50 protein-coding genes, 7 tRNA genes, 1 other RNA gene and 1 pseudogene are annotated in these 56765 nt (G+C 73.6%); 25 read left to right on the top strand and 34 right to left on the bottom strand.

From position 1 onward, the window contains the following. Positions 1-46 precede the first annotated feature (46 nt). Both IE109_RS05900 and IE109_RS05895 read left to right on the top strand, forming a co-directional pair. A complete protein-coding gene (locus tag IE109_RS05900) occupies positions 47-208 on the top strand; it encodes a hypothetical protein (RefSeq protein WP_189549679.1) in 162 nt (53 codons plus the stop codon). A gap of 180 nt (positions 209-388) precedes the next feature. Continuing rightward, positions 389-1021 (top strand): LysE family transporter, encoded by a 633-nt coding sequence (locus IE109_RS05895; RefSeq protein WP_189549678.1) that lies wholly within the window; start codon positions 389-391, stop codon positions 1019-1021. On the opposite strand, the gene IE109_RS05890 is transcribed toward IE109_RS05895, so the two are convergent. Continuing rightward, a complete protein-coding gene (locus IE109_RS05890) occupies positions 981-1880 on the bottom strand; it encodes a bifunctional DNA primase/polymerase (protein ID WP_189549677.1) in 900 nt (299 codons plus the stop codon). The genes IE109_RS05895 and IE109_RS05890 overlap by 41 nt on opposite strands. Before the next feature lie 908 nt (positions 1881-2788). On the opposite strand from IE109_RS05890, the gene IE109_RS05885 reads away from it, so the two are divergent. Next, complete coding sequence (locus IE109_RS05885) at positions 2789-3334, top strand: SigE family RNA polymerase sigma factor (RefSeq protein ID WP_189549676.1); 546 nt, start codon at positions 2789-2791, stop codon at positions 3332-3334. A gap of 277 nt (positions 3335-3611) precedes the next feature. Next, positions 3612-5258, top strand: coding sequence for a long-chain fatty acid--CoA ligase (locus IE109_RS05880; protein ID WP_189549675.1), 1647 nt, complete (start codon positions 3612-3614; stop codon positions 5256-5258). A 55-nt stretch (positions 5259-5313) separates the two neighbouring features. Here IE109_RS05880 and IE109_RS05875 read toward each other — a convergent pair whose 3' ends face one another. Next, complete coding sequence (locus IE109_RS05875; protein WP_189549674.1) at positions 5314-9084, bottom strand: PAS domain-containing protein; 3771 nt, start codon at positions 9082-9084, stop codon at positions 5314-5316. Positions 9085-9171: 87 nt separating this feature from the next. After that, positions 9172-9618, bottom strand: a complete 447-nt coding sequence (locus IE109_RS05870; protein ID WP_189549673.1) for an SSI family serine proteinase inhibitor — start codon at positions 9616-9618, stop codon at positions 9172-9174. 241 nt (positions 9619-9859) lie between these two features. Here IE109_RS05870 and IE109_RS05865 point away from each other — a divergent pair. From IE109_RS05865 to IE109_RS05825, 9 genes and pseudogenes are all read left to right on the top strand, one after another. After that, positions 9860-9950: transfer RNA gene (locus IE109_RS05865), tRNA-Ser, on the top strand. 411 nt (positions 9951-10361) lie between these two features. Next, positions 10362-10434, top strand: a tRNA-Arg gene (locus IE109_RS05860). 323 nt (positions 10435-10757) lie between these two features. Then, a complete protein-coding gene (locus IE109_RS05855) occupies positions 10758-11051 on the top strand; it encodes a WGxxGxxG family protein (protein WP_189549672.1) in 294 nt (97 codons plus the stop codon). Between the two features lie 248 nt (positions 11052-11299). Beyond that, positions 11300-12136, top strand: coding sequence for a DUF2797 domain-containing protein (locus IE109_RS05850; RefSeq protein ID WP_189550091.1), 837 nt, complete (start codon positions 11300-11302; stop codon positions 12134-12136). A 79-nt stretch (positions 12137-12215) separates the two neighbouring features. After that, positions 12216-12551 (top strand): antibiotic biosynthesis monooxygenase family protein, encoded by a 336-nt coding sequence (locus IE109_RS05845; RefSeq protein WP_189549671.1) that lies wholly within the window; start codon positions 12216-12218, stop codon positions 12549-12551. Then, positions 12538-13470 (top strand): amidohydrolase family protein, encoded by a 933-nt coding sequence (locus IE109_RS05840; protein ID WP_189549670.1) that lies wholly within the window; start codon positions 12538-12540, stop codon positions 13468-13470. The genes IE109_RS05845 and IE109_RS05840 overlap by 14 nt, the downstream gene beginning before the upstream one ends. Before the next feature lie 10 nt (positions 13471-13480). Then, positions 13481-14217, top strand: a pseudogene (locus tag IE109_RS05835) (response regulator transcription factor). Between the two features lie 120 nt (positions 14218-14337). Next, positions 14338-15855 carry an MFS transporter gene (locus tag IE109_RS05830; RefSeq protein ID WP_189549669.1) on the top strand — a complete coding sequence of 506 codons (1518 nt, stop codon included), beginning with the start codon at positions 14338-14340 and terminating at the stop codon, positions 15853-15855. Between the two features lie 30 nt (positions 15856-15885). Beyond that, the gene (locus tag IE109_RS05825) at positions 15886-16644 is read left to right on the top strand and encodes a TetR/AcrR family transcriptional regulator (RefSeq protein WP_189549668.1); all 759 of its coding nucleotides are present in this window, start codon (positions 15886-15888) and stop codon (positions 16642-16644) included. 16 nt (positions 16645-16660) lie between these two features. Here the strand turns inward: IE109_RS05825 and IE109_RS05820 are convergent, their stop codons facing one another. The 3 genes from IE109_RS05820 to IE109_RS05810 all read right to left on the bottom strand — a co-directional run bounded on the left by IE109_RS05820 (position 16661) and on the right by IE109_RS05810 (position 20557). Continuing rightward, positions 16661-17479: a YceI family protein gene (locus tag IE109_RS05820; protein WP_189549667.1), complete on the bottom strand. Its 819-nt coding sequence runs from the start codon at positions 17477-17479 to the stop codon at positions 16661-16663. Positions 17480-17588: 109 nt separating this feature from the next. Beyond that, a complete protein-coding gene (locus IE109_RS05815) occupies positions 17589-20006 on the bottom strand; it encodes an MFS transporter (protein WP_506417181.1) in 2418 nt (805 codons plus the stop codon). 95 nt (positions 20007-20101) lie between these two features. Beyond that, positions 20102-20557: a MarR family winged helix-turn-helix transcriptional regulator gene (locus tag IE109_RS05810; RefSeq protein ID WP_189549665.1), complete on the bottom strand. Its 456-nt coding sequence runs from the start codon at positions 20555-20557 to the stop codon at positions 20102-20104. A 146-nt stretch (positions 20558-20703) separates the two neighbouring features. On the opposite strand from IE109_RS05810, the gene IE109_RS05805 reads away from it, so the two are divergent. Beyond that, on the top strand, positions 20704-20904 hold the full coding sequence (locus tag IE109_RS05805) for a hypothetical protein (protein ID WP_189549664.1): 201 nt from the start codon (positions 20704-20706) through the stop codon (positions 20902-20904). 142 nt (positions 20905-21046) lie between these two features. Here the strand turns inward: IE109_RS05805 and IE109_RS05800 are convergent, their stop codons facing one another. The 8 genes from IE109_RS05800 to IE109_RS05765 form a co-directional block, all read right to left on the bottom strand. Beyond that, positions 21047-21970 carry an RNA polymerase sigma factor SigF gene (locus IE109_RS05800; protein ID WP_189549663.1) on the bottom strand — a complete coding sequence of 308 codons (924 nt, stop codon included), beginning with the start codon at positions 21968-21970 and terminating at the stop codon, positions 21047-21049. Positions 21971-22203: 233 nt separating this feature from the next. Next, a complete protein-coding gene (locus IE109_RS05795) occupies positions 22204-23010 on the bottom strand; it encodes an RNA polymerase sigma factor SigF (RefSeq protein WP_229890746.1) in 807 nt (268 codons plus the stop codon). Between the two features lie 226 nt (positions 23011-23236). Then, positions 23237-23530 carry a Dabb family protein gene (locus IE109_RS05790; protein ID WP_189549661.1) on the bottom strand — a complete coding sequence of 98 codons (294 nt, stop codon included), beginning with the start codon at positions 23528-23530 and terminating at the stop codon, positions 23237-23239. 9 nt (positions 23531-23539) lie between these two features. Beyond that, positions 23540-23704: a hypothetical protein gene (locus IE109_RS05785; RefSeq protein ID WP_179166646.1), complete on the bottom strand. Its 165-nt coding sequence runs from the start codon at positions 23702-23704 to the stop codon at positions 23540-23542. Between the two features lie 396 nt (positions 23705-24100). Beyond that, positions 24101-24185 (bottom strand) — tRNA-Ser (locus tag IE109_RS05780). A gap of 45 nt (positions 24186-24230) precedes the next feature. Then, positions 24231-24659, bottom strand: coding sequence for a tRNA adenosine(34) deaminase TadA (tadA, locus tag IE109_RS05775; RefSeq protein ID WP_189549660.1), 429 nt, complete (start codon positions 24657-24659; stop codon positions 24231-24233). Between the two features lie 65 nt (positions 24660-24724). Beyond that, entirely contained in the window at positions 24725-25255 is a 531-nt protein-coding gene (locus IE109_RS05770; protein WP_189549659.1) for a tRNA adenosine deaminase-associated protein, read from the bottom strand. A 206-nt stretch (positions 25256-25461) separates the two neighbouring features. After that, entirely contained in the window at positions 25462-25665 is a 204-nt protein-coding gene (locus IE109_RS05765) for a hypothetical protein (RefSeq protein WP_189550090.1), read from the bottom strand. 84 nt (positions 25666-25749) lie between these two features. Here IE109_RS05765 and upp point away from each other — a divergent pair, with 84 nt between their 5' ends. Continuing rightward, positions 25750-26385, top strand: coding sequence for a uracil phosphoribosyltransferase (gene upp, locus IE109_RS05760; RefSeq protein ID WP_156693473.1), 636 nt, complete (start codon positions 25750-25752; stop codon positions 26383-26385). A 24-nt stretch (positions 26386-26409) separates the two neighbouring features. On the opposite strand, the gene IE109_RS05755 is transcribed toward upp, so the two are convergent. The 5 genes from IE109_RS05755 to IE109_RS05735 all read right to left on the bottom strand — a co-directional run bounded on the left by IE109_RS05755 (position 26410) and on the right by IE109_RS05735 (position 30790). After that, the gene (locus IE109_RS05755; RefSeq protein WP_189549658.1) at positions 26410-27039 is read right to left on the bottom strand and encodes a LytR C-terminal domain-containing protein; all 630 of its coding nucleotides are present in this window, start codon (positions 27037-27039) and stop codon (positions 26410-26412) included. A gap of 107 nt (positions 27040-27146) precedes the next feature. Beyond that, positions 27147-27443 (bottom strand): type II toxin-antitoxin system VapB family antitoxin, encoded by a 297-nt coding sequence (locus IE109_RS05750; RefSeq protein ID WP_003999914.1) that lies wholly within the window; start codon positions 27441-27443, stop codon positions 27147-27149. 224 nt (positions 27444-27667) lie between these two features. After that, on the bottom strand, positions 27668-29212 hold the full coding sequence (locus IE109_RS05745) for a M28 family metallopeptidase (protein ID WP_189550089.1): 1545 nt from the start codon (positions 29210-29212) through the stop codon (positions 27668-27670). Positions 29213-29350: 138 nt separating this feature from the next. Then, positions 29351-30064, bottom strand: coding sequence for an HhH-GPD-type base excision DNA repair protein (locus IE109_RS05740; RefSeq protein ID WP_189549657.1), 714 nt, complete (start codon positions 30062-30064; stop codon positions 29351-29353). A 306-nt stretch (positions 30065-30370) separates the two neighbouring features. Beyond that, positions 30371-30790 (bottom strand): YciI family protein, encoded by a 420-nt coding sequence (locus tag IE109_RS05735; protein ID WP_189549656.1) that lies wholly within the window; start codon positions 30788-30790, stop codon positions 30371-30373. Positions 30791-31038: 248 nt separating this feature from the next. Between IE109_RS05735 and IE109_RS33695 the strand changes: the two genes are divergently transcribed. Both IE109_RS33695 and IE109_RS05725 read left to right on the top strand, forming a co-directional pair. Further along, a complete protein-coding gene (locus IE109_RS33695) occupies positions 31039-32367 on the top strand; it encodes a COG1361 family protein (protein ID WP_189549655.1) in 1329 nt (442 codons plus the stop codon). A gap of 119 nt (positions 32368-32486) precedes the next feature. Next, positions 32487-35774: an AfsR/SARP family transcriptional regulator gene (locus IE109_RS05725; protein WP_444545553.1), complete on the top strand. Its 3288-nt coding sequence runs from the start codon at positions 32487-32489 to the stop codon at positions 35772-35774. A gap of 60 nt (positions 35775-35834) precedes the next feature. Here the strand turns inward: IE109_RS05725 and IE109_RS05720 are convergent, their stop codons facing one another. The 6 genes from IE109_RS05720 to IE109_RS05695 form a co-directional block, all read right to left on the bottom strand. Continuing rightward, a complete protein-coding gene (locus IE109_RS05720) occupies positions 35835-36029 on the bottom strand; it encodes a hypothetical protein (protein WP_189549653.1) in 195 nt (64 codons plus the stop codon). Positions 36030-36185: 156 nt separating this feature from the next. Beyond that, complete coding sequence (locus IE109_RS05715; RefSeq protein WP_189549652.1) at positions 36186-37553, bottom strand: MFS transporter; 1368 nt, start codon at positions 37551-37553, stop codon at positions 36186-36188. Positions 37554-37693: 140 nt separating this feature from the next. After that, positions 37694-38980, bottom strand: a complete 1287-nt coding sequence (locus IE109_RS05710; RefSeq protein ID WP_189549651.1) for a dTDP-4-dehydrorhamnose 3,5-epimerase family protein — start codon at positions 38978-38980, stop codon at positions 37694-37696. A 128-nt stretch (positions 38981-39108) separates the two neighbouring features. Next, on the bottom strand, positions 39109-39453 hold the full coding sequence (locus tag IE109_RS05705) for a hypothetical protein (RefSeq protein WP_189549650.1): 345 nt from the start codon (positions 39451-39453) through the stop codon (positions 39109-39111). Positions 39454-39634: 181 nt separating this feature from the next. Further along, complete coding sequence (locus IE109_RS05700; protein ID WP_189549649.1) at positions 39635-40543, bottom strand: LysR family transcriptional regulator; 909 nt, start codon at positions 40541-40543, stop codon at positions 39635-39637. Between the two features lie 97 nt (positions 40544-40640). Next, a complete protein-coding gene (locus IE109_RS05695) occupies positions 40641-41897 on the bottom strand; it encodes an ATP-grasp domain-containing protein (RefSeq protein ID WP_189549648.1) in 1257 nt (418 codons plus the stop codon). A gap of 106 nt (positions 41898-42003) precedes the next feature. Here IE109_RS05695 and IE109_RS05690 point away from each other — a divergent pair, with 106 nt between their 5' ends. Next, the gene (locus tag IE109_RS05690; protein WP_189549647.1) at positions 42004-42480 is read left to right on the top strand and encodes a tetratricopeptide repeat protein; all 477 of its coding nucleotides are present in this window, start codon (positions 42004-42006) and stop codon (positions 42478-42480) included. A 212-nt stretch (positions 42481-42692) separates the two neighbouring features. Here IE109_RS05690 and IE109_RS05685 read toward each other — a convergent pair. Further along, positions 42693-42780, bottom strand: a tRNA-Ser gene (locus IE109_RS05685). A gap of 119 nt (positions 42781-42899) precedes the next feature. On the opposite strand from IE109_RS05685, the gene ffs reads away from it, so the two are divergent. The 6 genes from ffs to IE109_RS05655 all read left to right on the top strand — a co-directional run bounded on the left by ffs (position 42900) and on the right by IE109_RS05655 (position 51700). Then, positions 42900-42994: signal recognition particle sRNA small type (ffs, locus tag IE109_RS05680), an RNA gene on the top strand. Between the two features lie 64 nt (positions 42995-43058). After that, entirely contained in the window at positions 43059-45326 is a 2268-nt protein-coding gene (locus IE109_RS05675; RefSeq protein ID WP_189549646.1) for a DNA polymerase III subunit gamma and tau, read from the top strand. Positions 45327-45387: 61 nt separating this feature from the next. Further along, complete coding sequence (purD, locus tag IE109_RS05670) at positions 45388-46638, top strand: phosphoribosylamine--glycine ligase (RefSeq protein ID WP_189549645.1); 1251 nt, start codon at positions 45388-45390, stop codon at positions 46636-46638. A gap of 303 nt (positions 46639-46941) precedes the next feature. Continuing rightward, complete coding sequence (locus IE109_RS05665) at positions 46942-48855, top strand: hypothetical protein (protein WP_189549644.1); 1914 nt, start codon at positions 46942-46944, stop codon at positions 48853-48855. Positions 48856-49000: 145 nt separating this feature from the next. Then, a complete protein-coding gene (locus tag IE109_RS05660; RefSeq protein WP_189549643.1) occupies positions 49001-50461 on the top strand; it encodes a N,N-dimethylformamidase beta subunit family domain-containing protein in 1461 nt (486 codons plus the stop codon). Positions 50462-50800: 339 nt separating this feature from the next. After that, positions 50801-51700: a phosphoribosylaminoimidazolesuccinocarboxamide synthase gene (locus IE109_RS05655; protein ID WP_189549642.1), complete on the top strand. Its 900-nt coding sequence runs from the start codon at positions 50801-50803 to the stop codon at positions 51698-51700. Positions 51701-51745: 45 nt separating this feature from the next. Here the strand turns inward: IE109_RS05655 and IE109_RS05650 are convergent. The 8 genes from IE109_RS05650 to IE109_RS05615 form a co-directional block, all read right to left on the bottom strand. After that, positions 51746-51818: transfer RNA gene (locus tag IE109_RS05650), tRNA-Gly, on the bottom strand. A 21-nt stretch (positions 51819-51839) separates the two neighbouring features. Next, positions 51840-52454: a response regulator transcription factor gene (locus IE109_RS05645; protein WP_189549641.1), complete on the bottom strand. Its 615-nt coding sequence runs from the start codon at positions 52452-52454 to the stop codon at positions 51840-51842. Further along, positions 52451-53743 (bottom strand): sensor histidine kinase, encoded by a 1293-nt coding sequence (locus IE109_RS05640; protein ID WP_189549640.1) that lies wholly within the window; start codon positions 53741-53743, stop codon positions 52451-52453. The genes IE109_RS05645 and IE109_RS05640 overlap by 4 nt, the downstream gene beginning before the upstream one ends. A 21-nt stretch (positions 53744-53764) precedes the next feature. Next, entirely contained in the window at positions 53765-54523 is a 759-nt protein-coding gene (locus tag IE109_RS05635) for an ABC transporter permease (RefSeq protein WP_189550088.1), read from the bottom strand. A 13-nt stretch (positions 54524-54536) separates the two neighbouring features. Next, on the bottom strand, positions 54537-55445 hold the full coding sequence (locus IE109_RS05630; RefSeq protein WP_189549639.1) for an ABC transporter ATP-binding protein: 909 nt from the start codon (positions 55443-55445) through the stop codon (positions 54537-54539). 175 nt (positions 55446-55620) lie between these two features. Beyond that, positions 55621-55693: transfer RNA gene (locus tag IE109_RS05625), tRNA-Gly, on the bottom strand. Between the two features lie 84 nt (positions 55694-55777). Then, positions 55778-55849: transfer RNA gene (locus IE109_RS05620), tRNA-Gly, on the bottom strand. A 134-nt stretch (positions 55850-55983) separates the two neighbouring features. Continuing rightward, on the bottom strand, positions 55984-56349 hold the full coding sequence (locus IE109_RS05615; protein ID WP_189549638.1) for a histone-like nucleoid-structuring protein Lsr2: 366 nt from the start codon (positions 56347-56349) through the stop codon (positions 55984-55986). A gap of 340 nt (positions 56350-56689) precedes the next feature. Between IE109_RS05615 and IE109_RS05610 the strand changes: the two genes are divergently transcribed. Further along, positions 56690-56765, top strand: a 76-nt coding sequence (locus IE109_RS05610) for a phosphoribosylformylglycinamidine synthase subunit PurS (RefSeq protein WP_189550087.1), incomplete at its 3' end; no start/stop codon positions are given.

Raw genomic sequence — 56765 nt, 5'->3', positions numbered from 1 at the left:
GTGTTTTTCCAGAGTGGAAACTCGCCGACCGGATAGGGTCGCCCCCATGGGGGATTTCGCCGATCGGGGCCGGACCGTGCTGTGCAGGTCGTGTCACCGTCCGCTGGTGCAGAACCGCCGCTGGTTCCCGCGGGAGTACTGCAGCCGCTGGCACAAGGTGAGACATCGGGTGGCAAGCTTCTTCGGCGGCGTGCTGGACAACGTGTAGCCGCCCGGCCGGGACGGCGGCCGGGACGGCCGGCGAAAACGCGTTGCCGGGGCGGCCCGGGGCGCGTCAGCATCGGGTCATGACCTCCCTGACACCTCTCCTGCCGCCCGCCGTCACCGACCGATCGGTGCGCGAGCAGCAGCGGTTCGGGTCCTGGCGGAGGCCGGCTGCCGCGCTGTCGTGATCGGCGCGCTGGTCGCGGGGGTGCTCGCCGGCCTCGGGATCGCCGTACCGGTGGGGGCCGTCGGGGCGTACCTGGTGGCGCTCACCGCGCGGACGTCCCTGAAGGTCGGGGCGTGCGCCGCGCTCGGGGTGGCCACCGCCGACGGGCTGTACGCGCTGGTCGCCGCCGTCGGCGGGGCGGCGCTGGCGCCTCTCGTGGAGCCGGTCGCGGTGCCCCTGCGCCGGTTGTCGGCCCTGGTGCTCGTGGTCCTGGCGGTACGCGGCGGTGCCGTGGCGATCGGGCGGTACCGGGCGCGCCGGGAGGCGGCGCGGGACGGCGAGGCGCCGGTCGGGCCCGTGCGGGCGTACCTGGCGCTGCTGGGCATCACGGTGCTCAACCCCATGACCGTCGCCTACTTCGCCGCGCTGGTGATCGGCGGCCGCGCCACCGGGAGCCCGAGCCCGCCGGAGCAGGGCGCCTTCGTGCTGGGGGCCTTCCTCGCGTCGGCGGTCTGGCAGCTGCTGCTGGCCGGTGGCGGGGCGCTGCTGGGCAGGGCGCTGACCGGGAGCCGGGGGCGGCTCGTCACCGCCCTGGCGTCCAGTGCGCTGATCATCGCGCTCGCGGGGCACCTGCTCCTCGCGGCGCCGTGAGGCGGGCCGCCGAGGAGATGGTGGCGCGCGCCTCGTGGGCGGTGAGGCCGGTGCGTACGGCGGCGTCGGCGAGGGCGTCCGCGAGGGCGTCGCCGACACCGTCCTCGTACGCCCGGCAGGCCGCCCAGAACAGCCGGGTGTTGCGCCGCCCCCGCCGGGCGGCGAGGACGAAGCGGATCAGCCCCTCCCCGTGCGGCCCCTGGCCGGTACGACCCCCGCCGTGCGGCGACGGTCGCCGTGTGCGCGCGGAGGGGCGTGGCGGCGGGGTCAGCAGGCGCAGCAGGGCCGGCGGGCACGGTGCCGGGGGCAGGGCCGCCGTACCGGGCACCAGGCGGTACGCGCCGCGCGCGGTGACCGAACCGGGACCGGCCAGGTATCCGCCGGAGCCGCGGATGTCGACGCCGGGGGCCAGGCGGCCTGCCGAGTTCGGGACGGCGACGCCGGGCGGACCGGCCAGCCACAGGTGCCGGCCGCCGCTGGGGGTGAGGACGGTGACCGTCCCCGGGATCGTGAAGCCGTGTTCCCGGGCGAGGCGCCCGAGGACGGCGGGTTCCGTGTCGAGGTCGACACCGATCAGGTGGTGGGGCGGCCGGCCGCAGGCGATGCCGTAGCCGGTCGCCCAGGGGGCCAGGGCGAACAGTGCGCGTACGGCGGCGGGATCGGTGGTCGCGTCGTGGACCCCGTGCCCGGGCAGGCCGCACTCGCCCCGGCAGCGCGCCGGCTCGGGGTCGTCCCGGTGGGGGGACGGCAGCGCGGGGAGCTTGGACGGCGACAGGGGGAAGACGGGCAGTCCGCGTTCGGCGGCGGACAGCGCGTGGGCCAGGGCCAGGGTGGAGGTGCGCCGGTCGGAAGCGGCCATGACTCCATGTTCGTACGCCCGTTCGAGGAAAGGAAGGGGACGTGAATGGCCGGAAATGCGGCGGAACGATTCCCCCGCCGCCTTCAGCGGTTCGCCCGCCCCGCGCTGCGGCGGCCGGGCTGTGAGCTGCGGTCCTGTACGGCCAAGGGGTTTATCGGCAACTCCTCACGCTTGCGGGGGAAATGGGCGCTCGGGGGTGGTTCGCCGGGGATGCGGTGGGCAACTCTTCAACCGCGACGTCGAGAACTCGCCCGGAGCGGTCGGCCAACCGCACGGGAACAAGCCGTAGGCACGCGTATGGCTCCTGGAGGACCCGCATGGCAAGCATCCGCACCCCCGTCCACACCCGCGTCCGCACCCGTACCGTCCGCGTCATCGCCGCCGTCCTGCCGGCGGGGTAGGACCGGCCCGGGGGAGGGGAAGGGGAACGAGGTGGAGAGGGCGGCCCGTGTGCCGGTACCGCGGTACCGGCACACGGGCCGCCCGGCGTCCTGGCCCCGCCGCGCCCCGCGCCCCGCGCCCCGGGCGCGCCCCCGCCCGGCGTCCTGGCCCCCGCACCCGGCGCCCCGGCCCCCGCGCGCTCCCCGCGCCCGGGCGCGTCGCCCCGGCGCACGCACCAGCCCCGACGCGCACCGCGCGCCCCGACGCGCACCGCGCGCCCCGGCACGCCCCCGGTGGGGCGGCCGTCCGCTCCCGGCGGTCCGGCCGTCCCGGCCCCCACGGCACCGTCCGGCCGACCGCCCCCGCTTCCCGCTCCCCTGTCAGGGCGTCCCCGCACCCCGAGCCGGCGCGGCCCGTTCCTCCACCTCCAGGAGGTGGGGCGGCCCGCGCCACTACAACCTGAGGCGGACCCCGGTTCGGCACCTGTGGGCGATCCCCCGGACGGCGGCGGCTCCTAGCGTGGACGCATGACCGCGACCGCCGGCCCCGTCTGCACCGGGGCGTCCTCAGCCGCCACCGGATACCCCTCGTTCTCGTCGTACGTACGGGCCCGGGGCCCCGTGCTGCTGCGCACCGCCCGGTCGCTGACCGCCGACCCGGGCGACGCCGAGGACCTGCTGCAGACGGCGCTGGCCAAGACGTTCGTCGCGTGGAACCGCATCGAGGACCACCGCGCGCTCGACGGCTACGTGCGCCGCGCCCTGCTCAACACCCGCACCTCGCAGTGGCGCAGGCGCAAGGTGGACGAGTTCGCGTGCGACGAGCTGCCCGAGCCCCTCGGGCCGCCCGCGCCCGACCCGGCCGAGCAGCAGGCGCTGCGCGACGCGATGTGGCACGCGGTGATGAGGCTGCCCGACCGCCAGCGGGCCATGGTGGTGCTCCGGTACTACGAGGACCTCAGCGAGGCCCGGACGGCGGAGGTGCTCGGGGTCTCCGTGGGCACGGTCAAGAGCGCCGTCTCCCGGGCGCTCGCCAAACTCCGTGAGGATCCGGAGCTGTCGACCGTAAGGTGAGCGGAGGGGATCGACGGCGATCGCCGCGGACCACCGGTGACCGCCGGTGATCGACGGGGATCAATGGTGATCGGTGAGGCGCAGTGCTGCGCGGGGGGCGAGCGGTGCCGGTGAGTGCCGAAGGGCGCCGATGGGCGCCGATCGGTGATCGACGCCGGTCGATCTACTCCCGGGTAGTGACATACCGCTTGGTATGTGCGCATGATCTGCACACCTTCGATGCCACGGTCCGGGGGACACCCCCGGGTCCGAATCGCGCGCCCAACGGGAGGACGCCGTGCTGAGCACCATGCAGGACGTACCACTGACCGTGACCCGCATCCTCCGCCACGGGATGACGATCCACGGACAGTCACGGATCACCACCTGGACCGGCGAGGCCGAGCCGCACCGCCGCACCTTCGCCGAGGCCGGCGCCCGCGCCACGCAGCTGGCCGGGGCGCTGCGCGACGAACTCGGCGTCACCGGCGACGAACGGGTCGCCACCCTCATGTGGAACAACGCCGAGCACGTCGAGGCGTACCTGGCGATCCCCTCCATGGGCGCCGTCCTGCACACCCTCAACCTGCGTCTGCCCGCCGAGCAACTGGTCTGGATCGTCAACCACGCCGCCGACCGGGTCGTCCTGGTCAACGGCAGCCTCCTCCCGCTGCTCGCCCCGCTCCTCCCGCACCTGCCGACCATCGAGCACGTCGTGGTCTCCGGCCCCGGCGACCGCTCCCTCCTCGACGGCGCCGCGCCCGCCGTCCACGAGTACGAGGAGCTCATCGCCGGCCGCCCGACCACCTACGACTGGCCCGAGCTGGACGAGCGCCACGCCGCCGCCATGTGCTACACCTCCGGCACCACCGGCGATCCCAAGGGCGTCGTCTACTCCCACCGCTCCATCTACCTGCACTCCATGCAGGTGAACATGACGGAGTCGATGGGCCTCACGGACAAGGACACGACCCTGGTGGTCGTGCCGCAGTTCCACGTGAACGCCTGGGGCCTGCCCCACGCCACCTTCATGACCGGCGTCAACATGCTGATGCCCGACCGCTTCCTCCAGCCCGCCCCGCTCGCCGAGATGATCGAGCGCGAGAAGCCCACGCACGCGGCGGCGGTCCCGACCATCTGGCAGGGCCTCCTCGCCGAGGTCACCGCCAACCCCCGCGACCTGTCGTCGATGGCCAGCGTCACCATCGGAGGCGCCGCCTGTCCGCCCTCCCTGATGGAGGCGTACGACAAGCTCGGCGTCCGCCTCTGTCACGCCTGGGGCATGACCGAGACGTCCCCGCTGGGCACCATGGCCAACCCGCCGGCCGGCCTCACGGCGGAGGAGGAGTGGCCCTACCGCGTCACCCAGGGCCGCTTCCCCGCCGGCGTCGAGGCCCGCCTCGCCGGTCCCGGCGGCGACATCCTGCCCTGGGACGGCGAGTCCGCCGGCGAGCTGGAGGTCCGCGGGCCGTGGATCGCGGGCGCCTACTACGGAGGCGCGGCCGGTGAACCGCTGCGCCCCGAGGACAAGTTCACGGCGGACGGCTGGCTCAAGACCGGCGACGTCGGCGTGATCAGCCCCGACGGCTTCCTCACGCTCACCGACCGGGCGAAGGACGTCATCAAGTCGGGCGGCGAGTGGATCTCCTCCGTGGAGCTGGAGAACGCCCTGATGGCCCACCCCGAGGTGGCCGAGGCGGCCGTCGTCGCCGTACCGGACGACAAGTGGGGCGAGCGCCCGCTGGCGACCGTGGTCCTCAAGGAGGGCGCGACCGCCGACTACGGGACGCTGCGCGCCTTCCTCGCCGAGTCGATCGCCAAGTGGCAGCTTCCGGAGCGCTGGGCGGTCGTCCCGGCCGTGCCGAAGACGAGCGTGGGGAAGTTCGACAAGAAGGTGATCCGCCGCCAGTACGCGAACGGTGAACTGGACGTCACCCAGCTCTGACGCCGCCCGGCTCCGACGCCTCGAAAGGGCGCCCCCGCGCGGGGGCGCCCTTTCGCTAGTTCGTGCCGATCTTCGCCAGCAGGTCGACGATCCGCGACTGCACCTCGGCGCTCGTCGACCGCTCCGCCAGGAACAGCACGGTCTCGCCCGACGACAGCCTCGGCAGCTCCGCCTGCTGGAGGCTCGCCGAGGTGTAGACGACGAGCGGCGTACGGTTCAGCTGCCCGTTCGCCCTCAGCCAGTCGATGATCCCGGCCCGCCGGCGACGTACCTGCATCAGGTCCATCACCACCAGGTTCGGCCGCGTCTGCGCGGCCAGCGTGACCGCCTCGCTGTCCGTGGCCGCCCGCGCCACCTGCATCCCGCGCCGCTCCAGCGTCGCCGTCAGCGCGAGCGCGATCTCCTCCTGCTCCTCGATGAGCAGGACCCGCGACGGGTGCTGCTCGCTGTCCCGGGGAGCCAGCGCCTTGAGCAGTACGGCCGGGTCGGCGCCGTACGCCGCCTCCCGGGTCGCCTGGCCCAGGCCCGCCGCCAGCAGCACCGGCACCTCGGCCGCCACCGCCGCCTGACGCAACGCCTGGAGCGCCGTACGGGTGATCGGCCCGGTCAGCGGGTCCACGAACAGCGCCGCCGGGAACGCGGCGATCTGCGCGTCGACCTCCTCGCGGGAGTGCACGATCACGGGCCGGTAGCCGCGCTCGCTCAGTGCCTGCTGCGTGGACACGTCGGGCGCGGGCCACACCAGCAGCCGGCGCGGGTTGTCCAGCGGCTCCGGGGGCAGTTCGTCGTCGACCGGCAGCCGAGCCGGCTCGTTGGCCACCTCGACGGCGCCGCCCGGCCCGTCCAGCGGTTCCGGGCCCTCGGCCGCGTCCTCGTCCGGTGCCCCTATCTCGTACGCCCGTCCCTCGGCCGGGGCGGACAGCCGCGGCGGGGTGGGAAGGCTCGGTGCCGGGCCGGCGGACGGGGGCGGGGAAGGAGTCGGGGAGGGCACGGGCGCGGACGGCTGCTGGGGGTGCGGCCGGCCGGCCGGCTCCTCCGCCGGGGGCGTGGCCAGCTTGCGACGCCGCCCGGAGCCCGAGGAGGGCTGCTGGCCGATCTGCTGGGCGAACGGCGCGCCCTGACCCAGGGTGCGCACGCTGAACGCCCGCCCCTGGGTGCTCGACGCGTCGTCCCCGGCCGTCATCTCCGGCGGCAGCGGTACGGAGCCGGTCCCCGCGCCGGTCCCGGCGCTCGCGTCCTGGGCGGCACGCCGCCGCCCGGTGGGCACCGGGTCCGGGGCGGGGGCGATGCCGGGTGCCGGGGCGGGCGCGGCGGTGGGCGCGGGCCGCACCGGATGCGGCTGGGACGGCGTGTGGCCGGCGTCCGGCACCGCGGGAACGGCGTCGTGGCGGGCGGCTTCGAGACGGCCGGCGTCCTGCCGCTCGTCGGGGCGTGGGGCCGTGTCCGGTTCCGGGCCGGGCGCGGCGGGGCGCCGGTCCGCCTCGGCGGGCGGGAGCGCGAACGCGGTCCGGGGACCGCCCTCGCCGCCCTGCGCGGTCCGGTCCTGCGCCGCTCCGAGCGCCCGGCGGGCCCGGCGGCCCCCGGCCGGCTCGGCGGCCTCAGCACCGGTCGCGGGCACGCCCGCGGCGGGCACCGGGCCCGTTGGGGCGGCGGCCGGGAGCGCGGGCATCGCGCCCTCGTCACCCCGCCGCGCCCGCCGCCCGGCGGCCGGGACCGGCACGGCGTCCGCGGGCACGCCCTGCGGGGGCACCGTCTGCCCCAGGGCGGCCCGGCCCTGGGCGCTCTCGGCGGCCGTCACGACCGACCCCTCGGCCGGCACCCCGGCCACCGGGGCCCCGGCCTCCGCCGGGCTCGGCCGCCCGCGCCGACGCCCGGTCGGCTTGGCCGCCACCGGGTCCTCGGCCAGCACGGGGCTGTCCAGGAAGGCGTCCGTGGAAGCCCGCCGTGCCCGGCGCCGCCCACCACCCGACGTCCCGCCGGACGTGTCGCCCGACGCCTGCGCGGGAACGACCGCCCCGCCCGGAGCCGCCCCGCCCGGAGCCGCCCCGCCCGGAGCCGCCCCGCCGGGAACCGCGAGCGCGGCGCCCCCGGCGGCCTCCCCGGCCACCGGAGCGTCCGTCACCGGAGCGTCGGCCACCGGAGCGTCCGCGACCGGAGCCTCGGACGCCGGTACGTCCGCCGCCTCCCTCACCGTCCCGGAGCCCTCGCCCAGCGGCACCTCCAGCACGTACGCGCTGCCCGGCATCCCGGGCACCTCATGCGTCTGGAGCACCCCGGAGTGGGCCCGGACGATCCCGCGCACGATCGGCTCGTGCACCGGGTCGCCGCCGGCGTACGGCCCGCGCACCTCGATCCGTACGACGTCACCGCGCTGCGCCGCCGCGACGACGATCGTCGAGTCGACGTATCCGCCGCCCGGCACCAGCCGGGCCTTGCCGGTGGAATCGACCCCGGCGACGTCGGCGATCAGGTGGGCGAGCGCGGTCGAGATCCGTAGGCCGTCCACCTCGGCCTCTATCGGCGGGGCGTGCACCGCGAACTGCACCCGTCCGGGGCCGATCAGCTCCACCGCGCCATCGACACCGGCCGCGACGACCGCGTCGAGCAGCACCTTCGACTTGCGCAGCGACTCCTCGCCGACGTCCAGCCGCTGGTAGCCCAGCACGTTGTCGACGAGCGTCGTCATCCGTGCGTACCCGGCGGCCAGGTGGTGCAGCACCTGGTTGGCCTCCGGCCACAGCTGGCCGGCCGGGTCGGCGGCCAGCGTGCCCAGTTCCCGGCGCAGCTCCTCCAGCGGCCCGCGCAGCGACCCGCCCAGCACGGCGGTCAGCTGGTCGTGCCGCGCGGCCAGCGCCGCGTACCGCTCCTCGTGCCGCTCGATCTCGACGGACAGCCGTTCGCTGAGGTCGGCCATCGCGGCGGCGTGCCGCTCGGTCAGCTCGGCGACCTCGGCCGTGTGCCGCTCGGTGAGCTCCGCGACCTCGGCCGTGTGCCGGGTCTCCTGCTCCTCGTAGGGGCGCCGGTCGGTGAACGTCATCACCGCGCCCACCAGCTGGTCCCCGTCCCGTACCGGCGCGGTCGTCAGGTCGACCGGCACCGGGGAGCCGTCCTTGGCCCACACCACCTGGTTGCGCACCCGGTGCTTGCGCCCGGACCGCAGCGTGTCGGCCAGCGGCGACCCCTCGAACGGGAACGGCTCCCCGTCCGCCCGGGAGTGCAGCATCAGCGAGTGCAGTTCCTTGCCGCCCAGGTCGCTGGCCCGCCAGCCCAGTATCTGGGCGGCGGCCGGGTTCACCAGGACGATCCGCCCGTCGGTGTCCGTACCGACGACGCCCTCCGAGGCGGCGCGCAGGATCATCTCCGTCTGCCGCTGCGAGCGCGCCAGCTCGGCCTCGGTGTCGACCGTCCCGGAGAGGTCCCGCACCACGAGCATCAGCAGCTCGTCACCGGTGTAGGAGTGGCCGCCGGTCGCCCCGTACGAGTCGTACGCCTCCCGGCCGTCCTCCAGGCTCGCGCTGGTCACCTCGACCGGGAACTCGCCGCCGTCCGTGCGCCGCGCGACCATCCGGGCCGGCTTGGTGCGGCCCCGGGCGTCGGCGGCCTCGGGCCGGCGCATCGAGCCGGGGATGAGCCGCGAGTCGAACGCGGGCAGCAGGTCGAGCAGCCCGCGCCCGACCAGGGCCGTGCCCGGCGTCTCGAACATCTCGAGCGCGATGGTGTTGGCGTTGACGACCGTGCCGTTGCAATTGACGAGTACGAGCCCGTCCGGCAGCGCGTCGAGTATGGCTGCGAGGCGAGCAGCGCCTCGGGATGGCCTGCTGCTCACGACGACGCTTCCTCCCACTCGGCCTGTCACTGGAGGGAGTCTAAAGGCAGGTGGTGTGGGCCCGACGGCGGTTGTGTGCGGGTTCCTCTACGACCTGGCCATCGGCAGCACCGGCTTCAGGGCGTCCCACCTGGCGATCTCGCAGCCGTCGGTCCGCTTGAAGTGGGCGTCGACATCCTGCCCCTGCCAGGTCCCGGTGACGTGCGCGGTGGCGGCTCCGCCGTGCTGCTGGGTGCACATCTGGTCCTTGGCGACGGGCGCGAACGGGTCCCGGCCCTCCTCGGCCAGCTCGTCGAGCCGGTCGCACGCCCCCTGCACCCGGGGGTGGTTGCCCTCGGCGGTCCGCAGGCCGCACTTCAGCTCGAAGGTGCCGTCCGCCATCGGGTTGCCCGAGTTCTTCACGGTGACGGTCAGCGAGTCGGTGCCCGCCAGCAGCGGCAGCGGCAGCGGCCCGCCCCCGGCCATGGCGGCGGGGGCGGCGGCACCGAGCGCGGCGAGCGACGCGGCGGACGTGAGGATGAGGCGGCGCAGCATACGAACTCCTGGGGTCACGGATCCGTCGGGATGCCCGGCATCCCTCATCCCACTAACGCTCCAGCCCCGCGCGCGTTGCGCAAGCCGGGCATCCGGGGCGCGGTGCGCCGGTGAGCGCGCCGAACGCCTTTGCCCTGCGCCCCGCACGCCTAGTACCGTGGGGAGCGATTGGTGACACCCCCTTGGACTGTGTCATCATCTGCACGCACCACTCGCGTTCGCGCGGGTGCGGGCAACAGCTGGAGGCGTCGCCTAGTCCGGTCTATGGCGCCGCACTGCTAATGCGGTTTGGGTCTTAAAGCCCATCGAGGGTTCAAATCCCTCCGCCTCCGCCGGCTCCATCCGAAGCCCCGGCCTCACGGCCGGGGCTTCGGCCGTTCCCGGCTCCCTCCGCCGGGTCCGTCGTCCGGCTCGCGCTCACCCTCCGCCCGGTCCGCGCTCGCTCCACGCCCCGCCGCCGTCCGGTTCGGCCGGCTTCACGCCCCGCCGCCGTCCGTTCGCGCTCGCTTCACGCCCGTTTCGCGCCCGCCCGCCGTCCGGTCGCCCGTCCGCGCTCTTGTGCCGGCCCTCATACGTCCCCGCCGTACCCGCCCGAGGCGACCTCCCCGCGTTCGGCCATCCGGGGCCGGTTTCGTGTTTACGCAGGTCAGAGGGGGTGTGGGTAATGGATTTCGCGTCACGGCGCAGGTCATGTAATGTTGTTCCCGCAACGCCGACCGGGCAGAAAAGCCCGGGAAGCACAAGCACTCGTAGCTTAACGGATAGAGCATCTGACTACGGATCAGAAGGTTGCAGGTTCGAATCCTGCCGAGTGCACAGCAAGCCAGAGGCCCTGTGGAGTGATCCACAGGGCCTCTGGCTTTTGTCTTGACGGCGGTGTTCGACGGCAACCGCTTCGAAGGGCCTCCGCCGCATCGCGCGCGGCCGCCTGGGGCGGACCGACGTGCGGAACAGCCCGTCCGGGACCGGCGCGATCAAGTCACCCGTTCGGACTAACAGCCCTTGCTGGACGCATGGCCCGGGAATTGGGCCCAGCCGCGCTTCAGGAGGAGCGTCGGTGCCTGCCGGAGTTGCACGCCGGTCAGGGGTCACGCGATATGGGTACAAGACCCTGCCCATGGGTCATTCAAGGAGGAACTATGCGTCGCATGACTACCGGTGTTCTCCTGGCCGCCGCTCTCCTCGCGGGACCCGCTGCGGTCACCGCGGAAGCGCAGACGCCACTGGTGGCCCAGGTATCCACCGTGCAGGCCGCCCAGGTCCAAGCGCAGGATGACGACCACAAGGACGATGGCGGCGGAAAGTGGGGCCTGTGGGGCCTCGCCGGTCTTCTGGGTCTGCTGGGTCTCATCCCTCGTCGGCGGAAGACCCACGACACGGGAACCCATCGCGGCCCGGGGACCGGCGGAGCGCACACCAATGACCGTCTTTGAGTCGGACGGTCGTCAGGACCGCCGTCTCGGGTGACACCGGTGTCCGGCACCAGGAGGCCCCCGGAGAGATCCGGGGGCCTTTGGCGTCACCGGTGGGCCGGTCGCCGGATGCGCAGGCGGGACCTCGCCGGGAGGCCGAGGGCGTGGAGCACCGGGCGGTGCCCGGTCGAGCGCGGTCCTCGCACCGCCCGGGAGGGCGGTCGGGCGCGGGGTACGGTGCGGCGGTGGCGGGATGGCGATGTGCGGGGATGCGGTGGACGGGCGGGGAGCCCGTGCTGGTGTGGGAGGGCGGGCGGGGGAGCTCGCCGGCGTACGGGCGGGAGATCGGCTTCCGGGCGGTGGGGGAGCGCCGCTGCCTCGGGGCGCGGGGGAACCTGTGTCCGGTGGGGGCCCTCGTGGGCGGGCGCGTGACCGGGGGGCGGTGCGCCGAGTGCGCGCGGCTGGACCGGGCGCGGTCGGTGGCGGCGGACACGGTGGCGGACGACCCCCGGACGTACCGCGTGTACCTCGCCTGGTTCGGCGCCGGCCTGGTCAAGGTGGGGATCACGGCGGAGGAGCGCGGTGCCGCCCGGCTGCTGGAGCAGGGGGCCGTCGCGTACGGCTGGCTGGGGCGGGGGCCGCTGATGGCGGCGCGGCGGACCGAGGAGGTGCTGGGCACGGCGCTGGGGGTGCCCGACCGGATCCCGTACGCCGCGAAGCGGGCCGCGCGCGTGGCGCTGCCGGGCGTGGCCGAGCGGGCGGCGGAGGTGGCGGAGTCGTACCGGCGGGCGATGGGGGTGCCCGGGTGGGCGGAGACCCTGGAGCCGGTGGGTCTGCGGGTGGTCGACCACGCGGAGGTGTTCGGGCTGGAGCGGGTGGGCCGGATCGACGGGGTGGTGACCGAACTGGTGGACGGCGGGTGCGTGCGCGGCACGCTCGCCGCCGCGGCCGGGCCGGACCTGCACCTGGAGGACCCCGACGGGCGGGCGCTGGTGCTCGACACGCGGCTGCTCACCGGGTGGGAGCTGGTCGCGGCCGGGGGCGCCGCCGGGACGACCGTGCCCGTCACGGCCCTGCCGCCGGGGGTGCAGGACGGGTTGTTCTGACCGGGCGGCCGGGTGAGGACCCGGATCCCGTTCGCCGGGGCCCTGGACATCCCGGGGCGGGCGACGGAGGGTGAGCCGCATGAGCGATCACCTCGTGAGCGGCCTGGAACCGCCGTACTACACCGTCGTGTTCACCTCCGTGCGGACCGAGGACGACCACGCGTACGCGCGGACCGCGCGGCGCATGGAGGAGCTGGTGCGGGAGGTCCCCGGTTTCCTCGGGTACGAGTCGGCCCGGACGCCCGGCGGCATCGGCATCACCGTCGGGTACTTCCGCGACGAGGAGGCCATCGCGGCCTGGCGGGCGAGCGCCGAGCACCAGGACGCCATGCGGCGCGGACGCGCGGACTGGTACGAGCGGTACAGCGTGCACGTCGGCCGGGTCGAGCGGAGCCACGGCTTTGAGCGGGGATGACGAGGCGGCGCGGATCAGGGCGTTCTGGGGGCGGCTCGGGCTGCCCGGCCTCGTCGACGTGCACACGCACTTCATGCCGGAGCGCGTGCTGCGGAAGGTGTGGGCGTACTTCGACGCCGTCGGACCGCTGACCGGGACGCCGTGGCCCATCACGTACCGCGAGGAGGAGGGGCGGCGGGTCGGGCGCTTGCGGGAGTTCGGGGTGGTGCGCTTCACGTCGATGGTCTATCCGCACAAGGCCGGGATGGCGGAGTGGCTCAACGGGTGGGCGGCCGGGTTCGCCGGGCGGGTCGAGGGGTGTCTGCGGACGGCGACCCTGTTCCCGGAGGAGGGCGTGGAGCGGTACGTCGCCGAGGCGGTGACCACCGGGGCGCGGGTGTTCAAGGCGCACCTCCAGGTCGGCGCGTACGACCCGAACGACCCGCTGCTGGACGGCGCGTGGGGGCTGCTGGCCGAGGCGGGCGTACCGGTCGTGATCCACTGCGGCTCGGGGCCCGTGCCCGGCAGGCACACCGGGCCGGGGCCGGTCGCGCGGCTGCTCGCCCGGCACCCGCGGCTGCGGCTGGTCGTCGCGCACATGGGGCTGCCCGAGTACGCCGACTTCCTCGGTCTGGCCGAGCGGTACGAGGAGGTGCGGCTGGACACGACGATGGCGTTCACCGACTTCAGCGAGCGCATGGCGCCCTTCCCGCCGGGGGAGCGGGGCCGGCTGCTGGAGCTCGGGGACCGCATCCTGCTCGGCAGCGACTTCCCCAACATCCCGTACGGCTACCTCCACCAGCTGCTGGCGCTGGAGCGGCTCGGGCTGGGGGACGACTGGCTGCGGGCGGTCTGCCACGACAACGGGGCCCGGCTGTTCCCGGAGCATTCTCAGGAGATTCACAGGCAGGGGAAAGACTCCTCTCAGCGGCCCGGGTGAACGTCGGAGCATGACCGTCTCCTCGCCCCAGGGGCGCACCGATCCGCTCAGGCCCGACGGAACCGCCGTCCGGGTGCTCGTCGTGGACGACGAGGACCCGCTCGCCGAGCTGCTGTCCATGGCGCTGCGGTACGAGGGGTGGGAGGTCCGCAGCGTCGGCGACGGTGCCGGCGCGGTGCGCTCGGCGCGCCGCTTCCGGCCGGACGCCGTCGTGCTGGACGTGACGCTGCCCGACATGGACGGCCCGGCGGTGCTCGGCCGGCTGCGGCGCGAACTGCCGGCGTGCCGGTGCTGTTCCTCACGGCGAACGACGCGGCGGAGGACCGGATCGCGGGTCTGACGGCGGGCGGCGACGACTGCGTCACCAAGCCGTTCGGTCTGGAGGAGGTCGTGGCGCGGCTGCGTGGGCTGATCCGGCGCTCCGGGGCCGCGCCGGGGCGTGAGGCGTCGCTGCTGGCGGTGGGGGACCTGGTGCTCGACGAGGACAGCCACGAGGTGTCCCGGGGCGGGCACGCGATCCACCTGACCGCCACGGAGTTCGAGCTGCTGCGGTTCCTGATGCGCAACCCGCGCCGGGTGCTCAGCAAGGCGCAGATCCTCGACCGGGTGTGGAGCTACGACTTCGGCGGCCGGGCCAACGTGGTCGAGCTGTACATCTCGTACCTGCGCAAGAAGATCGACGCCGGCCGGTCGCCGATGATCCACACCCGGAGGGGCGCGGGTTACCTGATCAAGCCGGGCGGGTGATCCGCGGAGCCCGCCACGGCCTCGCCGGTCCGTAGGCGGCAAAACCGTTATACAGCGTACGACGCCGTCTTGTACGGTGTACGAGACCCAATCCCGTACACCGTACAAGGAGCTGTGCGCATGACGGCGACCGCCGCCGACAACGGCCAGAAGCCCCCCGCCGCCACGAACGGCGGCCACCCGCAGCGCTGGCTGATCCTCGGCGTGATCTGCCTCGCCCAGCTCACCGTGCTGCTCGACAACACCGTTCTCAGCGTCGCGATCCCCTCCCTCACCGAGGAGCTCGACGCCTCCACGGCCGACATCCAGTGGATGATCAACGCCTACTCGCTCGTCCAGTCCGGGCTGCTGCTGGCCGCCGGCAACGCCGCCGACCGCTACGGCCGCCGCAAGATGCTGCTCACCGGGCTCGCGCTGTTCGGCATCGGCTCGCTGGCCGCCGGACTCGCCCAGTCCTCGGCCCAGTTGATCGCCGCCCGCGCGGGTATGGGCGTCGGCGGCGCGCTGCTGATGACCACCACGCTCGCGGTCGTCGTCCAGGTCTTCGACGACACCGAGCGCGTCAAGGCCATCGCCCTGTGGTCCACGGTCAGCTCGCTGGGCTTCGCCGCCGGGCCGCTCCTCGGCGGCTTCGTGCTCGACCACTTCTGGTGGGGCGCGATCTTCCTGATCAACATCCCGGTCGCGCTCATCGGCCTCGTCGCGGTCGCCGCCCTCGTACCGGAGTCCAAGCACCGGCAGGGGGACCGGCCCGACCTCCTCGGCGCCGTACTGTCCACCATCGGTATGACGGCGGTGGTGTACGCCATCATCTCCGGGCCCGACCACGGCTGGACCTCCGGCCGGGTGCTCGTCCCGGCCGCCCTCGGCGCGGCCGTCCTCGGCGCCTTCGCCCTGTGGGAGCTGCGCACCCCGCACCCCATGCTCGACATGCACTTCTTCCGCGACCAGCGGTTCGTCGGTGCCGTCGCGGGCGCCGTCCTGGTCGCCTTCGGCATGACCGGCTCGCTCTTCCTGCTCACCCAGCACCTGCAGTTCGTGCTCGGGTACGGGCCGCTCGACGCGGGCCTGCGCACCGCCCCGCTCGCCCTCACCGTCGTCGTGCTGAACCTGACCGGCGCCGGCGCGCGTCTGCTGGCCAGGCTCGGCACACCCAGGACCATCGCGAGCGGCATGGCCCTGGTCGCGGCCGGTCTCGCCGCCATCGCCGTGCTGGGCGGCGCGCACGGGTACGGCGGCATGCTGCTCGGTCTGGTCGTCATGGGCGCGGGCGTCGCGCTGTCCATGCCGGCCATGGCCAACGCCATCATGAGCGCGATCCCGCCGGAGAAGGCAGGTGTGGGCGCCGGGATCAACGGCACCCTCGCGGAGTTCGGCAACGGGCTCGGCGTCGCCGTCCTCGGCGCCGTGCTCAACTCCCGCTTCGCCGCACTGGTCTCGGTGCCGGCGGCCTCCCTGCCCGCCGCGCTGGCGGCGGCCCGCGGCCCCGCCGAGAAGGCCCGGATCTCGGACGCGTTCGCCACCGGTCTGGAGACCAGCCAGCTGGTCGGCGCGGCGGCGGTCCTGGCGGGCGGCCTGCTGGCGGCGGTGCTGCTGCGGCGGGCCGAGCGCGCCGGAGCGGCCCCCGCCGGGGCATAGCATCGGGCCCAGGAACGAGGAGGAAAGCCCATGGTGTCGGCGCGACGGACGAGCGTGTGGCTGGAGGGCAAGTCGCCCCGTACCCGGAGGACCGACCAGCCGTCCGGGCTCGACCGCGAGAGGATCACCGAGGCCGCGGTCCGGCTGCTCGACACCGAGGGCCTGGCCGGGTTCTCGATGCGCAAGCTCGCGGCCGAGCTGGACGTCACCGCGATGTCGGTCTACTGGTACGTCGACACCAAGGACGACCTGCTGGAGCTGGCGCTCGACCGGGTGGTGGGCGACCTGCCCCTCCCGGACGCGGGGCCCGGGGCGGACTGGCGCGACCGGCTCCGGGAGCTGGCCGCGTCCTACCGCGGGCTCTTCGTCGCCCACCCGTGGGCGTCCTCGCTGGTCGGCCACTTCCTCAACATCGGCCCCCGCTCGATGGAGTTCAGCCGCACGGTCCAGCAGGCGATCGCCGACACCGGGCTGCCGCTGCACCTCCAGACCGGCGCGCTGTCCTCGGTGTTCCAGTTCGTCTACGGCTTCGGCACCGTCGAGGGCCACTTCCGGCAGCGTTGCGAGGAGGCCGGGATGAGCCAGGACGAGTACTTCCGGCACGCCATGGGCGCCTTCCGGGACCAGCCCGCGTACGGCGAGGACTATGAGCGGGCCGAGCGGATGATGGCGGCCCGGGGCGGGGACACCGTGGCGGAGATGCGCGACCGGGACTTCCGGTTCGCGCTGGAGGTGCAGATCGCCGGCATCGAGACCATGGTGGCCAGGAGCGCCCGGGACACCCCCTAGGGCGGCGCGCCCCCGCTCAGCCCTGGGGCAGCGAGTCGCCCCGCACCGCCTGGATGTCCAGCTCGACCCGCAGGGTCGTGCCGATCGCCGAGATCCCCGCCTGGACCACCTGGTTGTAGTTCATGGCGAAGTCCTCCCGGTGCAGCCGCGCCGTCGCCCGGAAGGCCGCCCGCACCCCGCCCCAGGGGTCCGGGCCCGTGCCCAGGTACGTCAGGTCGAGGTCGACGTCCCGGACCACACCGTGCAGGGAAAGCGCGCCGTGCACGGTCCAGCGGTCGGGGCCCGCCGGGGTGAGGCCGTCACCGCGGTAGGTGATCTCCGGGAAGGCGTCCACGTCCAGGAAGTCGGGCGACTTCAGGTGCTTGTCCCGCAGCGCGTTGCCCGTGTCGATGGACGCGGCCGATATCACCGCGTCCACCCGGGAGGCGGTGAGGTCCGGCGAGATCTCGATCCGGCCGCCGAAGCCGGTGAACCGGCCGTGCACGCTGGAGATGCCCAGGTGCTGGGCGACCGCGCCCACCGACGAGTGGGCCGGGTCCAGCGTCCAGACGCCCGGCGGGGGCAGCTCGACACCGCCCGCCCGGGCCAGGACCACCGTGCCGACCTCGGCCCGGCCGCTCGCCGTCACCAGCGCGGTGGACGCCGCCGGGGCGTACCCGACCGCCGTCACGATCACCGTGTACGGGCCGGGGGCCAGGGGCGCGTCCGCGACGACGACGCCCTCGGTGTCGGCCTCGGCCCGCAGCACCTGCGCGCCGGTCATGTCGGTCACGGTCACCACGGCGTGCTGGACGGCCCAGCCGTCGCGGGTGCGTACCTGTGCGTGAAGTCCCATTCCCGTCTCTCTCCTCGTACAGAAAAAAGGGGCGGCAGGCCGTCCCCTGCCTGCCGCCCCGCCCGGCCGCGCCTCCGCTCGACGCGCGGCCGGGGTCCTTGGGTCCCGCCTACTCGCCGGGGTGGGCGAGCTCGATGTCGTGGCCGTCGACTCCGTGCCCGGCCACCGTCAGGGCGCCCGCCACCGGCGGGTAGCCGGTCGCGATGACCGTGTACTCGCCCGCGTCCAGGTCGGCGAACCCGTAGGCGCCGTCCTCACCGGTGGTCGCCGTCGCCACGACGTTCCCCGCCGCGTCGACCAGCGTCACCCGCGCGTCCGCCAGCGGGCGGCGGTCCGCCCCGGCCCGCACCGTGCCCTGGAGCCGCGCGCCGGCCCGGAGGAGCGCCTCCACCCGGGTCACGCCCTGGCCGCCGATCTCGACCGGCAGGGCGAGCGGCCGGTGGCCCGCGGCGTTCACCGCGACGGTCACCGTGCCCGGGACCAGCTCGGCGAAGGCGAAGGTGCCGTCCTGGGTGGACGTGCCGGTGGCGAGCACGTCACCGCGCACATCCGTGACGATCACCATCGCGCCCTCGACGGGCTCCCCGCCCTCGGCGCTCCGCACGGCGCCCACGAGCCCGCTCGTACCGGACAGGAGGATGTCGTACGCCAGCGCCTCCCCGCCCACCACGACGGTGGACGCCTGCGGCTGGAAGCCGTCGGCCGAGGCGATCAGGACGTAGGAGCCCTGCCCCGGCGCGTCCAGCGCGTACCGGCCGTCGGCCTGCGCGACCGCGCGGCCCAGCTGGCGTCCGCCGAGGGAGATCAGCGTGACGGCGGCGCGGGCGACGGGGCTGCCCTCGGCGGTGCGGACGATGCCGTGGACGGTGGTGCCGCCGCCGGCCGGTGCCCCCGCGGTGACCGCGGTGACCGCGGACGCCTGCGGCGCCGCTGCCGTGACCCCGGCCGCGCTCACGGCGGCGACCGCCGCCGCCGTCGCCGCGTCCGGCGTCGCACCGGAACCGGGCTCGGAAGGGGACTCCGGCTTCGCGTGGCTCTTCAGCGCGACCTCCTTGATGAACAGCGTCACGAGGAAGGCGATCAGGGCGAAGGGGGCGGAGTAGAGGAAGACGTCGGCCACACCGTGCCCGTACGCCGTCTCCATGACCGTGCGGAACGGGGCCGGCAGCGCGTCGAGGTCGGGGATGCCCCCGCCACCCGTGCCGCCGTGGCCCAGGGACGCGCCCCGCGGACCGAGGTCGGCGAGGCCGTCCTCGACGTAGCGGGTGACCCGGTTGGCCATGACCGCGCCCAGCGCCGAGACGCCGATGGCACCGCCGAGTGACCGGAAGAAGGTGACGACCGACGAGGCGGCACCGAGGTCGGCGGGGGCGACCTGGTTCTGGGTGCACAGCACGAGGTTCTGCATCATCATGCCCAGGCCCAGGCCCAGGACGGCCATGAAGACCGCGATGTGCCAGTACTCCGTGTCGTACCGGATCGTGCCCAGCAGGCCGAGGCCCGCCGTGACCAGCGCGCCACCGCAGACCAGCCACGCCTTCCAGCGGCCCGTCTTGGTGATGACCTGGCCGCTGACGGTGGAGGACAGGAACAGTCCGCCGATCATCGGGATGGTCATGACGCCGGACATCGTCGGCGACTTGTCACGGGCGAGCTGGAAGTACTGGCTGAAGAAGACGGTGCCCGCGAACATCGCGACGCCGACGAAGAGCGACGCGAGCGAGGCCAGCGTGATCGTCCGGTTGCGGAACAGCCGCAGCGGGATGATCGGCTCGCTCGCCCGGGACTCGACCAGCAGGAACAGCGCACCGAGGACGAGGGAGCCGCCGACCATGGTGTACGTCTGCCACGACGCCCAGTCGTACTTGTCACCGGCGAAGGTGACCCACACCAGCAGCAGCGAGACGGCCGCGCTGATGAAGAAGGCGCCGGACCAGTCGACCTTCACCTGGCGCTTGACGACCGGCAGCTTCAGCGTCTTCTGGAGCACGATCAGCGCGATGACGGCGAAGGGCACGCCGACGTAGAAGCACCAGCGCCAGCCCAGCCAGTCGGTGTCGGTGATGACGCCGCCGAGCAGCGGGCCGCCGACGGTGGCGACGGCGAACGTGGCGCCGAGGTAGCCGCTGTAGCGCCCGCGCTCGCGCGGCGAGATCATCGCGGCCATGACGATCTGGGCGAGTGCCGAGAGGCCGCCGACGCCGATGCCCTGGACGACGCGGCAGGCGATGAGCATGCCGGCGTTCTGGGAGAGGCCGGCGACGACCGATCCCAGCACGTAGATGACCAGCGATATCTGGACCAGCAGCTTCTTGGAGAAGAGGTCCGAGAGTTTGCCCCACAGCGGGGTGGTCGCCGTCATCGCGAGCAGCGAGGCGGTCACGACCCAGGTGTAGGCGCTCTGGCCGCCGCCGAGGTCGGAGATGATCTCGGGGAGGGCGTTGGAGACGATCGTCGAGGACAGGATGGCGACGAACATTCCGAGCAGCAGCCCGGAGAGCGCCTCCATGATCTGCCGGTGCGTCATCGGCGCGCCGTCGTCACGGGTCTTGGCGTGGCCGCCCCGCACACCGGCCGGTGTGGTCGTAGCCATGAACTTCCTTTGCTTACGTATCGGCGTACTTACGCGGGTGTACGGGTGGCGTGCGCCCGGCAGTCCCCGAAGGAGTCCCGGAGCCGGGCGAGCAGTGAGGTCAGCCGGCCGACGTCGTCGTCGGACCAGTCCTTGAGCGTGCGGGCGAACATGTCCGTGGTCCGACGGCCGAGGTCGTCGAGCATGTCCTGACCCGCCGGGGTCAGCCGCAGGATGCGTGAGCGCCGGTCGTCGGGGTCGGGCAGCCGCTCGATCCAGCCCCGGTCCACGACGTGCGCGACATGGCGGCTGGTGACCGACATGTCGACGGCGAGCAGCTCGGCGAGACGGCTCATCCGCATGTCGCCGTGGTGGGCGACGAGGGACAGCACCGCCGCCGAGCCGCCGGGGCACTCGGCGGGCAGGGCCCGGGTGAGCCCCCGCTTCACGGCGCCGATGGCGCTCAGCTGCCTCGCCAGTTCCTCGTACTGACTCCGCTCGGCCATGGGCTCCCCCACATCTTGTTGCTTAGGGCAACCATAGAAGCTGTTGGTTGCTACAGGCAAACTAAAAAGGGGCGAAGGTGGCTAAAGTCCTGGCAAAGGAAGGCGAGGGTTGGGCGGTCGGGTCAGGTTCGCTAGGGTCCTGCCCCATGGCACACAACCCCCAGGGCACCGACGGCAACTACGACCCGGCGGGCAGCACGCAGATGTTCCGCGCCTTCGTCGACGAGGGCACGCCGCGGCGGCCGCAGCAGGTGGCGGCCCGGTCCGGCTCCCGGGTCGGCCTGATCGCCGGCGTCGTCGCGGCCGTCGTGATCATCGCCGCGGTCGCCTGGCTCGCGCTCGGCTGACCCGAACGACGCGCGACCCGGCCCGCGGTCGGAGTGCCCCGCGTGAACGGCGGAGCGCCCCCACCGGCGAGCCGGGTCGGCGGTACGGTGCGCCGCGCCGCGTACGGGCGTCGGCGCACCGTCGGTCGCGCGTGTCCGCGCGTCAGTCGGAGATGAGCCCCTCGCGCAGCTGCGCGAGCGTCCGGGTCAGCAGGCGCGAGACGTGCATCTGCGAGATGCCGACCTCCTCGCCGATCTGCGACTGCGTCATGTTGGCGAAGAACCGCAGCATGATGATCTGCCGTTCCCGGGGCGGGAGTTTGGCCAGGAGCGGCTTGAGCGACTCCCGGTACTCGACGCCCTCCAGGGCGGTGTCCTCGTACCCGAGCCGGTCCGCCAGCGAGCCCTCGCCGCCGTCGTCCTCGGGGGAGGGCGAGTCGAGCGACGAGGCCGTGTAGGCGTTGCCGACCGCGAGGCCGTCGACCACGTCGTCCTCCGACACGCCCAGTACGGCGGCGAGTTCGGGCACGGTGGGGGACCGGTCGAGCTTCTGCGCCAGCTCGTCGCTCGCCTTGGTGAGCGCCAGGCGCAGCTCCTGGAGCCGGCGCGGCACGCGCACCGACCAGGAGGTGTCGCGGAAGAACCGCTTGATCTCCCCGACGACCGTCGGCATCGCGAACGTCGGGAACTCCACGCCGCGTTCGCAGTCGAAGCGGTCGATCGCCTTGATCAGGCCGATGGTGCCGACCTGGACGATGTCCTCCATCGGCTCGTTGCGCGAGCGGAAGCGGGCGGCGGCGTACCGCACGAGGGGCAGGTTCAGCTCGATGAGCGTGTCGCGGACGTACGTGCGCTCCGGGCCGTCCACGCCTTCGGCGTCCAGGGCGGCGAGCCGCAGGAACAGGGAGCGGGACAGAGTGCGGGTGTCGATGGTGTCGGACGACGACACCGTGTCCGGAGCCGCCGCGGGGCCGATCTGCGCGGGTACGGGCACCGGCGCCGGCGTGGACCGAGGCACGGCTACGGGCACGGACGCCGGCACGGGCGTGAGCGTGAGCACCTTCGAGCTGCCCTGTTCTGCGGACATGCCACCCCCTTGAGGTCGCGGACGGTCGCGTGGGCCGCGACCATCGGAGGAACGCAGCCTCCACCTGAATACCGGAGCCGAGACTGCGGCAAACGCGGTTCCAGCAGAATGTCACATGTCGGCAACGCGCTGTAGTGACTTGTCGACAAGAATGCGGGGGCTATGTCCGAGAAGCTGAGGCTGTGAGGCTTTTACACCCCCGCTTCTGGGCTGAACGGGTCTACCCGATCAGGTTACGCATCGATTCGATTTGCGGACCTCAGACGGGCAAAACTGCGGGCCAGGAGTCGTGACACATGCATCTGCGAGACCCCCAGCTCCTGACTGATCTGGGACTGCGTCAGATTGCTGTAGTAGCGCAGCATCAGAATCCGCTGCTCGCGCTCGGGCAGCTGGACGAGCAGGTGCCGGACCAGGTCCCGGTGCTCGACCCCGGCCAGCGCCGGGTCCTCGTAGCCGAGCCGGTCCAGGAGGCCGGGCATGCCGTCGCCCTCCTGGGCCGCCTCCAGGGAGGTGGCGTGGTACGAGCGGCCCGCCTCGATGCACGACAGGACCTCCTCCTCGGAGATCTTCAGCCGCTCGGCGATCTCGGCGGTCGTCGGTGACCTGCCGTGAGCCGTCGTCAGGTCCTCGGTGGCGCCGTTGACCTGCACCCACAGTTCGTGCAGCCGGCGCGGCACATGGACGGTGCGCACGTTGTCCCGGAAGTACCGCTTGATCTCCCCGACGACGGTCGGCATCGCGAACGTCGGGAACTGCACCCCCCGCTCCGGGTCGAACCGGTCGATCGCGTTGATCAGGCCGATGGTGCCGACCTGGACGACGTCCTCCATCGGTTCGTTGCGGGACCGGAAGCGGGCGGCGGCGTACCGCACCAGCGGCAGGTTCGCCTCGATGAGCGCCCCGCGTACCCGGGTGTGTTCCGGGGTGCCGGGCTCCAGCGTCTTGAGCTGGCCGAACAGCACCTGGGTGAGCGCTCGGGTGTCGGCGGCCCGCCCCTGTGCCGCGGTGCGGGCCTCCGGCTCGTTCTGGGGCGGCACCTGTTGAGGCGTCGTACTGGCCGGCACGTTCACGCCACCCCTTCACGGTCGGTCTCGCGGTCAATAACGGTCAACTCATCCGTCAAAAGCGGTCATAGCATCACAAGACATGTCCACTGTGTGCAAGCACCTGATAACGTCGTGTTGTCGCCGTACAGCGCGAAAAACCCCGCACCGGGGGGTGCGGGGCTCACGTTCCGTCAGGCGCCGGGCGCCTGCGTGTGGCTCAGAACTCGTAGTCGGCGATCACCCATGTGGCGAACTCGCGCCACCGGCCGGCGGCGGCCTGGTGCGCGGGGTGCTCGATGTAGCGCTTCAACGCGTCCCGGTCGGCGACCGCCGAGTTGATGGCGTAGTCGTACGCGATGTCCCGGTCGGTGATGTTCCAGGCGCACTCCCAGAACTCCAGCTCCGGGACGATCCCGCCCAGCTCCTCGAACGCCTTCACGGCCTCGGCGACGCGCGGCTCGTCGCGCCGCACCCCTTCGTCGAGCTTGAAGAGGACCAGATGGCGGATCACGGCGGACTCCTAGTTGACGAGCTCGGTCATGAAGTCGCCGACGCCCTGCGCGGCGCTCGAAATGCCCTCGAACCCTACCTGGACGAGGTCGGCGGCGCGCTCGGGGGAGTTGATGATCGTGTACAGCACGAAGACGACGACCACGTACAGCGTGATCTTCTTTGCCTGCACCATCGACCCGGTCTCCCCGTCTCCCCTGTGATCCCCTCGGCGGTCGGGTGAGTCTAACCGAGCGTTCCCAGGACCAAGGCCCCTTCCGTCCGGGCCCTTTGCCGGTCCCGCCCGCGGGGAGCGGACGCCAGGATGGAACACGCACCCGGCGGGCCGGCGGGAGCCCGGGGGTGCGGACCGCCCCGGCTGCGGGGCCCGTGCCGTGTGCCTCCCCGGAGCGGCCCGGGTCCGCGGGTCCGGTTCCGCCGGGGGGAGCGGCCGGTCCCCCCGGTGCCGCTCCCCCCGTCCACTCGCGGGAGGGGTGCGGGCCGGCGTCACCGGTACTGGGCGGCCGGCACTCGGCACCCGGTCATGCGGAAGGGCCCCGACGCCGAAGCGTCGGGGCCCTTCACACAAGAGCGGTAGCGGAGGGATTTGAACCCTCGGTGACTTGCGCCACACTCGCTTTCGAGGCGAGCTCCTTCGGCCGCTCGGACACGCTACCGAGAGAGAGCTTAGCCCAAGGGGGCCGCTACGAAGAAATCCGTTGTCAGCGGTCGCGGAAGAAGCCGGTGAGGAGGGCCGCGCACTCCTCCGCCAGCACTCCCTGGACGACCTCGGGCCGGTGGTTGAGCCGCCGGTCGCGTACGAGGTCCCACAGCGAGCCGACGGCGCCCGCCTTCTCGTCCAGCGCCCCGAACACCAGCCGGTCCACCCGGGACTGGACCAGGGCGCCCGCGCACATCACGCACGGCTCCAGCGTGACGACCAGCGTGCAGCCCGTCAGCCGCCACTCGCCGTACGCCCCGGCGGCCCGGCGCAGCGCCAGCACCTCGGCGTGCGCGGTCGGATCGCCCGTCACCTCACGCTCGTTGTGGCCCGTGGCGAGCACCGTGCCGTCGGGGGACAGGACGACCGCGCCGACCGGCACGTCGCCGGCCCGCGCGGCCCGTCCGGCCTCCTCCAGCGCACGGCGCATCGGGTCCCGCCACGGCTCCCGCACGGGATCGGTACCGGCGGGCAGGGGTGTCGTCGCCGGACGCACTAGCGCACGGCCTCCAGCACCTCCGCGGCGCCGAGCGCGTCCGCGATCTCGGACAGCGCGTCGGTGTCGAGCGCCATCAGTTCCTTCTGGGACAGGCCCAGGTCGGCCAGGATCAGCCGGTCGCCGACCGGCTCCGCGGGCACGGCCTCGGCCACCACCGCCGATTCCTCCTCGTCGTCGTCCTCGTCCGGCTCCCCGTCCTCGGTGCCGTCGAGGTCCAGCGCGTCCAGGTCGGGGCCGTCGTCCTCCTGGACGTCGCCCAGCAGCTCCTTGGTGAGGATCTCCCCGTACGAGGAGCGGGCGGCGGCCGCTCCGTCGGAGACGTAGATGCGAGGGTCGTCCTCACCCTCCACGCGGACGATGCCGAACCATGCGTCCTCCTGCTCGATGAAGACGATCACTGTGTCGTCGTCCACCGAGGCCTCACGGGCCAGCTCGGTCAGATCCGACAAGGTCTCCACATCGTCGAGCTCTGTGTCGCTCGCTTCCCACCCGTCTTCGGTGCGCGCGAGCAGTGCGGCGAAGTACACCGTGACTCTCCCACTGATCAGAGGTGTGACGATCGGGCGGCACGCTCCTTCGATGCCCCGCCCACTCGGCATCGTGGCAGATACGAGGCCCTCAGGAGAGGTGTTCCGCTCTTGCGTCGTGCACCAGTCTGGGTCCGGCACCCGGTCCGTGTCACCAGCGGCCCTCCGCCCGGCCCCCGGCGGGTGCGCGTCCGGCCCCCGGCGGCTCACCAGCGGAACGTGCGCATGCGCATCTGCTGGCGCATCCTCGCGGCCCTCGCGCGGCGCGGCTGCACGCGGTCGCGCAGCGCCTTCGCCTCGTTCAGCTCCCGCAGGAACTGGGCGCGCCGCCGCCTGCGCTCGGCATCGCTCTCCTGGCGGTCCGGCGCCCGGCCGTCCCGCCTCCGCTCCGGCTCTTCCGGCTCCGGCATCGCGACCACCCCCAGGCTGGGTCCGTCCACCCCACCTTCCCTCCGCGGCGGGGGTGCATGCCAGTGCGGGCTACTGTTGAGGGCATGCGGATCCACGTCGTCGACCACCCGCTGGTGGCGCACAAACTCACCACACTGCGCGACAGGCGCACCGACTCCCCGACCTTCCGGCGGCTCGCCGACGAGCTGGTCACCCTGCTCGCGTACGAGGCCACCCGGGACGTGCGCACCGAGCAGGTCGACATCGAGACCCCGGTCACCCGGACGACCGGCGTGAAGCTGTCGAGCCCCAAGCCGCTCGTGGTGCCGATCCTGCGGGCCGGTCTGGGCATGCTCGACGGCATGGTGCGGCTGCTGCCGACCGCCGAGGTGGGCTTCCTGGGGATGATCCGCAACGAGGAGACGCTGGAGGCGTCCACGTACGCCACGCGCATGCCGGAGGACCTCTCCGGGCGCCAGGTGTACGTCCTGGACCCGATGCTGGCGACGGGCGGGACGCTGGTCGCCGCGATCCGTGAGCTGATCAAGCGCGGCGCGGACGACGTGACGGCGGTCGTGCTGCTGGCGGCGCCCGAGGGCGTCGAGGTCATGGAGCGCGAGCTGGCGGGTACGCCGGTGACGGTGGTGACCGCCTCGGTCGACGAGCGCCTCAACGAGCACGGCTACATCGTGCCGGGCCTCGGTGACGCGGGCGACCGGATGTACGGGACGGCCGAATAGCCGGCAGGCCGTTCGCGGTACCGCTCAGCACTTCCCGGAGGGCGCGGGCGCGGGCTCGGCCAGGGCGGCCAGGGCCGCGGTCGCGTCCTTCGGCGGTGTGAGGGACTTGAAGGCGGTGCCGATGATCAGGTCGACGTCCGCGGTCGCGCGGGCGTCCATCCTGAGCGTGGCGCCCCTGAGCTGCGTGCCCAGCACCGGGAAGGCGTTTTCCCGGGCCCCGGTGGCGCCCAGCAGCATGCCGGGGCCCGGGACCTTCTTGTCGTAGGCGGCCGGGGCGTTGCCCACCTTGCCGATGGCGAAGCCGCGCTTCTTCAGCTCGTCGGCGGTCGACTTGGCGAGGCCCGCCCGGGGCGTCGCGTTGTAGACGTTCACCGTGATCTGCGCGGGCTTGAGCGGCACGTGGACCGGCGTGACGGCGTTCTTCCGGGGCTTGCAGACGGGGCCCGCCGCCGTGCGTGCCCGGACGTCGCCGGCGCCGCCGCCGAAGACGTGGATGAGCTGCAGGGTCCCCCAGCCGGCCAGGCCGAGGGCGACCACTGCGGCGAGGGCCGCGACCACGATCCGGCCGCGTCGTCGGGGGCGGCGCATACGCGGGTAGGCATTACCCGTGATGCGGTACTTTCCGCCCATACCGGGGGGAGTGAGCATGCTCATGAGCGCAGCGTAATGCGGCCCGGTGGCTATGCCTACTAAACGATCAGCGGAGGGGGCCGGACGGGTGGGAAAGGGCCCGAAAGGCTGACGTCGCCGGGTGGGTCCGCTCAGTCCAGCTCGAGCACGCGGGCGTGGAGCACCTGGCGCTGCTGCAGGGCCGCGCGCACGGCGCGGTGCAGTCCGTCCTCGAGGTAGAGGTCGCCCTGCCACTTCACGACGTGCGCGAAGAGGTCGCCGTAGAACGTCGAGTCCTCGGCGAGGAGCGTTTCCAGATCCAGCTGGCCCTTGGTGGTCACGAGCTGATCGAGGCGGACCGGGCGCGGCGCGACATCCGCCCACTGCCGGGTGCTTTCCCGGCCGTGGTCGGGATACGGCCGCCCGTTACCGATGCGCTTGAAGATCACACGGAAAGCCTACCGGGCGAGCGGCTCCCGGCGCAGCCACGCGGCGCCGGTGTGCTGCGAATGGATTCAACCGCGAACCGGGGCGGGCGGGTGCGAGGGGTGCCGTTCCGCCCTGCCACCGCGGGGGCCGGGGGCGCCGGAGCACGGGACGGCGCGCCCCGGGGGTGACCCGTGGCGCGCCGTCCCGGGCGTGCTGCCCGGCCTGCCCGTGTGCTGCCGGGGCCCTACTCGGTCACGTCGTGGTCGTGGCCGTCGTGCAGGCCGCCGCCGCTGCCCGCGTCGCCGTCCGTGGGGACGGTGACGACCGGCTTGCGCAGCGAGCTGAGGTCGTGGGCGTAGACGCCCACGGCGTTGGCGATGACGTCGATGTTCGCGTCGAACGCCGTCATGTTGATGTTCTTGATGTCGTCGCACTTGGCGTGGTAGCACGCGTCGTACGCGACGCCGGCCGTGCCGCCGAACTTCTCCGCCTGCTTCGCGGTCTTGAGGCCCTCGGCGCCGGTGAACGTGCCACCGGACGGGATGCCGATCTCGATGAACGGGCCGTAGTCGGAGCGGCCGGTGAAGTCCGTGCCCTCGTGCGGACGGCCCTGCTTGTCCATGAACTCGTTGATGTCGCGCTCGATCTGCGCGGAGCCGGCCGGGCCGGCGGGCGCGCCGACGGCGTCGGAGTCGTCACCGTCGTACACGAACAGGCCGTAGTTCGGCGACGCGATCATGTCGAAGTTCAGGTAGAGCTTGATCTCCTTGCGGTCCAGCTCGCTGAGGTTCGCGACGTAGTGCTCGGAGCCGAGCAGGCCGTTCTCCTCCGCGGACCACCAGGCGAAGCGCACCTTGTTGGTGGGCTTCTCCTTGGACTTGGCGAGGTCCAGGGCGACTTCCAGCAGGCCGGCGGAGCCGGAGCCGTTGTCGTTGATGCCGGGGCCGGCGGTCACCGAGTCGAGGTGCGCGCCGAGCATCACGGTGTTGGCGGCGTTGCCGCGCGCGGTCTCCGCGATGACGTTGTTGGTGGTCCGCTTCTCCTGGAGCTGGCGGATCTCGAAGTTGACCTCGACCGGGCCCTGGGCCAGGTCGGCCACCAGCTTCTCGCCGTCGGCCTGCGATATGCCGCCGGTCGGGATCTTGGCGGCCGCCGGGTCGCCCAGGGTGCCGCCGAGGGAGCCGGGGACGTTGTTGTAGACGATCGCGCCGATCGCGCCCGCCGCGGCGGCCTGGGCCTGCTTGTCGGCGAAGGTGCAGCCGCCGCGCTTGATGAGGGCGATCTTGCCGGTGAAGGTGCCGGACGCGTAGTCGGCGGCCTCGCAGCCGGGCGTGGTGTCACCGGCGGCGACCGGTACGGCGGCGAGGCCGGCCTTCACCCCGCCGACGGGCGTCGACCTGGTGTAGGTCATCGCCCCGACGGTGAGGTCACGCGGCGAGGGCGAGACGACGGAGAGCTTCTCCGCCTGGGTCTGGGTGTAGATGAACTCGAACTTCTGGTACGAGACCTGGTAGCCGGCCTTCTTCAGCTGCTGGTACACGTACGCGGCCGAGGCGTCGTGTCCGAGCGAGCCGGCCGCCCGGTGGCCGTCGGCCGAGTCGGCTATCTGCTGGAACTTCTCCAGGTGCCTGTAGGCGTCCTTGCCGGACGCCTCGCGCACCAGCTTCTTGGACAGTTTGGCGGCGTCCTTGGCCGCTTCCGCGCCGGGGTCGTGCCGGCCGGCGGAGGCGGGGGATGCGGAAGCGAGCAGGAGCGGGGTCGCGAGTGCTGCTGCGGCCAGGGTGGCCACGGCTCTGCGGTGGGATGCGTTCACAGAGGTCCTTCCCGGTGCGAACGAGGTTGAAGGGAAGCTAGCGATCTCCCACGCTCCTGTGAACAGATGTGCCGTAACTCACGTGATATTCCGTACGATTGGCAACGGAACATGTCACTCCGCCGCCGAAAGTCCTGCGTCGGTGGCCGATTCGGCGCCCTTGGCGGTGCCGGCGGCCCTGGCCGTCTTCGTCGCCTTCGCCGTCCCGTCCGTCTTCGTCGCCTTGGTCGCCTTGGTCGCCTTCGCCGTCTTCGCCGTCTTCGCGGCGCGCTTGGCCTCCTGCTTGTGGGCGCGGACCCTGGCGAGCGACTCGGGTCCGGTGATGTCGGCGGCCGAGCGGTACGCGCCCTCCTCGCCGTACGCGCCCGCCGCCTCGCGCCAGCCGTCGGGCCGTACGCCGTACCGCTTGCCCAGCAGCGCCAGGAAGATCTGCGCCTTCTGCCTGCCGAACCCCGGCAGGGCGAGCAGCCGGTCCAGCAGCTCCGCGCCGGAGGCGGCGTCCGACCAGACGGCGCTCGCGTCACCGCCGTACTCGTCCACCAGGTACCGGCACAGCTGCTGCACCCGCTTGGCCATCGAGCCGGGGTAGCGGTGCACGGCGGGCTTCGCGGACAGGAGGGCGGCGAAGGCCTCCGGGTCGTACGCCGCGATCGCGTGCGCGTCCAGGTCGTCGGCGTCCATGCGCCGCGCGATCGTGTACGGGCCGCAGAACGCCCACTCCATGGGGATCTGCTGGTCCAGGAGCATGCCGACGAGCGCGGCCAGCGGACTGCGGCCCAGCAGCTCGTCGGCCTCCGGTTGCTGGGCGAGATGGATCGTGGTCGTCATGATTCGATGGTCGCGCCGGTCCCGGAGGGCCGCACGGCGGAGGCCGCCGGGCCGGCCGGGCGCCGGTGCCCGTGTCATGTCGCCGGTGCCCCGGGCGGCGCTGCCGTCCGCCGCCGGGTACGGCGTCGTCGTCCGCCCGCGCACGGTGGACGCCGACCGGACCCGGCCCGCGCCGTACGGCGGGCGCCGCGGACCCCGCGTCCCCCAGGGCGACGGCACGGGGCCCTTCCCCGTAGGCCCCACCCGCCCGTCCGGCCCGGGCCGGACGCCGCCGGTCCGGCCCCGCGTCCGGGCGGAGCGCCCGGTTCAGGAGGTCAGTTCCTCGCCGCTCTCCGCGATGGGCCGGATGACGACCGGGTACTCGGGCGCGCCCTCGGGCTGCGGGCAGCGGGCGACGCGCGCCGCGATCTCGGTGACGCGCTCCAGGCCGGCGCAGTCGAGCACCCAGTACCCGGCCAGCAGTGGCTCGGTCCGCCCGTACGGGTCGTCCGTGACGACCGGGCGGCCGTCCTCGCCGAGGCTGACGAACCGGGTCTTCCGGGGCTCGGCGAGCCCCTGGCCGTCCACGAGCTCACCGCTCTCGGCGAGTTCGTCGTTGATCTCGCGCATGAAGGCGAACATCGTCTCGATGTCCTCCTCGGTCCAGGCGGGGCTGCCCGGGGAGGGACTGCCGGTCATCGCGTCGTAGTCCGCCTGGGTGCCCTGCACCATCATCAGGTACTTCAAGACGCCGCTCCTCACGGTCGCTGCCTCGGCCGGCGCGGGCGTCCCGTCCGGCGTCCCGTCCCCGGCCACGTCCAGCGTCGCGGAGGAACGCCCGGTCCGTGGCGGGTCACTGGGCCGTTTGCCGCATCCGTCGCCCGCCCGGGAGCCGGTGCGCACCCGATCGGGGGACAGCACCCCTCATCGCCCGGCGATCCGGTCATACGATCAGCGCGGGTTTCCCGACCTTCCGACCAGACCAAAGGGCTCCCGTGAAGATCCGCCGTCTGTTCGCGCCCGCCGCCGTCGCCGCCGTGACCGCGCCCGCCGCACTGATCACCGCCGCACTGATCACCGTCACACCGGCGTTCGCCGACACCGCTCCGGCGGCGCCCCGTCCACAGGCCCCTTCCCCGGGCCGGCCGGCGGCGGACGACGTCGCCACGCCCTCGCTCATGGAGCTGGAGAAGGCCGCCGCGACGGCGCGGCAGGCGTACGACGCGGCCGTCGCCGCCGAGGCCGCCGCCCTCCGGGACCTGGCGCGCGAACTGTCGGACCGGTCGTCCCTCGCCGTGGCCGCCGCCGAGGCGGCCCGGGGCGCCGAAGCGGCCACCCGGGCCGAGCGCGCCGCCGCCGACCGGCTCGCCGAGGCCGAAGCGGACCTGAAGGGCCTGCCGGAGGCGGCGACGGAGGCGGAGAGGGCGCGGGCGGAGCAGGACGTGGCCGCCGCCCTGACCGCCGCCGAGGACGCCGCCGACGCCGAGGAGGCCGCCGCTTCCAGGGCGAAGGAGGCCGCCGGGGCGAGGGACGACGCCAGGTCGGCCGCGGCCGGCCGGGCTCACCGGGCGGAGCAGGACACCGAGAAGGCCCTCGCCGCCAAGGAGGCCGCCGACAAGGCGCTCGCCGGCGCGCGGAAGGAGGCCGAGGCGGGCGCCTGCGTCCCCGAGGACCGGCTCACGGTCACCGCCACCGGCCTGCCGGCGCGGATCACCGCCGGAACGACGGTCGACTTCACCGTCCGCGTCACCAACGGCACCGACCGGACCCTGGACGAGGTCTGGCCGTACGTGAAGGTCGAGGGGACCGACGACCTGCTGGACGTGCTGTGGTCCACGGACGGCTCCCCGGAGTGGCAGGACGCCGACGCCGACCACTACGCGGGCGCCGTCGAGAAGCTGGCGCCCGGGGCGCACGCCGACGTCCGGCTCCGCCTGGTGGTCGGCTCCTCGCTGCCGGCCGGCGGCGGGGTGGCCTCCGTCGCCGCCGACTACCTCAACGACGACATGTCGTGCGGCGGGACGTCGGAGTTCCTCGAGTACGGCTTCGACGTCGTCGCCGCGGCTCCCCTGGCGGGCCCGGCCGCCACCCGGGCGGCCTCCCCGGCCGCGCCGGCGCGGGGCCCGGCCGCCACCCGGCCGGTCGGCGCCCCCACCGCCGCGGGGGCCCCCACCGCCGCGGCCACCCCCACCGCCGCGGGCGCCCTCGCCGACACGGGTCCCGCCTCCGCCCTGTCCGCCGCCGTCCTCGCCGGCGCGGCGGCGGCCGCGGGGACCGGCGCGCTCGTCGCCGTACGCCGCCGGACGCGGGACGGCGGGGCGTGACCCCGTGATGCCGGCTCCCCGCCCCGGCCCGCGGCTCGTTTCCGCTGATCAGGCTGGCAACAGCCATTGCTCCGGAGGGCCGCGAGACTAGGATCGCCGCACCAGGAAAGGGGGCGCGCGTGGGTTTCGGGACAGGGGTACGGTTTCACGTTCTCGGCACGGTGGAGGCCTGGTGCGCCGGGGAGCGGCTGAGACTCGGCGGCGTGATCCAGGAGCGCATCCTCGGCACCCTTCTCCTGGAGCACGGCAGGGTCGTTCCCGTCACACGGCTCGTCGAGGCGGCCTGGGACGAGGCGCCGCCTTCCAGCGCGGGACACCAGGTGCGCAAGGCGGTGTCCGATCTGCGCCGGCGCATTCCGGGTGGCGCGGGGGTCATCGTCACGGACGGGCCGGGGTACCGCGCCGAGGGATCCGGGTACGAACTGGATCTGGTCGAGTTCGCCGACGCGCTGCGCGCGGCACGGGAGGCCGTCACCCTCGGCGGACACCAGGAGGCCGCCGACACCCTGGGCCGGGCGCTGGCACTGTGGCGGGGGCCGGTCATGGCGGGGCGCGGCGGCCGGGTGATCGAGGCGGCGGCGGCCGTCTGGGAAGAACGCCGGCTGGCGGCGGCCGAGCAGTACTACGCACTGCGCCTCGGCCTGGGGGAGGCCGATGAACTGGTCGGCGACCTGCGCGGACTCGTGTCGCAGCACCCGCTGCGGGAGGCCCTGCGCGGGCACCTGATGCTGGCCCTGTACCGGGCCGGGCGGGGCGCGGAGGCCCTGGAGGAGTTCCGCGCGGTGCGGGCGCTGCTCGCGGAGGAACTGGGCATCGACCCAGGTTCGCGACTGGTGGCGCTGCACGAGCGGATGCTGCGGGAGGACCCGGCGCTCGCCGCGCCGGAACGGATCGCCGATCCCGCCGCCGTGGCGGTACGCGTGCCCGCGGGCGCACCGGGCACTCCGGCCGCGGGCACGGGCGGCGACGCGGGTTCGGACGCGGCGGGCCCGGGGGAGTTCTCGGGTCCCGCGGGCCCGGGCACGGACGGCGCGCCCGTGCGGCAGGTGGCGGCCCCGGACGGCGGGCGCGGCGGGACGGGCACCGGAGCAGCGCCCTCCACCGCTCCCGACCCGGCGCACGGGCAGGGCATCCGCGCACTCCCGTACGACCTGCCCGACTTCACCGGCCGTGACGAGGAACTGGAGTCGCTGCTCGCCCACGCCCGCCGTCCCGGCGGCGAGTCGACGCGCGTCATAGCGATCGACGGAATGGGTGGTTCCGGCAAGACGGCGCTCGCCGTGCACGCCGCCCACCGGCTCGCGCCGTACTACCCCGACGGCCAGCTCCACATCGACCTGCGCGGCTTCACCCCCGGCGAGAGCCCGTTGGAGCCGGGTGCGGCCCTGGAGAGTCTGCTGCGGGGACTGGGCCCCTCCGACCGGCCCCTCCCGGACGGCGTGCAGGAGCGTGCCCGGGTGTGGCGGGCGGCGCTGGCGGGCAAGCGGGTCCTGGTCCTGCTGGACAACGCCGCCGACACCGCGCAGGTGCTGCCGCTGCTGCCGGCGTCCCCGGGCTGCCTGGTGCTGATCACCAGCCGGGCCCGGCTGGTGGACCTCGACGGCGCCGAGTGGTTCTCCATCGGCATGCTGGCGCCCGGGGACAGTGCGGCGCTCCTCGCCGAGACCCTCGGCGCCGCGCGTACGGCGGCCGAACCGGAGGCGGTGGCCGAACTGGCCGAGCTGTGCGCCGGGTTGCCCCTGGCACTGCGCATCGCCGCGGCCCGGTTGCGCAACCGGCCCCGGTGGACGGTGCGCCACCTGGTCGAGCGGCTCCGGCACGAGACGCGGCGGCTGGACGAGCTGAGCGCCGGGCAGCGCAGCGTCACGGCCGCGCTGGAACTGTCGTACCAGTCACTGGGGGCCCGGCAGCGGGCCGTGTTCCAGCTCCTGGGACAGCACCCCGGCGCGGAGATCGACGTCTGGTCGGCGGCGGCGCTGGCGGATACACCGGCCCGTGAGGTGGAGGACGTGCTGGAACACCTCCTGGACGTCCACCTCCTCCAGCAGCACACGGAAGAGCTGTACAGCTTCCACGACCTGGTGCGCAGCTTCGCCCGGTCGCTCCGGGTGCCCGGGAGCGAAGGGAGCGGCGGAGCGGGCGGGAACGGTCGGGCCGGCGGGAGCGGCGAGGGCGAGGGAGAGGGAGACGGAAACGGAGACGGCGTCGGAGTCGTGGCCGAGCGCCTCCTGCCCTACTACCTGGCCGCGACGGAGGCCGCGTGCGAGGTGCTGTACCCCGACCGGCTGCGGTACCCGACGGGTGCGACCGTGCCGACGGAGCTGCCCCCGTTCCCCGGCGCCCATGAGGCGATGGCCTGGTTCGACCGGGAGCGGCACGCGATCCGGCTCGCCCTGGACCGGGCCGGAGACGTGGCGGACCAGCGGTGCGTCCTGCACCTCTCCCGGAACCTCGCCTTTTACTTCTACACACGCAGCCGTGTCGAGGAGCAGGCGGCGCAGGGCGTCGCCGCCGTCCGCGCCGCGCGCCGCCTGGGCGACCCGACGCTGGTGAGCCTGAGCCTGAACAACCTGGCCGTGGCGCACTGGAGGCTCGGCCGGTTCGCCGACGGTGTGGCCGCGGCCTCCGAGGCGCTGGAGATCTCCCGGCGGTCCGGCGACCGGCAGCACGAGGCCATCAGCGTCGGCAGGCTGGGTCTGCTGCACAGCGCGCTCGGGGACGTCGACACCGCGCTGCGCCACCTGGAACGGGCGGTGGTGCTGCGCAAGGAGAGCGGGGACGAGGTCGGCGAGGCCGAGAGCTGGACCAACCTCAGCCCCGTCTACCGCTGGCTCGGCCGATTCCCCGAGGCCACGGGGGCGGCACGGCGGGCCGTGCTCATCAACCGGCGGATCGGCTCGTACGACAACGAGAAGATGGCCCTGATCGAACTGGCGGCCACCAGCCTGGCCACCGGTGACGTCCAGGAGGCGCTCGGCACCCTCGAACGGGCCCTCGCGCTCGGTGACGAGACCCGCAGGTCGGAGAACCACGCCCTGGCCCTGGCGTTCGCGGCTGAGGCCCGGCAGTTCCTCGGCGACAACGTGCGCGCACTGGCGGACGCGGACCGGGCCCTGGACGTCGTCGCCCGCTCCGGGGCGAGGCTCAGGTCCGCCGAGGTCGAGAACATCGTGGGCCGGGTCCACCGCCGGAGCGGCGACCCGGCCGGGGCCCTGCGGCTGCACGCGAGCGCCCTGCGGCGCTGCACCGAGCTCGGCTACCGAGTGGAGGCCGCCTGCGCCCTGGCAGGTCTGGCCCGCGCCGCCGAGGAGGCGGGGGACACCCGGGCGGCGGAGGAGCACCGCCGCGAGGCCGACGCGCTCTGCGACGACCTGGGCGTACCGGCCACCCACCGCGCCTGGGCCTGACGAGTCCCCGGCCGCCGGGGACTCGTCAGGCCCAGGCGGCGGTTCAGGCCCAGGCGGGGTTCAGGCCCCGGGGGCGAAGCCCGTGATGACGACCGGCGCGCCGGGCTTCGGGGTCGACGGCCCCTCGTCACCCGCGACGACCGTGATCGTGCCGCCGGGCGCCGGGCCCGCGTGCGCCGCCGTGGCCGCGCCCCCCAGCGCGATCGCGAACACCATGGCGAGTACTCCGGTCACTCTGGCCACCCTGCTGTGCATGTCCCACCCCTTGGATCAGTCCGTCCGGTTGCTCTTGGCCCTTCCGATACTGGTGGTGGGGGTTCCCGAAGCCGTCCCCTTCCCTTCCCCCGCCTTCTCTGGGGACGGTACCGAGCGGCCGCCCGTACGTCAGGAGGGCCGGTCGGGAAGGACCGGTCAGGAAGGGGTCGGCGCGGTCGCCCGCTCCTTCTCCTCCAGCGGGTCCGCCGTCCGGCCGGCCGCCGCCGTGCCGTGGTCCCGCGCATCGCCGTCCGCGTCCGCCCGGCCGGCCTTCGCGTCCGGCCCGTCGGGGCGCAGTGCCCGCAGGTCCACCCACCGCACGGTGGCCAGCGTCAGCAGGACGGGGAGTACGCCGCCGAGCACGAACAGCCAGACCATGAAGTCGCGGTCCGGGCTCAGGCCGGCCAGCACCGCCGAGAGCGGGACGAGCGCCAGGGAGCCCAGCCAGTCGATGCTGATGACCCGGCCCCGGACGGCGTTGGGCACGGAGGTCTGCACCAGCGTGGACCAGTACACGTTGCCGACGGTCGAGAAGAAGCCGTACATGGCGCCCAGTGGCAGCAGCATCCAGAAGGACGGTACGAACACCATCAGCGCGAGCGGGGCGGCACCGGCCGTCCAGGCGAGCAGCATCCGGCGCGGGTAGTCACGGGGCGGCTTGCGCGAGGCGAGCACCAGCGATCCGACCACCGCGGCGATCCCGGTGACCGCGATGAGCGTGCCGTAGTCACGGGCGTCGCCACCCAGGTCGTTGTGGATGACGAACGGCAGCAGGATCTGTCGCGGCCCCGACTGGAGAAGCAGGACCACGCCGGACCAGACGATCAGGACCCACAGCCAGCGCTCGCTGAACAGGTAGCGCAGCGCCTCGCGGTACGGAACACCGTCCGCCTCGGCCGTCGCGTCCCCTTCCCCGGCGGTGCCGGCCGACCGGGGCACGAGGATCATCGCCACGCACAGGGCCGCGACACCGAAGCTGACCGCGTTCAGCACGATGATGCTGAGCGCGTCGATCAGCGAGATGAGCAGCCCGCCCACCGCCGGGCCGACCATGCGGACGGCCAGCGACCGGACGACCGACTCCATCGCGTTGGCCGCGTGCAGGTCGTCCTTCGGCACCAGGTCGGGGGTGAAGGCGTCCGACGCCGGGCCGCTGATGGCCGCGGCGGCGCCCAGGACGAAGGCCGCGCCGACCAGCTGCCAGATCTGCAGGCTGCCCGTCACGTGGACGACGGCGAGTGCGGCGAGCACGGTGAAGGCGGCCGTGTACGACCAGCCGATGACCAGCTTGCGCGGGTACCGGTCGGCGAGCGCGCCCCCGATCAGCACGCAGGAGATGAGGCCGACGGACTCGGCGCCCACCACCATCGCCAGGTCGGAGCTGTTGCCGCCCAGCTCCATCGCGACCCACGGCAGGGCGACCAGCCAGACGCCGTCCCCGAGCATGCTGATGACGAAGGAGATGAAGAGCAGGCGGTAGTTCCGGTGCCGCAAGGGCGCCAGTGACGTGGACAGGGACAGCATCGGATTCCCAACTCCGGTAGGGCACCTGGGGGGTGAGGACGGGGCAACGCGTGGCGCCGTGGACGCGGCCGGCGTCGTCGCGGCGGCCGCGCCCACGGTCGTGGGAGGGGTGGGAGGACCGGCTCGGGCAGGGGCCGGGGTCAGGAGGCGGCGGAGACCTTCCTGCGCAGGGCGACCCGGATCTCCTTGCCGTCCCGGCCCTTGATCATCATTACGGACGGTGTGGAGTGGGTGACCGGCATCTCCCGCAACCGCTTCTGGTCGGCGACCCTGGCCTCGTAGTACTCGCGGCCCGCCGGCACGGTGTTGGCCCGCAGGGAGGGGATCGGTCGCTTGGGGACCGGCCAGTCGATGACGTCGTTGCCCGGCTGGTACTCGCTCCCGTCCTCGGGCAGGAGGGTGCGCGGCCGGTTGATCGTGTAGACGTTCTCCAGGTGCTCGAAGGCGTGGCCGACTCCCGGCGGGATCAGCAGGTAGCGCTCGGGGTCGGGGAAGAACCGGTAGGCGATGTCGGCCCCGTACGTCGGCGAGTCCACCCGCGTGTCGATGAGGTGGAGGGTGACCTCCTGGTCACGGGGCCCGGCGAAGGTCAGCCGGTCCTCCTGGCCCAGGTGGATCCCGTACGCGTCGTGGGTGTAACCGGTCTCGCCGTGGTCGATGAAGTAGAGCGGGTGCCGGTCCAGGAGGGCGGAGAAGCCGGACTCCGGGCCGGACGAGATCACCGGGTGCCGCACCCATCCGACACCGAACACCTCGGCCAGGGGCTCCCAGTTCTTCCGCTCGTCGCGCTGGAGGAGCCGGCGCAGTTCCACCCGGCGGACCGTGCCGTCGGCCAGCCGCACGTCGCGCGTGACGGGGTACTCGTACGCCACCTTGGGGATCATGGCGCGCTGCTGGGCGGCGACCATGTCGTACCAGAGCTCGCTCGCCGCGTGGGAGTTGGGCCTGTACAGCGGCAGGTCCTCGTCGGCGACGTCCAGCGGGAGGTTGATGATGTCCGCGTCGGGCTGCCAGTCGAGGGTGCCGTGCACCCATTCCTCGGGATCGGGCAGGAAGAGCTCGTACGAGTTGATGGTGTTGACGTACTCCAGGCCGTCGAACGTGTGGGCCACGCCCGGCGGGATGTAGAGCGCCCGGGCGGAACCGGGGGCCCAGGTGTGCTCCTCCCTGACACCGGCCGTCGGGGAGCCCTCGCGGCAGTCGATGAAGTGTCCGGTGACCGTTCCGGTGCTGGGGCCGAGGAAGGTCAGGACGTCCGCCTGGCCGAGGTGGATACCGTAATGCCCATAGCTGAATTTTGTTTCGCCGTGGAATACGAGAGTCGCCGGCCGCAGCGTCGGAAAGGGGACGACATAGGAATCGTTCCCGTTCTCGATCCGCCAGTTTTCCTGCCAGCGCAGTCCATCAATGGAGAACGACTCGTTCACAATGTCCCTCTTTCTTTCGTCGTGTCGACCGGTGGTGGGGCGGTGGCCGGAGGGGCCCGGTGGGCGGTTCCGGGGCGGCCCGGTCCCGGACGCGAGGTCCGGGGCCGGGCCGTGCCGCCCCTGCCGTGTCAGGCGAGGATCTCGACCTCGTAGCCCGCTGCCTCGGCGGCGGCGCGCAGGTCCTCGATGGACGTGGTCGGGAGCTCGTCGAAGATCTCCGCGACGGCCGCCTGCTTGATGCCGGCCAGCGAGGCGGAGAGGCGAGCGGCCTGGTCGGCGCCCTCGAACTTGGTGAACGCCAGGTTCGTCAGCAGCGACTGCAGGGCCTCGTCGCCGGAGGCGGCGGCGTCGCGGAGCTTCGTCATGGTCTCGTCGTCCACGCCGCTCCAGTCGGCGTCGAACCGGGCACCGGAGGCGTACAGACCGGTCAGCATCTGGTGGGCCTCGGTGGTGGTGATCGCCTTGTTGTTCATGGTCGACTCCTTTTTCGCCGAGCACGGTCACGGTATTTCCGCTGTGAGGGGCGGTCCGTGTTGGTGATGTGATTTCATCAGCCGGCGGGAGGCCGGTCAATGAATTCCTCATCGGCTTACGGCAATCTAGAATTCGGACATTCCGATGGGTCGGCTTCCGTGCCGGGAAAGTTTGGACGGTTCATGCCGCGGCGGCTTCCTGGTCCTCGGCGAGGACAGCGCGGGCCTGCTCGGCGAAAAGCCGCATCTCCCGGGTCGGGGAGGTACGGGGACGCCGGACGAGCTGGGTGAACACCTCGAAGGGCGGCCTCCAGGCCAGAGCGACGAGCGCGCCGGACTCCACGTCCTCCCGCACGGCGACGGCGGGCAGCAGCCCCACCCCGAGACCGGCCGCCGCCCACCGCTTGGTCGACTCGACCGTCCCGGACTCCAGCAGCGGCACGGGAGCGCCCGGCCGGCTGCGCGACTCCGTCTCCAGCAGCCGCCGGTGGCCGCGCCCCGACTCCGGTGCCAGCACCGGGACGTCCCGCAGGTCCGCCGACCCGACCCGCGCCCGACCCGCCAGCGGGTGGCCCGGACCGGTGACCGCGACGAGCGGCTCGGGCCCGAGGACCTCGCTGTCCACCCCGCGGTGCCGCGTCTCGGCCGACATCAGCAGGCCGACGTCGACCGTGCCCTGCCGCAGCGCGTGCAGGACCTCCGCCCCGGACCCCGGTCTGAGCACCAACTGGAGCCCTGGATAACGGTGGTGGAAGTACTCCAGGACGGGTGGCAGCCGGTAGGTGGCGAGTGTCTCCATGGTGCCGATGACCAGTTGCCCGGACGGCTCGGGCGGACCGGCCGTCGCGCCGCGCGCCTCGTCGGCGAGGGACAGCAGGCGCTCGGCGTAGGGAAGCAGACGCCGGCCGGCCGGGGTGAGCCGGACCTGCCGGCCGGAGAGCCGCTCGAACAGCTCCACCCCCAGCGAGTTCTCCAGACCTCTGATCTGTCCGGTGACGCTGGACTGCGCGTAGTTGAGTTCGGCCGCCGCACGGCTGAAGCTGAGCAGCGTGGCGGCCCTCTGGAAGGTCGTGAGCTGGCGAATGTCCACCTGTGGTCCGTCCTCCGGTTCGTTGCGTCCTGCTGACTTCCCTGGTCGACGTCGGTTGCGTTCCACGGGCCCGTACGCCTTCACGGACCCGTACGCCTCACGCGGTGCGTGCCGCTTCCGGGCGCGTTTCGTACGGAGCCCCCAGCAGCCGCCGCACGGTGGCCAGGTGCCGGGCCGCCTCCTGCGGCCCGTCACCCACGACGACCACCCGCGCGCAGGGGCCGGGCGGCGTCCGTGAGTTCGCGGGCCGGGTCCGTACGGTCACGGCACGGACGTACGGCAGGGCGCGGAGCGCTTCGGCCGCGGGGGTGCCGGGCGGACGGCCGGCGGGGAGCCCGACGAAGCCGGCCATGGCGGTGCGGCGGAGGGTGGGCGGGGTCAGAAGTCCGCCGGTGAGCGCCCGGAACGACTCCGTCTCCAGGTCGGTGCCGCGGGCCAGCTCCACGAGCAGGGGGATGCCGTCCCCGCCGAGGCCCGCGCGGGCGGCCAGGACGCGGGTCCCGTGCGGCGTCCGCACCACCGTGGTGTGCGTGGGACCGTTCTCGAATCCGGCGAGGTCCAGCAGCGCGCACACCGCCGACCGGATCTCCGCCTCGGCGCGGTCGCCGAGCGGCGCGGGATGGACGTGGGACACCGCCTCGAAACGCGGCGGGCCCGTGGTCCGGGTGGCCGTGACGCCGACGACCTGGTGCATCCCGTCGACGCTGAGGGTCTCCACGGCGTACTGGGGGCCGGGCAGGTACTCCTCGACGAGGAAGGGCCCAGGGGTGTCGCGGGCTGCCGCTTCCCGTTCCCAGTCGGCCGACCCGTACGGCCCCCGGACCAGCGTCGCGCCGCACGGGCCGGCCGCCCGGGCGGACTTGACCACGACGGGGGCTCCCCCGAACCGCGCCACGGCCCGCGGGACCGCGGCGGCGTCGGCGGCGCGCTCGGCCCGTACGCGAAGCCGGGGGTAGTCCCGTAACAGCTCCCGCATCGCGCCCCGGTCGCCGAGCGTCCGCACCGCGTCCGCGGGGTTGCTGCCGAGCCCGAGTGCCCCGGCCTCCGCGAGGACGGAGGCCGCCGCGCGGGCCCCGCCGAGATGCATCACATGGGTCACCCGGTGCTCGTGAGCGGTACGGGCGATGAGGGCCCGCAACCCCGCCTCGTCGTCCAGGTCGGCCAGCAGCAGCCGCTCGGAGTGCCGGGCCACCTCGTCGAGGTAGGCCCGCTCGCGCAGTGCCGGGTCCCACACCGACCACACGCGGCATCCGGCCGCGGCGGCCGTGCGTACGAGCCGGTCCGAGGGCAGCACCATCAGGACGCGCTCCGCGGACCGGGTGTCCGGCGGGTGGTCGGACGGGTTGTCCGTCATGGGCCGGCCTCCTCGATCGACTGCGGCGAGTCTGGCCGGAGGGCTTCCCGATCCGTTCCCTCATGGTTCCGGCCCCCCGGGAACCCGGTGCTGCGACGATGTGCGCATGAGCGCAACGGAAGACGACGGGCTCGAAGAGACCCGCCGCGAACTGCTGGACCTGGCCGCCCGCGACCCGGACGACGCGCGCGTGCAGTACCGCGCGGCCTGCGTCCACGACCGGCTGGGCCTGGAGGCGGAGGCGGTCCCCTTCTACGAGCGCTGCCTCGCCGGCACCGGCCTCCCCGACGAGGACCGCCGCGGTGCCCTTCTGGGCCTGGGCAGCACCTACCGGGTACTCGGCGAGTACGCCCGCGCCGTCGAGACCCTCCGCCGCGGCGTCGCGGAGTACCCGGACGACGGCGGCCTGCGGACCTTCCTGGCGATGGCGCTCCACAACACGGGCGACCACCACGAGGCCATGGGCATCCTGCTGGACCTCCTCGCCACCACGAGCATGGACCCCTCGGTCCAGCGGTACCGCCGCGCCATCGACCTGTACGCCAAGGACCTCGACGCCACGGTCGGGCCCCCCGCCGGCTGAACGCGGGGGGCCGGCCCGCCTTCCCGGACCGGCCGCCCGGGTCCGCGGCGCACGTCCGTCGGCGTCCGAAGCCCGTCAGCGTGACCGTGTGGTCGTCGTGGTCCGGCCCATGCAGCCGCACGAGGGCCGCGCGGACCGCGACGAGACCGGAAGACGTCGAAGGGCCCCACCGCGAACGGTGGGGCCCTTCGACATCGTGCCCGGTGAGGCACTGGCGGAGGATACGAGATTCGAACTCGTGAGGGGTTGCCCCCAACACGCTTTCCAAGCGTGCGCCCTAGGCCTCTAGGCGAATCCTCCGCCGCAAACAATACAAGACGTTGAGGAGTGCTCGCGAACCCGTTGCCCCGCCGCCGGCCCGAGGCGGCCGAGGTGGCCGGGGGGTGCCCCGGCGGGTCATGGCATCGGGTAGGCTGGGCGCAGCCCCTCACGTGGCGCTATCTGACTGAACTCCCCCAGGGCCGGAAGGCAGCAAGGGTAGGTCGGCTCTGGCGGGTGCGTGAGGGGCGCCTTGCGTCCGGGGCGGGGGTCCCGGTGGGCCGGGTCGATTGTCGGTGGGGCCCGATATCGTCGTAAGGGTGTCGTCCCTTGCGCTGTACCGCCGCTATCGTCCCGAGTCCTTCGCCGAGGTCATCGGGCAGGAGCATGTCACCGACCCGTTGCAGCAGGCCCTGCGGAACAACCGGGTCAATCACGCGTACCTGTTCAGCGGGCCCCGCGGGTGCGGCAAGACGACCAGCGCGCGGATCCTGGCCCGCTGCCTGAACTGTGAGCAAGGTCCCACGCCCACCCCCTGCGGGGAGTGCCAGTCGTGCCGGGACCTGGCCAGGAACGGGCCGGGTTCGATCGACGTCATCGAGATCGACGCCGCGTCCCACGGTGGTGTGGACGACGCCCGTGACCTGCGGGAGAAGGCATTCTTCGGGCCCGCGAGCAGCCGGTACAAGATCTACATCATCGACGAGGCCCACATGGTCACCTCGGCGGGCTTCAACGCCCTGCTGAAGGTGGTCGAGGAGCCGCCGGAGCACCTGAAGTTCATCTTCGCGACGACCGAGCCCGAGAAGGTCATCGGGACCATCCGGTCGCGTACGCACCACTACCCGTTCCGGCTCGTGCCGCCCGGGACGCTCCGGGAGTACCTGGGCGAGGTGTGCGGCAAGGAGCGGATCCCGGTCGAGGACGGGGTGCTGCCGCTCGTCGTGCGGGCGGGGGCCGGGTCCGTGCGTGACTCGATGTCCGTCATGGACCAGCTGCTGGCCGGCGCCGCCGAGGACGGGGTGACGTACGCCATGGCCACCTCGCTCCTCGGGTACACGGACGGCTCGCTGCTCGACTCGGTGGTGGAAGCCTTCGCCGCCGGGGACGGGGCCGCCGCGTTCGAGGTGGTCGACCGGGTCATCGAGGGCGGCAACGACCCCCGGCGCTTCGTGGCCGACCTGCTGGAGCGGCTGCGCGACCTGGTCATCCTGGCCGCGGTGCCGGACGCCGCCGACAAGGGGCTCATCGACGCGCCCGCCGACGTGATCGAGCGGATGCAGGCCCAGGCCGCCGTGTTCGGCGCCGCCGAGCTCAGCCGGGCCGCCGACATCGTGAACACCGGGCTCACCGAGATGCGGGGCGCCACCTCGCCCCGGCTCCAGCTGGAGCTGATCTGCGCCCGCGTGCTGCTGCCCGCCGCGTTCACCGACGAGCGGTCGCTGCTGGCCCGGCTGGACCGGCTGGAGCGCGGCTCGGTGGTCCAGGGCGCCGCGTTCCAGGCGACGGGCCCGGCTCCCGCCATGGGGTACGTACCGGGGCCCGAGGCCCACACCCAGGTGCCGCCCGCCGTGCCGGGCGGCGGACCCGCCACCGCTCGGGCGGCGGTACGGGGCCCGGGGGACGCCCCTGCTCCGGCACCCGCGCCCAGCCCCGCCCCTGCCGCTGTGCCCGCCCCCGCCGCCGCGCCCGCCGCGGCGCCCGAGCCGGGCCCGGCGCCCGCGCCCGCCGGCCCGCCCGCCGCGCCCCCGCCGGCCGCCACCCGTCCCGGCGCGTGGCCCTCCGCCGCCGCGCCCGGGTCCCAGGAGCCGGGCGGCCGCCCGGGCGCCTGGCCGTCGGCGTCGTCGGCGGCCCACCCCGGCGCCCCGGCGCAGCCGGAGCCCTCGGCGCCCGCGCCCGCGCCCGCGCCCGCGCCGGCCTCGGCCGCCGCGCCCGCGCCCTCCGCCGGGGCGGGGACGTCGCAGGGCGCCGCCCAGGTGCGGAACATGTGGCCGGACATCCTGGAGGCGGTCAAGAACCGCCGCCGCTTCACCTGGATCCTGCTCAGCCAGAACGCCCAGGTGGCCGGCTTCGACGGCACCACCCTCCAGCTCGGCTTCCTCAACGCCGGCGCCCGGGACAACTTCGCGAGCAGCGGCAGTGAGGACGTCCTGCGGCAGGCGCTCGCCGAGCAGTTCAACGTCCAGTGGAAGATCGAGGCGATCGTCGACCCGTCCGGCGGCTCCGCGCCCCCGCCCGCGTCCGGAGGCGGCGGCTACGGCGGTGGCCACGGCGGTGGCGGCGGGTACGGCGGTGGCGGCGGCTACGGCGGTGGCCGCCCGCCCGCGCCCGCGCCGCAGGCCGCCCCCGGCCACGTGCAGCAGGCACCCGCTCCGCAGGCCCAGGCGTCCCGGCCGTCCTCCGCGCCGCCCTCCGGTTCCTCCGCGCCCGAGCCCGCCCGGGCCCCGGCGGCCCGGCAGCCGGTCAGACCCGAGGACGACATGCCCGAGGACGACGACCCCGACCTCGTCGACTCCGCGCTCTCCGGTCACGAGCTGATCGTGCGCGAGCTCGGGGCGACGGTCGTGGAGGAATACACGAACGAGTAGCGGCACCGTCCTCGGCGGCCCGCACAAGGGGCCCATCGCCGCGCGGGCTACCCTGGCTCGCGTGAAGGTCCTCGTCATTGGCGGCGGCGCCCGCGAACACGCCCTGTGCCGCTCACTTTCCCTCGATCCCGACGTCACCGCTCTGCACTGCGCGCCCGGCAACGCCGGAATCGCGGAGGTCGCCGAGCTTCACCCGGTCGACGCCCTCGACGGCGCGGCCGTGGCCCGCCTCGCCACCGGCCTGGGGGCCGAGCTGGTCGTCGTCGGCCCGGAGGCACCGCTCGTCGCGGGTGTCGCCGACGCCGTCCGGGCGGCCGGTGTCCCCTGCTTCGGCCCCTCCGAGGAGGCCGCGCTGCTGGAGGGCTCCAAGGCGTTCGCCAAGGACGTGATGGCCGCCGCCGGCGTCCCCACGGCCCGCTCGTACGTCTGCACCACCCACGAAGAGATCGACGAGGCACTCGACGCCTTCGGCGCCCCGTACGTCGTCAAGGACGACGGCCTCGCCGCCGGCAAGGGCGTCGTCGTCACCGACGACGTCGAGCAGGCGCGCGCCCACGCCCGCTCCTGCGACCGCGTGGTCATCGAGGAGTACCTGGACGGCCCCGAGGTCTCCCTCTTCGCGATCACCGACGGCACGACGGTGCTGCCGCTCACCCCCGCCCAGGACTTCAAGCGGGCGCTGGACGACGACCAGGGCCCCAACACCGGTGGCATGGGCGCCTACTCGCCGCTGCCCTGGGCCGACCCGAAGCTGGTCGACGAGGTCATGGCGAGCGTCCTCCAGCCCACCGTGGACGAGCTGCGCCGCCGGGGCACGCCCTTCCAGGGCCTGCTGTACGCGGGGCTCGCGATCACCTCGCGCGGCGTCCGGGTCATCGAGTTCAACGCCCGCTTCGGCGACCCGGAGACCCAGGTGGTCCTCGCCCGCCTGCGCACCCCGCTCGCCCGTGTCCTGCTGCACGCCGCCAACGGCACCCTCGACAGCGAGCCGCCCCTGACGTGGCACGACGACGCCGCCGTCACCGTGGTGGTCGCCTCGCACAACTACCCGGGCACGCCGCGCACCGGCGACCCGATCGAGGGCCTGGACGAGGTCGCGGCCAAGGACGCGCCGCACGCGTACGTGCTCCACGCCGGGACCAGGCGGGACGGCGACGCGGTCGTGAGCGCCGGTGGCCGCGTCCTGTCCGTCACCGCGACCGGGAAGGACCTCGCCGAGGCCCGGGAACGGGCGTACGCGGCGGTCGGGCGCATCCGGCTCGACGGCTCCCACCACCGTACGGACATCGCGCGCAAGGCCGCCGGGGAGTGAACGCCGGAGCGCGGTGGGGAGCGAACCGGGCGGCCGCCCGGGGAGTGAACCGCGTACTGCGCTGAACCGTCTGCACCTTTGCCCAAAGCCATTCCATCGAGTGACGGCTGAGCCATCCGGATGACGCCTGCCGGTGCCCCAACTAGGGTGCCGCGCAGGCATTCCGGCACTTGGCCCACCGGCATTGCGATGTCAGTGGCGGGTGCCACAGTGGGGGAGTGACCAACACCGCCGCGAGGCAGTCCGCCGCAGGGCAGAAGGGGGTGACGTACGGCCGTGTCCGATTCCGGTACTCGTTTCGGGATGGGTGAGGAGCGGGGTGCGCGAGCCGCGTACGCCCACGCCCTGGCCGTGCTGCGGGTGCGCGGCAGGGCGCTGGCCGTGGCGCTGCTGCCGGCCGCCTTCGCCGTGGTGCTGCTGACCGGCGCCGCCACGGGCCACCTGCCCGGCGCAGGCTGGGACGCCGCCCGCTGGTCGGTGTCGGTGGTCGCGGCCGTGGCGCTGGTGGCCGGGGCGGCGGTCGCCACCGTGATCGTGCGGGCCCGGCCCGCACTGACGCCGACGGTGGAGATCCCCGAGGCGTCGGCCCCCGACCTGTACCGGATGGTGCGGGACCTCGCCGGGCGCCTGGACGTCCCCGTGCCGTCGGGCATAGCGCTCACCCCGGACTGCGACAGCTGGCTGGAGGACCGGACGCACCCGGCGCACGGCAGGCCGGCCGTGCCGGGCCTGCACCGTTCGGACACCCCGCCCGTCCTCGTCATAGGGTCGCCGTTCCTGTGGTGGATGAGGGTCGCCGAGCTGCGGGCGGTGCTGGCCCCCGTCGTCGCCGGCACCGGCCCGTCCGCGCACCCCGACATAGCGGCGGCCCGCCGTTTCGTCCGGGGCCTGGACGCGGCGGTCGCGGTGGCGGACCGGCCGGGCCTCGATCCGGTACGGCGCCTGGGCGCGCGGTTCGTCGGCGCGGTCGCGCGGGTGCTGCTGCGCGGCTGCCGGGGGCACGCCGCCGAGATGGAGCGGGGCGTGGCGGCGGCCGCGTCGGAGCGTGCGCAGGCGGTGGACTACGGCCTGCGGATCGTCGCCCAGGAGCAGGTCGGGCTGGCGTACGCGGGCTGGGACCGGCTGCTGACCCGGGTGGCCCTGCCCGCCTGGCGCATGGGCCGCTGGCCCTCCCGGCTGGACGCGGGCGTCGTCTCGGCGCTGACCGAGCTGTCGCGGCGCGACCGGCTGGCGGAGGGCTTCACCTCCCGGCTGGGCGAGCGCCCGGCGTGCGACCTGCTCGAAGAGCCCGGCCTCGTCGACGAGGCCACCTCGCTGCTGGCCGCCCGCCTCTTCCACGGCGGGCCCGCCGAGATGGGCCCCGACTGGGCCCCGGTGGACTGGCAGCAGTACCCGGACGAGGTCGTCGACCGCAAGTGGCGTACGGAGGCGGCGCGCCTCCACCGGGTGCTCGACCGTCTCGGCGTCGACCAGGACGCGGAGGCGACGCTGGCCCGGGTGATGGACCACCTGTCCACGACGCCCACCGGCGAGACGCTGGCCGCCGCGATCACGGCCGAGGTGTCCCGCGAGGCCGCGGCGGGAGCCCCGCTGCCCGGCGCGGAGCCGGGGACGCCCGCCGCGCCCGCGTCCGCCGCCGGCCCCGACGGCCCGGCACGGGCGCCGGACCCGCGGCCCGGCGAAGCCCCGCGGGACCCGCGGCCCTCGCAGGACCCGGCCGGTCCGCGCACCGCGCCCGCCCCCGAGAACCCGGGCCTCCCGGCTCCTGACCTCCCGGCTCCGGATCCCGCGCCCGCCCCCGAGGACCCAGACCTCCCGGCTCCGGATCCCGCGCCCGCCCCCGAAAACCCAGACCTCCCGGCTCCGGACCTTCCGTCCGCCCCGCCGCCCATATCCGTTCCCGGGGACATCGACCATGCCGCCTGGGGGCCCGGCGGGGACGCCCTCCCGCTGTTCCCGTTGCAGCCGCCCCGCAGCGGGCGCGAGCTGCTGGCCGATCACGTGACCGCCATGGTGTGCTGCGCCGCCGTCGACACCGCCGGCGCCGAACCGGGGCTTGACTGGCTCGACGGGCCGACCCTCCTCGTCGGTGGCAAGCGCCATCCCGACCTGGCTGCCCGGATCCTGAGCCTCATAGAGGACGCCGATCCGGAGCCGCTCCGGTCCTGGCTCACGACCGTCGGCGTACGACCCGAGAAGCCCGTGCGCCTCGTCTGAGCGCCGGACGACCGGCGCACCCGGAGCGGAATGCGACGATCCGTTCTCGCCGATTAGCGACGAACGGTGACGGACTGCGTGCGTTATGTGATGTGCTGGAGACCGGCACTGACAGTCGCGGGGGGATCGAGGGAGGGGCGCACCTATGGGGGCGGAGCAGATTCGGCGGTGGGAGTCCGGGGCCCTCGCGCACGCCGTCACGGACCCGTTCGGCCAGGGACCGCTGCCCTGGCTCCGCGGCAGCGAGCAGTACATCGGCGACACCGGCCAGGTCGTGCCCTGGTACGCCGACCCGGCCCTCGCGCGCGGCGGCCACGGCGGACCGCGCTCCGCCGACGACGTACGCCGCCAGATCAAGGGCTTCGCGTCCGCCGGCGCGGTGGCGCCCGGTGAGGCGATCGACTTCCACATCACGGTGGACCCGCCGCAGCAGTTCTCGGTCGACATCTACCGGATCGGTCACTACGCGGGCGACGGCGCCGCCAAGATCACCACGAGCCCCCGCCTCTCCGGCATCGTCCAGCCGCCCCCGCTCACCGCGGACCGGACCGTCTCCTGCCACCACTGGTGGCTGTCCTGGCGCCTCCAGGTCCCCTCCTACTGGTCGATCGGCGCGTACGTGGCGGTGCTCACCACCGTGGACGGCTACCGCTCCCACATCCCGTTCACCGTCCGCGACAGTCACCCCGCCGACCTGCTCCTTCTCCTGCCGGACATCACATGGCAGGCGTACAACCTCTACCCGGAGGACGGCCGCACCGGCGCCAGCCTCTACCACGCGTGGGACGAGGACGGCCGCCTGCTCGGCGAGGAGGACGCCGCCACCACCGTCTCCTTCGACCGTCCCTACGCCGGCGCCGGACTGCCCCTGCACGTGGGCCACGCCTACGACTTCATCCGCTGGGCCGAGCGGTACGGCTACGACCTCGCCTACGCCGACGCCCGCGACCTGCACGCGGGCCGCATCGACCCCGGCCAGTACCGGGGCCTGGTCTTCCCCGGCCACGACGAGTACTGGTCGGTGCCCATGCGGCGCACCGTGGAGCGCGCCCGCGACCAGGGCACCTCGCTGGTGTTCCTCTCCGCCAACACCATGTACTGGCAGGTCGAGCTATCGCCTTCCGCCTCCGGCGTCCCCGACCGCCTCCTGACCTGCCGAAAACGCCGCGGCCCCGGCAAGCCCGCCCTGTGGCGCGAGGTCGACCGCCCCGAGCAGCAACTGCTCGGCATCCAGTACGCGGGCCGGGTCCCCGAGCCGCACCCCATGGTGGTCCGCAACGCCGAGCACTGGCTCTGGGACGCGACCGGCGCCGGTGAGGGCGACGAACTGCCCGGCCTGGTCGCCGGCGAGGCCGACCGATACTTCCCGCGCACCGCCCTCCCCGAGCACCAGCGGCGCATCCTGCTCGCCCACTCCCCCTACCGGGACGGGGACGACCAGCTGCGCCACCAGGAGACCTCCCTCTACCGGGCCCCCTCCGGCGCCCTGGTCTTCGCCTCCGGCACCTTCGCCTGGTCCCCCGCCCTGGACCGGCCGGGTCATGTCGACCTCCGTATCCAGCGCGCCACGGCCAACCTCCTGGACCGCATCTGCAAACGGGACTAGAACGCAACCAGGAGTTCCGTTCCCGGCACCGCCCCGCCCCATCCCGCCCGACCCGCTCCGTCCCTCTCCCGACCCGCCCCGACCCACCGACCGGCCCGGCCCCGCCTCGCCCGGCCCGGGGGGCGGCGGTCCCGGGGAGGGTTCCGGAGGGCGGTTCCGGGCAGGTTCCGGGGGGGACGGCCACGGAAAGGCGCTCCGGGTCGTGCCCGGGGTCCCCTCCGGCTCATCCCGCAGAGATCCTTCCCGACCATCCCGTGCCGTCCGCGAGACCCCTGGCCAAAGCCCGGCCCCGCATGCGGGAGAATCGGAGCCGATTGGACAGAACCACGGGGAGGAACCGTGTCCGGATTCGTCGAAAAGCCCGAACCGCTTCAGGTGCCGGGCCTGGTGCACCTGCACACCGGCAAGGTGCGCGACCTGTACCAGAACGAGGCGGGCGACCTCGTGATGGTCGCCAGTGACCGCATCTCCGCCTACGACTGGGTGCTGCCCACCGAGATCCCGGACAAGGGCCGCGTCCTCACGCAGCTCTCGCTCTGGTGGTTCGACCGGCTCGCCGACCTCATCCCCAACCACGTCATCTCCACCGAGCTGCCCGCCGGCGCCCCCGCCGACTGGGCGGGCCGCACCCTGATCTGCCGCTCGCTGCGCATGGTCCCGGTCGAGTGCGTGGCCCGCGGCTACCTCACCGGCTCCGGCCTGGTCGAGTACGAGGAGTCCCGTACGGTCTGCGGACTGGCCCTCCCCGAAGGGCTCAGCGACGGCTCGGAGCTCCCGGCGCCGATCTTCACCCCGGCCACCAAGGCGGCCGTCGGCGACCACGACGAGAACGTGTCGTACGAGGAGGTCGCCCGCCAGGTCGGCGCCGAGACCGCCGCCCAGCTGCGCCAGTCGACCCTCGCGATCTACTCCCGCGCCCGCGACATCGCCCGCGACCGGGGGATCATCCTGGCGGACACCAAGTTCGAGTTCGGCCTCGACGGCGACGGCCTGGTCCTCGCCGACGAGGTGCTGACCCCGGACTCCTCGCGCTTCTGGCCGGCCGACACCTGGGAGCCGGGCCGCGCCCAGCCGTCGTACGACAAGCAGTTCGTGCGCGACTGGCTGACCTCGCCGGCCTCCGGCTGGGACCGCGGGAGCGAGCAGCCGCCGCCGGCCCTGCCGCAGCAGGTCGTGGAGGCGACCCGGGCGAAGTACCTGGAGGCGTACGAGCTGCTGACCGGCAAGACCTGGCAGTAGGAACGAAGAAGCCCCCCGGCCGACCGGCCGGGGGGCTTCCATGCGAGCGGACGACGAGGCTCGAACTCGCGACCTCAACCTTGGCAAGGTTGCGCTCTACCAACTGAGCTACGTCCGCATGCGCCGTGGCGCGAGACCACTATACCCAACCTCGCTCCCGGGCGAGACGCGCCGCCGTGTGACGGTTCTCGGCACCCAGCTTCGAGGCGGCCGACGACAGGTAGTTCCGTACGGTCCCGGGGGAGAGGGAAGCCCGCTCGGCGATCTCCGCGATCGGCGCCCCGTCCACCGCCAGCTCCAGCACCTCCGCCTCCCGGGCGGTCAGCGGCGAGTCCCCGGCGGAGATGGCGTCGGCGGCCAACTCCGGGTCGACGTAACGGTGTCCGGCGTGCACGGTACGGATGATCTCGGCGAGCCGCTGTGCGCTGACCGTCTTGGGCACGAAGCCCCGCACGCCCGCCGCGAGGGCCCGCTTCAGGTGGCCGGGCCGTCCGTGCCCGGTCACGATCATGGTGCGGCAACCGGGCAGTTCGGCGCGCAGCGATGTGGCGACCTTCACACCGTCGGCGCCCGGCATCTGGAGGTCCAGCACCGCCACGTCCGGCCGGTGCGCCCGCGCCATGGCGAGCGCCTCGGGCCCGGACGCCGCCTCGGCGACGACCACGAGATCGTCCTCCAGCCCCAGCAGGGCGGCCAGCGCGCCCCGTATCAGGTGCTCGTCGTCGGCCAGCAGTACGCGCACGGGGGCGGTCACCGCGCGGCCCCCGTGACGGACGCCGTCACGGCCGCCGAGACCGGCACCCGGGCCGTCACGCGGAACCGTCCGCCGCTCACCCGGCCCGCCTCCAGCGTGCCGTCCAGCGCGGCGAGGCGTTCGCGCAGCCCGGTCAGCCCCGTCCCGGCGCCCGACCCGGCGCCCGATCCGGGCGCACCGGGCCCGCCACCGGCACCCGACCCGGCGCCCGCACCACCGTCGGCCCCGTCGTTCTCGACCACCAGCACCGCACACCCCTCCTCCGCACCCAGCGACACGGACACCGACACCGAGCACCGCCGCGCGTCCCCGTGCCGCAGTACGTTCGTGGTGCCCTCCCGCACCACCCAGGCCAGCGCCGACTGGACCGGCGCCGGCAGCTCCACCGCCGCGGCCTCCACCGTGCAGGCGATCCCGGCCGCCGCCAACACGCTCCGCGCGCCCTCCAGTTCGGTGTGCAGATCGGCCTCCCGGTAGCCCCGGACCACGTCCCGCACCTCCCGCTGGGACTCCTGCGCGATCCGCTGCACCTCGGCCATCTGGTCCACCGCCGCCTCCGCCTTGCCCCGCCGGGCCAACTGCACCGCCAGCTCGCTCTTCAGCGCGATCACCGACAGGTTGCGGCCCATCACGTCGTGCAGGTCCCGCCCGAACCGCAGCCGCTCCTCCGCGACCGCCAGCCGCGCCTGGAGCTCACGCGCCGCGTCCAGCTCCCACACCGCCCGCAGCAGCCAGCCGGAGAACCCGCTGGTCGACGCGAGGAACACCCCGCCGATCAGGACACCGAGCGCGAAGCCGACCGCCTCGCCGCGCCGCAGCCCGAGCCCGAGGCCGACCACGGCGGTGCCGACCCCCGCGGCGAGCACCAGGCCGAGCATGTGGCGGGTCTTCGTCAGGCCCAGGACCACTCCGCCGATGCCGAAGGCCAGTACCCCCACCACCATGGTGGCGACGGCCTCGACGTTCTTCGGCCCGCCGAACCGGTACAGCGCCAGCGTCGCCACGGCGAGCACGCAGGACGCCACCCCGAAGACCACCATGAGCCGATCCGGACGGGCCCGCCGCCCCACGGTCCAGTCCAGCGCCCGGGACGCCAGCACACCCCCCAGTACGGAGTGCGCCGCCACCAGCAGGAACAGCCACCCGCCCAGCGGCGGGGCGGTCCGGCCCAGTACGCCCAGGCCGATCGAAGCCACTTCGAGCAGTACGAACAGGTGGTACGACCAGCGGGTGTAGAGCTCGACCTTCTCCGGGTTGCTGCGCCGGCTCCACCACCCCGTGATCCTCATGTCCCTACCCCCGCCCCCGTGTCAGCGCCGCGGCTCCCAGCGGAACCACCGCTGCACAGCAAACACCGAGATCACCGTCCAGGCCAGCGCCGTCAGCGCCGCCCCCGCCGACTCGCCGGCGCCGCCCCCGCCGCCCAGCCAGCCGGTCCGTACGAGCGTCATCACGCCGGACAGCGGCAGCAGTTCACAGACGGAGGCGAGCCTCTCCGGAAGCACCTCCAGGGGTACGAACAGCCCTGAACCCATCGCCGAGACCAGGAACAGCGGCATGGTGGTGATCTGCGCGCTCTCCACGGTGCGCGTGATCGCGGCCGTCGCCCCGGCGAGGGCGATCAGCATCACGATCCCCACCAGCACGCCACCGACGAGGAGTTCCGGCCGCGCCGGTGCGCGCACATCGAGCAGGACCGCGCCCGCCCCCACGATCAGCGCGCTCTGTGCCACCGCGAGCACGATCGCCGGCAGCGCGGTGCCGGCGAGGATCTCCCGGTCGGAGGCCTCCCCCGTCCGCAGCCGCTTCAGCACCAGCTCCTCACGCCGGGCCACGTACGCGGAGACGAGGTTGAGGTAGACGACGAGGATCAGCATCATCACCACGCCACCGCTGAGCGCCGCCTCCATGGCGTTCATGCCGGCCCGGTCCAGGCCGACCCGGTCCAGGGAGGACCGCAGTACCCCCACCATCAGCACCGGCATCAGCAGCGCCGTGAACAGCGCGTACCGGTTCCGGACGAGGAGCGTCAGCTCGGCTCGCCCCAGCGCGCCCAAGCGCGCCGTCATCGTGGTCGCCACGTCACACACCCACCGTCTCGTTCCGCGCGATGTCGAGGAAGGCCTCTTCGAGGGAGGCGGACCGGGCGTCGAGCCCTTCGAGTCGCACGCCCGCCTCACGGGCCCACAGCAGGAGGTCGGCGAGCGACTCCTGAAGGGTGTGGGTGCGGATCTCGACGTGCCGCCCGGTCGCGGCGGCCCGCAGCGACAGCGGCAACCGCGCGGCCGGGATCCCCTCGGGCAGGACGAACCGGATGCGCGAAGGGCGCGTGGCCGTCACCTCGGCGGGCGTCCCGGCCGTCACGATCCGGCCCCCGTGCATGATCGCCAACCGGTCGGCGAGCGCCTCGGCCTCCTCCAGGTAGTGCGTGGTCAGCAGCACGGTCGTCCCGGCCTCCCGCAGTCGGCGCACCAACGCCCAGGTGTCGCGCCGTCCCTCGGCGTCCAGCCCGGTCGACGGCTCGTCCAGGAACAGCACCTCGGGGTCACCGAGCAGGGCCAGCGCCAGATCCAGCCGCCGCTTCTCGCCGCCGGACAGCTGCTTGACGCGCACCCGGGCCCGGCCGCCGAGGCCGACCATCTCCAGCGCCTCCCCGGCCGGCCGCGCACCGCTGGTGCATCCGGCCCACATCCGTACGGTCTCGGCGACCGTCAGGTCAGCGGGGAACCCGCCTTCCTGGAGCATCACGCCGATCCGGGGCCGGACGGCGGCGCGTTCGGTGTACGGGTCGTGGCCGAGCACCCGCACGGTGCCGCCGCTCGGGCGGGCGAGCCCCTCGAGCAGCTCGACGGTGGAGGTCTTCCCGGCGCCGTTCGTACCGAGCAGGGCGAAGACCTCACCGCGCGACACGGAGAAGGTGATCCCGGTCACGGCCTCGAACCCCCCGGCGTAGCTGCGCCGGACGTCCTCCGCCTCAATCACTTGGGTCATGCCTCAAGGTTTCCGCCGGCCACCGCGCGCGGGCAGGTCGCGGTGTCACCGGATGCCGATGACAAATGTCATCGGTACGCCGGCGGGCACCCGGGGCCGACGACATCACGGGAAAGAAAAACGGAACGAAAACGACGAAGGCCCCGGTCATGATGACCGGGGCCTTCGTTCTCTGAGCGGACGACGAGATTCGAACTCGCGACCCTCACCTTGGCAAGGTGATGCTCTACCAACTGAGCCACGTCCGCAGTGCTGCCGCTCGGCTTTCACCGGGCGGTGCGAACACCACTGTACCTGATCCATTCCATGGGAGTGGACGGTACGTGATGCAGAGCGGGTGACAGGGATCGCACACTGCGCCTTCCCCCTGGAAGGGGGATGTTCTACTACTGAACTACACCCGCACGCTCCGTGAGGTTCGGGCCTTTCGGCCTTGCCCCTCGGCGTGATCCAAACTCTAGCGGATCACCCGGGGTGTCGCGCAACTCGACGGTGCGAGGGCCGTCCGGGCGGGCCCGTCCGGCCCCCCTCCGGCTCGTCAGCTCGCCTCGCGGAACGCCTCGTAGACCCGCTTCGGGATCCGGCCGCGCGCGGGGACGTCCATGTTGTGCGACTGCGCCCAGGCGCGGACCGCCGCCGGGTCGGGTTCCAGCGAGGTGCGTTTGTACGAGGAGCGCGGGCGCCCCTGGCCGCTCCCGCCGCCACCGCCGCCCACGCCGACGCCGCCGGCGGGCCGTCTGCGGGCGGCCGCCAGGTACGGGGCGAGGGTCTTGCGCAGTTTCTTTGCATTGGCAGGATTGAGGTCGATCTCGTACGTCTTACCGTCGAGGCCGAAGGTGACCGTTTCCGCCGCTTCGCCTCCGTCGATGTCGTCGAAGAGCGTCACCACTACGCGCTGCGCCACGGATATCGGTCCTTTCCCGGGCTGTTCCGCCCCTACCTGTCCGGCACGGCTCCTGCCGTGCTTGACGTGCGGCGATACCGGATTTAGGGCTGTTGAGGGGCAATGCTGCTTTCCTCTGTATTCCTTTGTACAGCGGATCGCCCGACATTGTGAAGCCCAGCCAATTGCATGCGCGTGTCCGACGGCAATGCCCGGGGCCATTCTTTTCCGGGATTTTTCCTGCCGGCCGACGGCGCGTTCCGCGGTCCATTTGTAGGGTCCTCCAGATGTCTACTCGCGTAGATTTTGGAGACAGGTACGCTGAGGGAACCGCCCACGCAACACACCACCGGGAGTGCCAGTGGCACGCGTCGTAGTCGACGTCATGCTCAAGCCGGAGATCCTCGACCCGCAGGGACAGGCGGTGCAGCGTGCAC

Origin of the sequence: Streptomyces lavendofoliae, assembly GCF_014649735.1 — a bacterium.
GTDB lineage: Bacteria > Actinomycetota > Actinomycetes > Streptomycetales > Streptomycetaceae > Streptomyces > Streptomyces lavendofoliae.
Note: the sequence above shows the minus strand (reverse complement) of the source record. Positions and strands in the feature narration are given on the sequence as shown.

Excerpts from the sequence above, each read along its gene's own strand:
- IE109_RS05765 (WP_189550090.1), bottom strand. The coding sequence starts at position 25,665 with ATGCCGGAGCCGGAAGAGCCGGAGCGGAGGCGGGACGGCCGGGCGCCG.
- IE109_RS05900 (WP_189549679.1), top strand. The coding sequence starts at position 47 with ATGGGGGATTTCGCCGATCGGGGCCGGACCGTGCTGTGCAGGTCGTGT.
- IE109_RS05855 (WP_189549672.1), top strand. The coding sequence starts at position 10,758 with ATGCGTCGCATGACTACCGGTGTTCTCCTGGCCGCCGCTCTCCTCGCG.
- IE109_RS05635 (WP_189550088.1), bottom strand. The coding sequence starts at position 54,523 with ATGACGGCGCGCTTGGGCGCGCTGGGGCGAGCCGAGCTGACGCTCCTC.
- IE109_RS05820 (WP_189549667.1), bottom strand. The coding sequence starts at position 17,479 with ATGGGACTTCACGCACAGGTACGCACCCGCGACGGCTGGGCCGTCCAG.
- IE109_RS05630 (WP_189549639.1), bottom strand. The coding sequence starts at position 55,445 with ATGACCCAAGTGATTGAGGCGGAGGACGTCCGGCGCAGCTACGCCGGG.
- IE109_RS05815 (WP_506417181.1), bottom strand. The coding sequence starts at position 20,006 with ATGACGCACCGGCAGATCATGGAGGCGCTCTCCGGGCTGCTGCTCGGA.
- IE109_RS05715 (WP_189549652.1), bottom strand. The coding sequence starts at position 37,553 with ATGCTGTCCCTGTCCACGTCACTGGCGCCCTTGCGGCACCGGAACTAC.
- IE109_RS05660 (WP_189549643.1), top strand. The coding sequence starts at position 49,001 with ATGGGGGCGGAGCAGATTCGGCGGTGGGAGTCCGGGGCCCTCGCGCAC.
- IE109_RS05845 (WP_189549671.1), top strand. The coding sequence starts at position 12,216 with ATGAGCGATCACCTCGTGAGCGGCCTGGAACCGCCGTACTACACCGTC.
- IE109_RS05810 (WP_189549665.1), bottom strand. The coding sequence starts at position 20,557 with ATGGCCGAGCGGAGTCAGTACGAGGAACTGGCGAGGCAGCTGAGCGCC.
- IE109_RS05800 (WP_189549663.1), bottom strand. The coding sequence starts at position 21,970 with ATGTCCGCAGAACAGGGCAGCTCGAAGGTGCTCACGCTCACGCCCGTG.
- IE109_RS05720 (WP_189549653.1), bottom strand. The coding sequence starts at position 36,029 with ATGCACAGCAGGGTGGCCAGAGTGACCGGAGTACTCGCCATGGTGTTC.
- IE109_RS05640 (WP_189549640.1), bottom strand. The coding sequence starts at position 53,743 with ATGAGGATCACGGGGTGGTGGAGCCGGCGCAGCAACCCGGAGAAGGTC.
- IE109_RS05890 (WP_189549677.1), bottom strand. The coding sequence starts at position 1,880 with ATGGCCGCTTCCGACCGGCGCACCTCCACCCTGGCCCTGGCCCACGCG.
- upp (WP_156693473.1), top strand. The coding sequence starts at position 25,750 with ATGCGGATCCACGTCGTCGACCACCCGCTGGTGGCGCACAAACTCACC.
- IE109_RS05830 (WP_189549669.1), top strand. The coding sequence starts at position 14,338 with ATGACGGCGACCGCCGCCGACAACGGCCAGAAGCCCCCCGCCGCCACG.
- IE109_RS05705 (WP_189549650.1), bottom strand. The coding sequence starts at position 39,453 with ATGAACAACAAGGCGATCACCACCACCGAGGCCCACCAGATGCTGACC.
- IE109_RS05805 (WP_189549664.1), top strand. The coding sequence starts at position 20,704 with ATGGCACACAACCCCCAGGGCACCGACGGCAACTACGACCCGGCGGGC.
- IE109_RS05740 (WP_189549657.1), bottom strand. The coding sequence starts at position 30,064 with ATGACGACCACGATCCATCTCGCCCAGCAACCGGAGGCCGACGAGCTG.
- IE109_RS05695 (WP_189549648.1), bottom strand. The coding sequence starts at position 41,897 with ATGACGGACAACCCGTCCGACCACCCGCCGGACACCCGGTCCGCGGAG.
- tadA (WP_189549660.1), bottom strand. The coding sequence starts at position 24,659 with ATGCGCCGTGCGCTGGAGGAGGCCGGACGGGCCGCGCGGGCCGGCGAC.
- IE109_RS05870 (WP_189549673.1), bottom strand. The coding sequence starts at position 9,618 with ATGCTGCGCCGCCTCATCCTCACGTCCGCCGCGTCGCTCGCCGCGCTC.
- IE109_RS05665 (WP_189549644.1), top strand. The coding sequence starts at position 46,942 with ATGGGTGAGGAGCGGGGTGCGCGAGCCGCGTACGCCCACGCCCTGGCC.
- IE109_RS05885 (WP_189549676.1), top strand. The coding sequence starts at position 2,789 with ATGACCGCGACCGCCGGCCCCGTCTGCACCGGGGCGTCCTCAGCCGCC.
- IE109_RS05755 (WP_189549658.1), bottom strand. The coding sequence starts at position 27,039 with ATGAGCATGCTCACTCCCCCCGGTATGGGCGGAAAGTACCGCATCACG.
- IE109_RS05785 (WP_179166646.1), bottom strand. The coding sequence starts at position 23,704 with ATGGTGCAGGCAAAGAAGATCACGCTGTACGTGGTCGTCGTCTTCGTG.
- IE109_RS05690 (WP_189549647.1), top strand. The coding sequence starts at position 42,004 with ATGAGCGCAACGGAAGACGACGGGCTCGAAGAGACCCGCCGCGAACTG.
- IE109_RS05850 (WP_189550091.1), top strand. The coding sequence starts at position 11,300 with ATGCGGTGGACGGGCGGGGAGCCCGTGCTGGTGTGGGAGGGCGGGCGG.
- IE109_RS05825 (WP_189549668.1), top strand. The coding sequence starts at position 15,886 with ATGGTGTCGGCGCGACGGACGAGCGTGTGGCTGGAGGGCAAGTCGCCC.